This is a genomic window from Streptomyces virginiae, assembly GCF_000720455.1.
Taxonomy (GTDB): domain Bacteria; phylum Actinomycetota; class Actinomycetes; order Streptomycetales; family Streptomycetaceae; genus Streptomyces; species Streptomyces virginiae.
This window is the reverse complement of record NZ_JOAK01000002.1, coordinates 343,051-397,778: the sequence shown is the minus strand read 5'-3', so window position 1 is coordinate 397,778 and position 54,728 is coordinate 343,051. Positions and strand designations below refer to the sequence as shown.

Below are 54,728 nucleotides of genomic sequence, written 5' to 3'. Positions count from 1 at the left end.
AAGTGGGGCTTTCGGCTGGGCTGGTCGCGGATGGGCCGGTGGCTGGGGCGCGGTTTCTCCCTGCACGGGCGGACGGGTCGGCCGCCGCTGAACTGGCGGCGTACGGGCGGTCCCTGGTTCGGGAACCAGCTGATGACGCTGGCGTTGTCCGGGCGGACGGCGCGGTTGCGACTGGATCAGGCGCGCAAGAAGCGGGAGGGGGCCCGTCTGGTGACGGTGCTGGACCGGGAGCTCACGGCGGCGGAGTAGGTGAACCGCTCCGGCCGGGTGGCGGGGTCTGACGGCGGGGCCGGGTGGGTGGCGGTGGCGTGGGCACGGCTGTGGTGCACGGTCCGCCCCGGGCTCCCGGGGCGGGAGTGCCGGGCGTACGCTGTATGGCTGTCAGCCGCCCCTGCCGCTCCCCCGCGACGTCGCGGCGCTTCATGCCGCAGCACGTCAACCGGACTGGGGAGTCCCGCTTTGTTTGAGACTTTGGGGTCGCTGACCGCGAGCCCATGGATCTACGCCCTGGTGGCGGTGTCCATCGTGCTCGACGTCTTCCTTCCGGTGCTGCCGAGCGGGGTACTGGTGATCACCGCCGCGGCGGCAGCGGCGGCCGCGGCCGGGACGGCCGGCCCGGTGCCGGTACCGGTTCCCGAGCAGGTGCCGGACATCCTGCTGCTGCTCGTGATCGCGACGACGGCGTCGGTGCTGGGTGACATGGCCGCGTTCCGGCTGGCCCGGCACGGCGGCGCCCGGCTGGACCGGGCCATCGCCCGCTCGCGTCGGCTGACGCGCGCCCAGGAGCGCCTGGGTACGGCCCTCGCGCGGGGCGGCGGCGCCCTGGTGGTCATCGCCCGCTTCGCCCCGGCGGGACGCTCGGTGGTGTCCCTGGGCGCGGGCAAGACCCAGCGCAAGGTGGCGGAGTTCCTGCCCTGGTCGGTCCTGGCGGGCATGGCGTGGGCCGGGTACAGCGTGGCGCTGGGCTACTTCGGCACCCGGTGGCTGGGTACCCAGTGGCTCGGCACGGCCGTGTCGATCGTCGCGCTGTTCGCCGCGGGCGCGCTCGCGGCGTTCCTGGTGCGCCGGCCGCCCTCGGCTGCGGCCGCGACCCCGGCGGCGTAGGCCGTCCGCGGCCCAGGGTGGGCTCCCCCGGGCGGAGCAGTGGCTCACCCGTTCACCCGGCCCCGATCGCCGCCTCCGGGATGGGCTCCTAGCGTCCAGAGGACGGTGCGCAACCGAATCCGCGTCACATCCGTGGCCTGGCCGCGCCGTTTCGAGGAGCCGAGGAGTTCTCTCCATGCCCGCCACGCCGCTCGCCCAGCCGCCGGCCACCGCGCCCCGCTCGCGGTCCGCCGCTCCGCGCCGTCTGATGACCGCCGCGGCCGCCGCCCTCATCGTCACCGCCGCCACGCCCGTCACGCTCGCCCACGCCGCCCCTTCCGCCACCGTCTCCCCCACCACGGTCGCCCCGGGCGGCCGGGTCGCCCTGAACGTCCAGGGGTGCGGGACCAAGGTCGCCAGGGTCACGTCGACCGCGTTCAGCGAGGTACGGCTGTCCCCCGGAAACCTCGAGGCCACCAACCTCTACGGCAACGCCACCGTCTTCAACAACGCGAGCCCCGGCACGCACCGGGTCCTCTTCGAGTGCGGCGGGCCGGGCGGCGAGCGCGTCACCGTCTCCCTCCAGGTCACCCCCGGCGCGGCGCGCGGCGGGACGGGCGGCAGCGTCGGCTCCATGAGCACGGCCCAGATCGCCGTCGGCGGCACCCTCGCCGCGGGCGCCCTGATCGCCGGCGTGTGGGTGCTGCGCCGGCGCGCCGCCGCGTAGCGCGGCCCGGGATCACGCGGGGGCGGCCTGCCCCCGTACGTGCACGCCGTCGAGCAGGGCCGCGGTGGCCTCGGCGATGGCGTCCACGGCCTCGTCGAACACCTCGCGGTTGTGCGCGGCGGGCACCCGGAATCCGGACACCTTCCGTACGTACTGCAGGGCTGCGGCCCGGATCTCCTCCTCGGTCGCCTTTTCGGGGATGGCGGGCGGACGCAGGGTCTTAATCGATCGGCACATGTCTCCACTATCCCGCTCACCGGGGCAGCTCGGCCCCGGAAAGCTTCATGATCAGTCCGGCCTGGAGGCGGGCCCGCAGCTCCGGGTCGTCGACCGTTTCCAGCAGAGCGATGGCCTGCTGGGTCGTCTCGGCGGCCCGGCGGTCGTCGCGCAGCGACGCGGTCTGGTCGGCCATGTGCTGCAGCGCGATGTCGGCCCGCCGGTGGAAGAGCTGCCCGATCAGGGTCGTGACCAGGCCCGTCGCGCTGGTGACGATGGCGAGGTACAGCTCCCCACCGGTTTCGGCCTTCCGGACGGCCAGCCCGATGCCGACGAGCAGGATCGCCGCTCCGGCGCCGGCGAACCGCTGGCTGGTCCCGAAGCTGCTGCGGGCCTGCGTGAGCCCGTAGGCGTAGTACTCGACGAGGATCGGCGTGAAGTCGTCCCGCCGGTCTCCGAGCTGCGCGGGCGGACTCCGGCGGCCCCCGACGTCCTCGAACTTCCGGGACCCCGGCACGGCGGTCGGCGGCCCTCCCTCAGGACCGGGCGCTTCGGCGAGGTGGGCGAGCAGTCGCGCCCGCTCCTCGTCGCGCTTGCGCTCGAAGCCCGCCCCCAGGGAGCGCTCCGTCATCGCCAGTACCAGCGCGGCCACGACCACCGCCGCGCCCACCGCGCCCCATGCGAGCCACTCGCCCATCTCCCGACGATCCCACGCCCTGTCGCACCGGCCAAGAGGCCCTGATGCGGACGTCCCGGCCCGCGCCTAGACTGGCGGCGTCATGAAGGTCACCGAGAGTAGGGAGACTGTCACCATGGCCAAGCGAGGCAACAAGAAGCGGGCCCGCAAGAAGAAGAAGGCCAACCACGGCAAGCGCCCCAACGCCTGAGCCGTCCGAAAGACCCCCGACCCCCACCGGGCCGGGGGTCTTCGCGTGTCACCCGAATGCGTACCGGTCAAGTCACGGATTTCCCTGCCACGCGATCCAGTGGCATGACGCGCATCTCCTCCGCGGGGCGTAATGGCGGACAAGCAATTACCGTCCCCGCGCAAGAAATGATGTGACCGTCATGCTTTCCACTCCCTCCTACCCCCTGCGCGTCGAAGCGACGCCGGATCCCCTGCTCACCCGCTGGATGTGGCTGTTCAAGTGGATCTTTGCCATCCCCCACTACATCGTGCTGCTCTTCCTGCAGGTCGGCTTCCTGCTGGTGAGCGTGGTCGCGTTCTTCTGCATCCTCGTCACCGGCCGCTATCCGCGACCCCTCTTCGATTTCAGCGTCGGCGTCATACGCTGGAGCACACGCGTCCAGTACTACTGCTCCATGGTGCTCGCCACCGACAAATATCCGCCGTTCACCCTCAAGGACGTTCCGGAATACCCGGTCCGCGTGGACGTCGCCTATCCGGAGCGGCTTTCCCGCTGGCTGGTCCTGGTCAAGTGGCTCCTGGTCATCCCGCAATTTCTGGTGGTCGGCATGCTGGTCACCAGCGGCCGGAGCGCGTACCACTACATGGAGGACTACAGCCCCTTCTCCGGTCTCATCGGCCTGCTGTCCCTCGTCGCGGTGCTGATCCTGGCCTTCACCGGGCACTACCCGCGGGGCCTGTTCGACCTCCTCATGGGCCTGGTCCGCTGGACGCTGCGCGTCCTCGCCTACGCATTCCTCATGACCGACAAGTACCCCCCGTTCCGCCTGGACTTGGGCGGCCCCGAACCCACCACGGCGACCAGCAGATAGACCGCCTGGCGGCAGGCGTCTGAGAGCCCGGCCCTACAAGCCGGGCGGAGCGTGCAGCTCGATCTTGGCGGCGCGCACGAAGCGCTCTTCTTTCTCACGGAACCGCTGAACGGCATCAAGGTACGAACTGCTGAAGGCCGGAGGACGAGACGTCCATCCCTCCAACAGGGCTCTGAACTCGTCGTCGTCCAGAGTGCCGGGCGGAAGTGCGCTCCGGGCGTCGCTACAGGACCGCGTGCTCCGCCCGGTCGGCTCGTCCTGCTCTGAGGGGCCGTTGGAGCGGAGGCCGGCGAGCGCCTCCATGAGCCTCCCGGCAGCGGCGCTCACGTCTGCCGACTCGTCCAGCATGCGGCCGAGCTTGCCCCACGCTCGCTCGTAGGTTGCCTGCTTCCCAAGCTGGTACCCGATCATTTGGGCGGCGTCCGTCATTCCTGCTGCAGGGGCGGCCACATCGTCAGGCCCTTCCAGCTCAATGACTGTTTGGGCCGCCTTGAGGCTCACGAGGGCGTCGTCCAGGGCGTTCTTCCCGGCTCTGATGGTCTCCGGCGACAGGTCCGACTCGTTGTCCCTGACGAATCCCTCGCCCAGCTCCTGCACTCGATTCGCCGCAAGGAGGAAAGAGGCGTAGGCGTCCCGTTGGATACCGCGACGCCACTGCAAGTGAGCAGCGTTCGCCTGAGCGCGAACCGCATCCAGTGCCGCACGATACGCAGACTCGGCCTGTGCCAGCCCCGCCTCGCTGGTGGCTTCGGCCGTACGCAATGCGGCCTTCATCTGCCATCGGCCCACCAGCACGCTCGCCGGAATCGCCACGGCCGCCACGACGGCCGCAGACAGCGCCCCTATCCCCTCGAAATCCATGCTGGTCATGGTGCCGCAACCCGAAGTGCGAGGTCGCACGCCCCTGGCAGCTGCGCCGACCCCGCACGCCTGCTGCCCGCCTCGGCGTCGGATGCGGTCTGCCTGCAGCAGGGGCACCGGTGGAGTGGACGTCCTCTTCAGTGCTCGTCGGCCTCGGTTCTGCGAAGGCGCCGGCCGACAGGACGCCGAGGTCCAGGGTGCGTTCGCGGCGCCGTCACCCGAAGCCGTCAAAGGCCCCCAACCAAGATCGGTTGGGGGCCTTTTGACTGGTGGGCGCGGACGGTTTCGAACCGCCGACATCTGCTTTGTAAGAGCAGCGCTCTACCCCTGAGCTACGCACCCGTGGATGAGTGGACAGCCTACATGCCGGGCACACCCCCCACGCAAACCGGTTCCCGTGGGAGAGAATGGACCGGGGCATGGCGGACACGTACGGGAGAGGGACTGTGACGACGGCATCCCGGCGGTGGTTCGGTGGGCGGGACGAGAGTCGGCGGGCGGATGCGCAGGCGGCCAAGGATGCCGCTGCGGCCGCGTTCTACGAGCTGGACACGGCGCAGCGGGATCTGCGGATCTCGATCGAGACGATCGCCGCGGCGGACGGGTCGCCCGCCGCGCGGCAGGCGACCGAGGGGTTCGCCGCGCTCGGGCAGCGCATCGACCAGGTCAGCCACGTCTACATCGAGGCGGTCGACGCGCACGATCTGGACCGGGCGGAGTTGGAGGCCTCGGTGGCCACGCGCGCGCGGGACCAGCTGACCCGGGCTCGCGATGAACTCCTGCGGGTCAAGGGGGAGCTGGAGCGGTTCGCGCAGGGTCTGCAGCCGTTGCTGGACAAGGCCGAGACGCAGCTCGCGCGGGTCGCGCCGGCCCGGGAGCGGGCCAGGGCCGCGCTGATCGGAGCCAGTGACGCGCTGGACGCCGTACGGGCCAAGGGGATGCGGGCCGACGACCTGGCGGCGCGGCTGGCGGCGCTGGGGCCGGAGCTGACCAAGCTGAACCAGGGCGCGGCCCTGCACGGGGTGCAGGAGACGGTGCAGCGCGCCGACCGGATCCTGCGCGACGCGGAGGCCATACGGGCCGAGGCGGCGCGGCTGCCCGAGCGAGCGGCGGAGATCGACCGGCGGCTGGTGAGCCTGCGGACGCGGGCGCAGGCGTTGCGCAACCGGGCGGACCGGGTGGATCCGGTACTGAGCGAGCTGCGCAGGCGGTTCAGTGCGGCGTGCTGGCAGGACCTCCAGCACGTGCCGGACGAGGCGGCGCGGGACGTGTCGCGGGCCGAGGAGCAGCTGCGGGAGGCGGGCGTGGCCCGTGACGAGCAGCGCTGGGCCGACGTGGGGGCCCTGATCGAGGCGGTCCGTGGTGCGCTGGACTCGACGGACGGGGCGGTGTCGGCGGCGCAGGACCGGCTGACGCGGCTGGAGGCGGTGGCGCGGGACCCGCAGGCGGAGGTCGACCGTACCCGCTTCGCCATCCGGGACGCGCAGCGGCTGGCGATGGCGGGCCGCAGTGTGCCCGATCCGCGGCACGCGCGGCCGCTGGACGATGCGGTGGCGCGGGTGGGCCGGGCGCTGGAAGGGCTGGAGGGGCGGCATCCGGACTACTGGGCGTTCCTCCAGGAGATGGAGGCCGTCCGGGCTTCGGTGAACCGGGTGGTGAGCGGGATCCGGGAGGAGCGCGGCCAGGGCTAGGGCGAAGGACACGGCCTGGCGCTGGGTGCTCGCCCTGCTTGTCGCGGGGCGGGTGGCGACGGATGCTGGGGGTACGGGACGGAGCAGAGGAGGCCTCCATGGCTGCCCACACCTTCCACAAGCCGCGTGCGTCCCAGGCACCACCGCCGGTGTCCCACGCGCCGTACGCGCCTCATGCGGCGTACGGGTGCACCGAGCCCCATGAGCATTACGCGCCCTACGTCGCCCACGAGCCGTACGGGACGAGCGTGCCGCCGGACCCGCACCCGATCGGGCGGCGGGTGCAGCGCGCTCTGCATCCGGTCAATGCCCGGCTCGACGAGCACCTGCCCGCCGATCACAAGCTCAGCCAGGTGTACCGGGTCGGGGCGGGGCTGACCGGTCTGCTGCTGGTGGTGTTCGGGATCCTGGGCATCGTCGACCGGATCGGGTTCTTCGACACGGGCGGCGACACGGTGCTGGCGCTGAACACCAACGGCGCGCTGAGCGTCCTGTCGATCTGCATCGGCGGTCTCCTGGTCGCCGGGATGGTGGTGGGCGGGACCTTCGCGTCGACGCTGAACATCGTGCTGGGCGTGCTGTTCATCGCGAGCGGGTTCGTGAACCTCGCCCTGCTCGACACGGGGCTGAACTTCCTGGCCTTCGAGATCCAGAACGTGCTGTTCAGCTTCGTCGTCGGCGTGATGCTGATGTGGTTCGGGATGTACGGGCGGGTGGGCAGCGCGCTGCCGCACGACAATCCGTACTGGCGTGCCCGGCACCCCGAGCAGGCGGCCCGGGAGGACCGGGCCCGCGCCGCGCGCGGACCGATCGCGCGGCCCGACACCCCCTAGAGCCGGAGCCGGGGCCGTAGCGAACGGGCGGCGGGCGCGCTTAGCCTGTGCGCATGCCTCGTTACGAATTCCGCTGCCGGACCTGCGACGACACCTTTGAGGTCAGCCGTCCCATGGCCGAGTCCTCCGCCCCCGCCGACTGCCCGGCCGGGCACGCCGACACCGTCAAGCTGCTGTCCGCCGTCGCCGTGGGCGGGTCGGGCAGCGCCCCGGCGCCCGCCCGCCCCATGGGCGGAGGCGGCGGGGGCTGCTGCGGTGGCGGCGGCTGCGGCTGACGCGGCGGCCGGCCCCGGCCCTCCCGCCCCGGACCTGCCGCCCTACCGCTTGCGCGAGAGCGTCAGCCCGTCCGAGATCGCCAGCAGGACGGAGTCCATGCGCGGGTCCGCCGCGACGTGGTCGTTGAAGGCGCGCACGCCGGCCGCCGAGCCGGTGGCCGACTCGTCGAGGACCGTGCCGTGGTACAGCGTGTTGTCGGTGACGATCAGGCCGCCGGGGCGGAGCCTCGGCACGAGCTCCTCCCAGTAGGAGATCTGGCTCTCCTTGTCGGCGTCCACGTAGGCCATGTCGATGTGGGGCTCGGCGGGCATCGCGCGCAGGGTCTCCAGGGCCGGTGCGATGCGCAGCTCGATGCGGTCCGCGACGCCGGCCTCCTCCCAGGCCTCCCTGCCGTACGCCGTCCACTCCTCGGAGACGTCGCAGGCGATGAGGCGGCCGTCGGCGGGCAGTGCCTGGGCCATCGACAGGGCCGAGAAGCCGGTGAAGGTGCCGACCTCGACGATGAGACGGGCTCCGGTCAGGCGGACGAGGAAGGCCAGCAGCGGCCCCTGCTCCTCCGCGGACTGCATTCCGGCGACATCGGGGAACTTGGCGTACGTCCTCGCCACCAGTCCCCGCTGGACGGCGTCCAGCGGGGGGTTGTGGTCGAGCATGTACCGGTACAGCTCGTCCGTGATCTTCGTGCTGTTGCCTTTGCTCATGCGTCCAGTCTGCCGAGCCGCCCGGCCTCACGGGCGAATGCGCGCACTATTTCCTCGCCCGCCAGGACGCCCGCCTCGGCCAGGGCCGTCGCCGAGGGCGCCGTCCAGGCCGCGTCGGCCAGTTCTCCGTGGCCCGGGCGCCAGGCGGCGTCCGCGGCCAGCAGCAGGTCGGCGTCGAGGAGCGAGTCGCCGGCGGCCAGGGTCGTGGTCGCTCCGGTCCGGCGGGCGACCTCGTGCATCGCCGCGCTCTTGGTGAGCGGACGGGGCACGGCGTAGATCTTCCGGCCCTGGAGGGAGACCGTCCAGCCGCGGGCCCCGGCCCACTCGGTCAGGGACTTGAGCCATTCGTCGGGGACCAGGGCCCGTTCGACGACGAGGTACGCGAAGAGGTCCTCGGCGAGCCGCGCCTTGCGCAGCCACGCCGGGTCGGCGGTGGCCAGCAGGTGCCCGTGGACCTCCTCCAGCGGGGCGCACTCCTCGGCCAGGCGCGCCGCGACCTGCCGCCGCCAGTCGCGGTCGGGCGCGCCGTCGACGAGGAGCTGCCCGCCGTTGGCGCAGATCGCGTAGCGGGCGGGGCGGCCGGGGAAGCGGATGCGCTGGTACTGCTTGCGCGTGCGGGTGGTGGTGGGGACGAAGACGACGGACGGGTCCTCGGTGAGCTCCGCCAGCAGCGCCGCGGCCGTCTCCGTCATGTAGGACAGCGGCTTGCTCTCGTGGACCTCGACGCACAGCAGCCGCGGGGCCACCGGGTCGGGCATGGTCAGCCCGAGGGCGGCCGCGGAGTAGATGAGCGTGCGGTCGAGGTCACTGGCTACGAGGACGGTCACTTGGAGGCCACAGCCTTTCCGTCGGCGCCGGTGGCGCCGCGCGTGAATCGGGGGTGGATGAGGCCGACGCACGTGTAGGGCAGGCCGTCGACCTCCTCCACCGGAACGCCGCGCTGCTCGGCGAGCAGCCGTACGTGGTCCAGGTCGGCCCCGGCGCCGCGCTGCGCCAGGATCTTCCACGGCACCCGGCGCAGCAGTACGCGGGTGGTCTCGCCGACGCCGGGCTTGACGAGGTTCACGTCGTGGATGCCGTACTCCTCGCTGATCCGCTCGACCGCCGCCCAGCCCTCCCAGGTCGGCGTGCGGTCGGCCGCGAGGAGTTCCTTGACCTCCTCGTCGACGGCGTCCGCCACGTCGTCGAAGTGGGCGGCGACGGCGTCGACGAATTCGACGGAGACGTCGGCTCCGGCGAGCTCGCGGTAGAACTTCGCGCCGTGGAAGTCGGCGGGTCCGACCAGGTCGGACCTGAGAACCGTACGCGAGATGAGACCGGACACGGTGGAATTGAGACAGGCGGAGGGGATCAGGAAGTCCTCCCGGGTGCCGTACGTGGGCACGCACGAGCCGGGGTCGGCGAGGACGACGATCTCCGGGTCGAAGCCCGGGAACTCCCTCAGGGCTTCCTTCAGCTCGCGGGTGATGGCGCCCTTGCCGGTCCAGCCGTCGACGAAGACGACGTCGGCGGGGTCGTGGTGGGCGGCCAGCCAGCGCAGGGCGTTGGCGTCGATGCCGCGGCCGCGGACGATGGAGACGGCGTAGTGCGGCAGGTCCAGGCCGTGGCGGACGCGGGCCCAGCGGCGCATCAGGACGCCCACGGGGGTGCCGGCGCGGGCCAGGGAGACCAGGACCGGGGAGGGGGAGCGCTCGGCGAGGACGGTCTCGGTGACCGTGCCGACGGCGCGGGCCACGCGGGCGGCCGAGGCGGCCAGCGCGCTGCGGTAGAGCTCCTGGTACTGGGGCGAGGGCTGGTACTCGACGGGCAGGGACTCGGCGTAGTGGGCGCCGCCGGCCTGGATGGCCTCCTCGCGCTCCTCGGTCGGGGCTTCGAGCTGGACGCCGGAGAGGTCCTGCAGCAGCCAGCCGACGTCCTCGGGGGCGTAGGAGGAGAAGGCGGGCCCACGCAGGGGCTCGGTCATGATCGGCTCCTGCCGGTGGTCGGACGTGCGGGACGGTATGGACGCCAGCGAGGCGAGGGACGCCATGGGCGGTATGTAGGACGGGACGACGGCCAGGACGAGGCGGCCGGTGTGCGGGGCGAGGGCCGCGAGGAGTCCCGTGTGCAGCTCGGGGGTGTCGCCGGCCGAGTCCACGACGGCGACGACTGTGTCGAAGCCGACGCCGTCGGACGGGCGGGCGACGTTGTAGGCGTAGCGGTCGCCGGGGCCGTCGGCGGGGGTGTCGTGGGCGGGGAAGACGAGCCGGGTGCGGATGGCGTAGCCGGGATCGTCCACGGCGAGCACCGGGGAGCGGGTGGTGGTGGAGAAGCGGACCTCGCGGGCCGAGCCCTCCTCCTCCAGCGCCTTCGCGAGGCGCAGCGGCGCGTACATCAGCTCCTCGTTGCCGAGTACGAGGACCCGTCCGGGCTCGGTGCCGAGGGCGGCCGTGAGCTGGGCGGCGAGGTCCGGCAGGGCGGCGTCCAGGCGCTGCCGGTGCGCGGGGGTGAAGCCGTGGCGGCCGCCGTCGGGGAGGCGGGCCGGCCAGTTCAGGTCGACCCGGACGACGGAAGACGGCCCCGGCCCCGGCTCCGGCCCCGGCCCCGGCTCAGGCGCCTGCGCCGCGGCACCGGCTGCGCTCTCCGCCGTGCCGGCGGCGGCCGACTCGTACTGCTCCACCAGGGCCTGCCCCTTGGCCAGGACTCCGTCCGGGAGGGACACCGTGCCCGAGGCGAGGGCGATCAGGTCCACCCGCGCGCCCAGCTCGGCGGCGAAGGCCGTGAGCCGGTCGCGGTCGGCCGGGGAGCGCATGTCGACGAGGGCGACGACCACGTAGTGCGAACGGGGGTGGCGGGCGTGCAGGTCGCGGATGGTGTTCAGGACCGTGTTGCCGGTGGAGAACTCGTCGTCGACGAGGACCAGCGGTCCGTCGCCCGCGAGCAGCCCGGGGTCCTCCGGCAGCAGCAGGTGGGAGGTGGCGTGCGAGTGCGCCTCCTCGAAACCGCCGGCCGTCGCCACGCCCGGCACGGGCCGGCGGGTGGAGTGCAGGTAGGGGGCGGTGCCCAAGCCGTCGGCGACGCAGTGGCCGAGCCCGGTGGCGGTCTCGGCGTAGCCGAGGACCACGGCCGCGGCCGCGCCGTCCTCGCCGAGCAGCGCCCGTACGCGTGTCCCGAGGCCGTACCCGGCGGCGTACACCGTGCGCGGGGACTGCGGGACGTGCTTGCCCAGCACCTGCGAGACGAGCAGGTGCGCGCGCTTGGGGTTGCGCCGCAGGGCCAGTCCGAGCAGCTCCGTCAGCCGCGGGCTCAGCCTCGGGCCCGGCCGCGGACCCGCTTCGCAGTCGTGCAGGCCGACGCCCAGCCGGTCCGCGACCCACGTACCCGACCACACCTCGTCGATCGTCTTGCCCTTCCTCGTCGTCTGCTCCGTCACCGGCCCGCTCACACCTGGAGTCCGGCCGTGAGCAGGTCGACGAAGCCGACCTGCTCCTTCGCCACACCGAAGACCTCGGCGCGCAGCATGGTGCGCTCGGCCCAGGCCCGGTGGGGCTTCACCTCATTCATTTTGTTCGTATAAGCCGATCGCATCACTCCGCCGCCGCCGCGCTCGGGCCGCAGGATGTCCTGGGCGTCGCAGAACTCCTCGTGGGAGACCACCGACAGGGCGTGCACGGGCGTGACGTGGGCGGGGTGGATGCAGGTCTTGCCGAGCAGCCCGTTGGCCCGGTCGAGCTCGATCTCGCGCAGCAGTCCGTCCAGGTCGTGCTCGATCAGCGCGGTGCGCAGTTCCTCGACGCCCTCCTCCAGGAAGGGGCTGCGGCGCAGCTGGGGCTTGAAGAGGCGCTGCTGGCTGCGGAAGTACTCCCAGACGGGGCCGGTCACGGTGAAGCCGGTGCCGTCGGCCCTGCTGAGGACGTTGACGACGTCGGCGATGACGCCGGCCACGATCTGTACGTCGTAGGCGGTCATGTCAGGAGTGCGGCGCAGCCCGTAGGCGGAGCAGAAGTCGGTCACGCCGAGGCGCAGCGCCAGGACCCGCTCGCGGTGGCTGTTGACCGTGCGGGAGATGCCGGCGAGGGCTTCGACGCGGGTTTCGAGATGGAGGAGCTCCGGGGTCTCCAGGACGGGCATGGCATACAGCCGGGCAGCTCCGCTCGCGGCTTCCGCGTCGGTGACGGCTTCGAGGAACGGGATGCCGCGCCGCTCGTCGAACTTCGGTAGAACGAATCCGGCCAGGTGCCGCACCGAGCGGCCGAGGCGGCGCGCGAGGTCCGGGATCTGCTCGGGGGTGCGGACGCGGATGAAGAGCAGGGGGAGCTCCGCACCGTCCGCCGCACCGCCGGCGCTGTCGTCGTCGAGGTCGGCGAACTGGCGGACGAGGTTCTCCTCGGCTCCGACGACGTCGGAGTCGCTGATGGAATCCTCCAGGCAGAGGACCATGGAGACGACTCCGCGGCCGGCCTGCTTGCGGATGTCCGCGGCCAGCGCGGGGCGGGTGGCCGGGCTGTAGAGGGTGGCCCCGAGGGCCGCGGCGAGGACGCGGGCGGGCGCGGCCCCGGTGAATTCCGCCGGTTCCTGGTGGAAGAGGTCCTTACGGACCGTGGGCGATACGTGCCCAAAGTGACGCATGTGCTTCCCCCGTACTGCCTCGGCGGCCCAACTGGCATGGCCGGTAATAGTACGTACGAACGTGAGTCAAGAGTTCCTCAAGCACATGAAGTTCAGGTAACCCTCTTGCACCATGCCCAGCTCTCGCGATCGGTACAAGGCCCTACGGGGGGCCGCATTGTCCCGCTCCACCCCGGGAGGGCAGGATGACGTGCATGACGCACGCGATGCAGAAGGGCTCGAACATCCCGGTGGCCCCCGTGGCGGTCCGGGCGGTGCTGCGCTGGACCGGCGGCCCCGAGGTGCCGGACGTGGACGCCTCGGCGCTGCTGGTGGGCCCGGACGGCCGGGTGCGTTCGGACGAGGACTTCGTCTTCTACAACCAGCCCCGGCACCCCTCGGGGGCCGTGTGGCGCCTCGGCAAGAAGCAGGTCGGTGACGCGATCACCGACGCCGTCCAGGCGGACCTGCGGACGGTGACCCCGTCCGTGGACCGAATCCTGGTGGTCGCCTCCGCCGAGGACGTCCCCTTCCAGCGGGTCCGCGACCTGCGGATCCTGCTGTACGACGCCACCGCGACCGGTGGCGCCGAGCCGCTGGCCTACTTCGACGTACGGCCCGAGACCGGTGCCGAGACGGCGCTGATCTGCGGCGAGCTGTACCGCCGGGGCGACGGGTGGAAGTTCCGGGCGCTCGGCGAGGGCTACTCCGACGGCCTGGTGGGCCTGGCGACCGACCACGGAATCTCGGTCGACGAGAACGCCGCCGAGCCCGACGCGGGCGCGGGCCCGGCCGCCGGGGCCGCGGCCACCCCGGCGGGGCCGAACTCGGATCGGACGGCCGCGATGGCCCCGCCGACGCAGGCTCCACCGGCCGCCCAGCCCGCCTACGGGTACCCGCAGCCGGTGTCCCCGGCTCCGGTGCCCGGTCCGGGCGGGGACCCGTCCTTCCGGCTGCCGGCGCAGGGCCCGCAGTTCATCCGCCGCTGAGGACCGGGGGCTCCGGCTCCGGGAGCTCCGGCTCCGGGGGCTCCGGCTCCGGGAGCTCCGGTCACCTCTTGGTGCTCTTGTAGCCCCGCCCCCACTGGAGCCCCCAGCCGTACAGCCGGTCCAGCTCGGACTGGAACCCGTACACGAACTTCACCTCGCGCTTCACGACGAGTTCGCCCTTGACCTTCTCCAGGGAGACGACGGCGCAGGAGCGGGCCTGCGGGTGCCGCTCGTCCAGCGGGATCTCGATCCGCGGGCCCGTCACCGGATAGAGGGTCACCATGGCGTGCGTCCGGTCGAAGGCCGGGGTCTGGTCGTAGATGTAGACGAAGACCAGCAGCCGCTTGATGTCGTCGGCGTGGTCGAGGTTGATGTAGAGGGTCTCCCCCGACCCCGACCCGAACCGGTCGTCCCCGCTGAGCTTGACGAACGGCGGGTCGTTGAGGTCGCCCAGCAGGTTGCCCAGCGGCTGGACGGCGCCGCGGGTGCCGTCGGTCAGCTCGTACAGACAGCCCATGTCGAGGTCGACGTTGACCATGCCCTGGGTGTGCGCCTGCACCATGTCCGGCTTGAACAGCTTGAACGGGTGGCGGAAGAGCTGGCCGCTCTGGCCGGAGCGGCCGCCGATGTCCGAGGTGCGCATGCGCCAGGACAGGTTGACGCGCAGGTTGCCGTGGACGGCGCCCTGCCTGGTGAGCGACACCGTCGAATGTCGTTTGGTCAGCTCGATCGCGTTCGACGAGGCACTGCCCGACTGGAACTGCACGGCACGGCTGCCCATGATGCCGTCGAAGAAGCCCATCCCCTACCCCCCTGATCCCCTGGTCCCCTGGTCCCCGCGAAGCCTACGGAAACGGGGCGGCCCGCCGGGGTCCGTGAACCCGGTGGACCGCCCCGCATTGGAGCGTTCCGCATTAACGCCGCGGTCATGCCTCGACGGTGGAACCCTCCAGTTCCAGGCGCTTGTTGCGGCGCACCGAGGACCAGAAGGACAGGGCGATCAGCACCACGCCGATGCCGCCGGTGATGAGCTCGCTGATCTCGTACTGGATGGTGACCAGCAGGATGACGGCGAGCGCGCCGATCGCGTAGTGCGCGCCGTGCTCCAGGTAGACGTAGTCGTCCAGGGTGCCCTGGCGGACCAGGTAGACCGTGAGCGAACGGACGTACATCGCTCCGATACCGAGGCCGAGCGCCATCCAGAAGATGTGGTTGGTGATGGCGAAGGCGCCGATGACACCGTCGAAGGAGAACGAGGCGTCGAGGACTTCCAGGTAGAGGAAGAGGAAGAACGCGGCCTTGCCGGCGAGGCCGACGGCGGAGACGGGCTTGCCCGCGGCCTTGGCCTTCTCCTCCTCCTCGTGCTCGCGCTCCTCTTCCTCCTCCAGCTTGTCCTCGAAGTACGAGGACAGACCGCCGACGATGAGGTAGGTGATCAGGCCGGCGACGCCGGCGAGCAGCACGGTGGCGGACTTGTCCTGGTGGCCGGTGCTGGTGTGGGCGTTGAGGGCGAAGGTCATCGCCGAGACCAGCAGCGCGATCAGGGCGATGCAGACCGACAGCATGTCGACCTTGCCGAGCTTGGCGAGCGGACGCTCCAGCCACGCGAGCCACTTGTGTTCGCGCTCCTCGAAGATGAAGTCGAGGAAGATCATCAGCAGGAACATTCCGCCGAAGGCGGCGATGGCCGGGTGGGCGTCCGTGACCAGGGCCTCGTACTGCTCGGGCTGGTCCAGGGCCAGTTCGATGGCCTCGATGGGGCCGACCTTCGCACTGATGGCGACGATCGCCACCGGGAAGACCAGCCGCATTCCGAAGACGGCGATCAGGATGCCGACAGTGAGGAAGATCTTCTGCCAGAAGGCATTCATCTTCTTCAGGATTCCGGCATTGACGACCGCGTTGTCGAACGACAGTGAGATTTCGAGGACCGACAGGATCAGCACGACCCCGAACGCCTCCCACCCCCACTGCCACGCGGCAAAGGCAAGGCCGAGCGCCGTGATGGCGAACGACCAGCCGAAGGTTTTCAGAACCACTGGCACCTGGCACCCCATGCGTCTGTGTACGGCTTTACGAAACGTTGACCCCGAAGTCTAGAGCGATGCCCCGGAGCCCCGACGCGTACCCCTGCCCCACCGCCCGGAACTTCCATTCGCCCCCGTACCGGTAGACCTCGCCGAAGATCATCGCGGTCTCGCTGGAGGCGTCCTCGGAGAGGTCGTAGCGGGCCAGTTCCTGGCCGTCGGCCTGATTGACGACGCGGATGAAGGCGTTGCTGACCTGGCCGAAGCTCTGCCGGCGGGTGTCCGCCTCGTGGATGGAGACCGGAAAGACGATCTTGTCCACGTTCGCCGGCACCCGGGTGAGGTCGATGATGATGGACTCGTCGTCGCCGTCGCCCTCGCCGGTGAGGTTGTCCCCCGTGTGTTCGACGGAGCCGTCGGGGCTCGTCAGGTTGTTGTAGAAGACGAAGTAGTCGTCCCCCAGCACCCGGCCGCCGTTGCAGAGCAGCGCGCTGGCGTCGAGGTCGAAGTCGGCTCCCGTGGTCGAGCGCGCGTCCCATCCGAGACCGATCAGAACCCTGGTGAGGTTCGGTGCGGCCTTGGACAGGGAGACATTGCCCCCCTTGGCGAGTGTGACGCCCATGTTGTGGTCCTCCCCGGACGACGGTGTGGCGATGTGACGGTGGAACAGTCGAGCGGTCGAGCGGTGGAACGGTCGAGCGGTGCGGTGCTGCTGCGGGCGAAGCAGGTCCGGCGCCGTACACACAGTGCACGGCGCCGGACGGATGCTGCTCTCAGGCTCAGACGTTGACGCCGAAGTCCTGCGCGATGCCGCGCAGGCCCGAGGCATAGCCCTGGCCGATGGCGCGGAACTTCCACTCCGCACCGTTGCGGTAGAGCTCGCCGAAGACCATGGCGGTCTCGGTCGAGGCGTCCTCGGAGAGGTCGTATCGGGCGAGCTCGGTGTTGTCTGCCTGGTTCACCACGCGGATGTAGGCGTTGCGGACCTGGCCGAAGCTCTGCTGGCGGGTCTCGGCCTCGTAGATCGAGACCGGGAAGACGATCTTGGCGACGTCGCCCGGGACGCCGGCGAGGTTGACCTTGATCGCCTCATCGTCGCCCTCGCCCTCACCGGTGGTGTTGTCACCGGTGTGCTCGACCGAGCCGTCGGGGCTCTTGAGGTTGTTGAAGAAGACGAAGTTCGCGTCGCTGGCGACCTTGCCCTGGTCGTTGGTCAGGATCGCGCTGGCGTCGAGGTCGAAGTCGACACCGGTGGTGGTGCGAGCGTCCCAGCCCAGACCGACGATGACCGCCGTCAGGTTAGGCGCGGCCTTGGTCAGCGAGACGTTGCCGCCCTTGCTGAGGCTGACTCCCACGGGTCCTCCATTGGGTTCTGTGTGGGGCGGTGCCCCGTCGTGCGGTTGCTACCGGATCAACGTTTCGATCCTAGTGACGGGTTCCCGCCTGTAAGCGGTTTTCGCAGGGAACTGCGCGTAACGGCCCGCGCAGACGAACTCAGAGGCTGTCGAGCGCCTTGATGTACTCGTTCAGGTCACGCGCGTCGGGCAGTCCGTTGACGACAGTCCAGCGCACCACGCCGTCCTTGTCGATGATGAAGGTGCCGCGGACCGCGCAGCCCTTGTCCTCGTCGAAGACGCCGTACGCGCGGGAGGTCTCGCCGTGCGGCCAGAAGTCCGACAGCAGCGGGTACTCCAGGCCCTCCTGCTCCCCGAAGACCCGCAGGGTCGGCACGGAGTCGTTGGAGACGGCGAGGAGCTGGACGTCGTCGTTCTGGAAGCGCGGGAGCTGGTCGCGCAGCTCGCACAGCTCGCCGGTGCACACACCGGTGAAGGCGAACGGGTAGAAGAGCAGCACGACGGCCTTCTCCCCCCGGAAGTCGGAGAGCCGCACGGTGGCGCCGTGGTTGTCCTTGAGCTCGAAGTCCGGGGCCTTGTCGCCGACCTCGATCGCCATCTCTCGCATCCCTTCGTTCCCGCATCCCTGCGTTGGGCTGTTCGGGTGAGTCAAAGCCTATGGGGTGTCCTGCCCCCGGAGCCGTCCCGGTGTGCCCGGGCCGTGAAACGCGCACACCCCGCCGACCGGGGTCTACCTGGTCAGCGGGGTGTGGAAGCGTGTCCGCTCGGCAGCGGGCGCGGCTCAGCGCTTGGACTTGGCGGCGGTCTTGGGCGTCACCAGCTTGGTGGCGGCCCATTCCTTGCCGACGCTGACGCTCCTGGTCTGCGAGAGACCGGCCGTCTCGGCCGCCTCGCTGATGTCGCTGGCCTCGACGTAGCCGTCACGGCCCGTCTTGGGGGTCAGCAGCAGGATCAGTGCGCCGTCCTCGACCAGCTCGGTGGCATCGACCAGCGCGTCCGTCAGATCGCCGTCGTCCTCGCGGAACCACAGCAGCACCGCGTCGGCGACGTCGTCGTAGTCCTCGTCGACGAGTTCGCCGACGTGCTCCTCGACGAGGTCACGGAATTCCTGATCGACGTCGTCGTCGTAGCCGATCTCCTGGACCACCTGTTCGGACTGGAAACCCAGCCGGGCGGCCAGGCTCTCCGCGTGGTCCGCGGTCGCGCTCACGGGGTGCCTCCTGCTCATGTTCGGTGAATGTTCTTCGGCGGCGCGCGTACGCGCAGCATTGGGCGTAGTCCACACGGGCGCGGCGGATCGCGCAAGTACCCGGCCGCCGAGACCGTCGAAACGGTGACGATTGCGGCCGTCTCGCCGCAACTTTCAGGGTGCCCGTGTGCACCTCTGGTGATTCATCCCACACCATTCCAGCTCATTCGCATCGCATGAGGACTTTCCTACCTGTTTGAGGGACGAACGGCCTCCCGGGGCCGCTGGCCGGCGTGGGCGTAAGGTTGCAATTTGGTCGCACCCGCCACCTCGCACCGCGGAACCGGACCCGGTCGCACTGCCGGGCGTCCCCGCCGATCGCAGGGATTACCCAGTGGTACGGATGACGATTACGGCCGAGCGTAAGACCATGGGAGGCGGCGCCCCCCAGTTACAGCTTCAGCACGACTTCCCCGACAGCGAAGGAACAGCGTGGCTTCCGCATCCGATCGCAATCCGATCATCATTGGCGGCCTGCCGAGTCAGGTCCCGGACTTCGATCCGGAGGAGACGCAGGAGTGGCTCGACTCCCTGGACGCAGCGGTCGACGAGCGGGGCCGTGAACGGGCCCGCTACCTCATGCTGCGCCTGATCGAGCGGGCGCGCGAGAAGCGCGTGGCCGTGCCCGAGATGCGCAGCACGGACTACGTCAACACGATCGCCACCAAGGACGAGCCGTTCTTCCCCGGCAACGAGGAGATCGAGCGCAAGGTCCTCAACGCCACCCGGTGGAACGCGGCCGTCATGGTCTCGCGCGCCCAGCGTCCCGGGATCGGCGTCGGCGGCCACATCGCCACGTTCGCCTCGTCCGCCTCCCTCTACGACGTGGGCTTCAACCACTTCTTCCGGGGCAAGGACGAGGGCGACGGCGGCGACCAGATCTTCTTCCAGGGCCACGCCTCCCCCGGCATCTACGCCCGCGCCTACCTCCTGGACCGGCTCACCGAGCAGCAGCTCGACGCGTTCCGCCAGGAGAAGTCGAAGGCCCCGTACGGCCTCTCCAGCTACCCGCACCCGCGGCTGATGCCGGACTTCTGGGAGTTCCCGACCGTCTCCATGGGCCTCGGCCCGCTGGGTGCGATCTACCAGGCGCGGATGAACCGGTACATGGAGGCGCGCGGGATCGCGGACACCTCCAAGTCCCACGTTTGGGCGTATCTCGGCGACGGCGAGATGGACGAGCCGGAGTCGCTGGGCCAGCTGTCGATCGCCGCCCGCGAGGGTCTGGACAACCTGACCTTCGTCGTGAACTGCAACCTGCAGCGCCTCGACGGCCCGGTCCGCGGCAACGGGAAGATCATCCAGGAGCTGGAGTCGCAGTTCAGGGGCGCCGGCTGGAACGTGATCAAGCTGATCTGGGACCGCTCCTGGGACCCGCTGCTGGCCCAGGACCGCGACGGCATCCTGGTCAACAAGATGAACTCCACGCCCGACGGGCAGTTCCAGACGTACGCCACCGAGTCCGGCGCGTACATCCGTGAGCACTTCTTCGGCGGTGACCAGCGGCTGCGCGCGATGGTCGAGAACATGACCGACTACCAGATCCAGCACCTGGGCCGCGGCGGTCACGACCACAAGAAGGTCTACGCGGCGTACGCGGCGGCCAAGGCGCACAAGGGCCAGCCGACGGTGATCCTGGCGCAGACGGTGAAGGGCTGGACGCTCGGCCCGAACTTCGAGGGCCGCAACGCCACGCACCAGATGAAGAAGCTGACGGTCGACGACCTCAAGCGCTTCCGTGACCGCCTGCACATCCCGATCACGGACGCCCAGCTGGAGAGCGGCGCGCCGCCGTACTACCACCCGGGCCGCAATTCGCCCGAGATCCAGTACATGCACGACCAGCGCAGTGCGCACGGCGGCTACGTGCCGACCCGTGTGGTGCGCGCCAAGCCGCTGCAGCTGCCGGACGAGAAGACCTACGCGGCCGCGAAGAAGGGCTCGGGCCACCAGTCGATCGCCACCACGATGGCCTTCGTCCGCATCCTGAAGGACCTGATGCGAGACAAGGAGATCGGCAAGCGCTTCGTGCTGATCGCGCCCGACGAGTACCGCACCTTCGGCATGGACGCCTTCTTCCCGAGCGCCAAGATCTACAACCCGCTGGGCCAGCAGTACGAGGCGGTCGACCGCGACCTGCTGCTCGCGTACAAGGAGTCCCCGACCGGCCAGATGCTGCACGACGGCATCTCGGAGGCGGGCTGCACGGCCTCGCTGATCGCCGCGGGCTCGGCGTACGCGACGCACGGCGAGCCGCTGATCCCGGTCTACGTCTTCTACTCGATGTTCGGTTTCCAGCGCACCGGTGACCAGTTCTGGCAGATGGCCGACCAGCTGGCGCGCGGTTTCGTCCTGGGTGCGACCGCGGGACGGACCACCCTCACGGGTGAGGGTCTGCAGCACGCGGACGGTCACTCCCAGCTGCTGGCCTCGACGAACCCGGGCTGTGTGGCCTACGACCCGGCCTACGGGTACGAGATCGCGCACATCGTCCAGGACGGTCTGCGGCGGATGTACGGCCCGGAGGCGGAGGACGTCTTCTACTACCTGACCGTCTACAACGAGCCGATCCAGCACCCGGCGGAGCCGGCGGACGTCGACGTGGACGGCATCCTCAAGGGCATCCACCGGGTCTCCCAGGGCACCTCGGGCACCGTCCCGGCCCAGCTCATGGCGTCCGGCGTGGCCGTGCCGTGGGCGCTGGAGGCGCAGCGGATCCTGGCCGAGGAGTGGAACGTCAGGGCCGACGTCTGGTCGGCGACCTCCTGGAACGAGCTGCGGCGCGAGGCCGTCGAGGTGGAGGAGCACAACCTGCTCCACCCGGAGGAGGAGCAGCAGGTCCCGTACGTGACGCGGAAGCTGTCGGGTGCGGAGGGGCCGTTCGTGGCGGTCTCGGACTGGATGCGCTCCGTTCCGGACCAGATCTCGCGGTGGGTGCCCGGTGCCTACACCTCGCTGGGCGCGGACGGCTTCGGCTTCGCGGACACGCGCGGTGCGGCCCGGCGCTTCTTCCACATCGACGCCCAGTCGGTGGTGCTGGCGACGCTGACCGAGCTGGCCAAGGCGGGGAAGGTCGACCGCTCGGCGCTGAAGCAGGCCGTCGACAAGTACCGGCTGCTCGACGTGTCGGCGGCGGACCCCGGCGCGGCCGGCGGCGACGCGTAGGTCTGGTGTGAGGGAGCGGGTCCCGGCTCCGGCCGTGGCCCGCGCCCCTTTATGCGTTGCTTACGATGCTCCGCATGAAGGAACCATCCCGCCAGCAGCTGTGGGAGCGGCGGAGCCAGACCCCGCTGCTCGTCCTCGCCGTGGCCTTCGCCGTGGCGTACGCCGTGCCCATCGTCGCTCCGGACGCGAGCGCGCGGGTCCACGGCGCCTGCACCTACGTGGAGTGGGTGGTGTGGGGGGCCTTCGCCGTCGACTACCTGGTGCGGCTGGCCCTGTCGGCGGACCGGCGGCGGTTCGTGCGGACCCACTGGCTGGACCTGGCGGCCGTGGTGCTGCCGCTGGTGCAGCCGCTGCGGCTGCTGCGGCTGGTGGCCACCTTGATGCTGGTGGGCCGGCGGGCCCGGATGGCCCCGCAGATCCAGCTGACGACGTACGTGGCCGGGGCGGTCGTCGGACTGCTGATGTTCGGCTCGCTGGCCGTGCTGAGCGTGGAGCGGGACGCTCCCGAGGGGAACATCAAGAACCTGGGCGACGCCGTGTGGTGGTCCTTCACCACGATGACGACGGTCGGCTACGGCGACCACTCGCCCACCACCGGCCTCGGCCGCGTCCTGGCGGTCGGGCTGATGCTGTCGGGGATCGCGCTGCTCGGTGTGGTGACCGCCAACATCGCCGCGTGGTTCATCTCCCGCTTCGAACGCGACGACCAGGCCGAGCGGCTCCAGCTCGCCGCGATCCTGGAGCTCCGGGCGGAGGTACGGGCGCTGCGCGGCGAGGTCGCCCGGCTGGGCGGCGCCGCGCAGACGGCCACCGCCCCGGCAGCCACCGCCGCCCCGCCGGTCGCCGCCCCGGGCGACCTCGCCGCGCAGCATGGGGCTACCTCTCCCACACCTTGAAGGCCCGTACCTGGTAGGGGGACTGGGGCAGCCAGACCCCGTCGCCCGGATAGGTCTGGAACTCGCCGGTCTCCGCGCACTCCGCCGACTGGTACGTGGTGACCGGGCGCCCGGTGCGGTTGACCAGCGACTGGGCGCTGGTGCCGGCGGGCAGGGCGGTGCAGCTGTTGATGTCCAGGGTGCTCAGCTCGTGGGTCTGCCGGGTGCCCTTGAAGTCCGGTTTCGCCCACAGGCACAGCTGTCCGCTGGCGCAGGCCCCGAGGCCCGGCGGGCCCGCGGCGTGCGCCGTGCCGGCGGTACTCGGGATGAGGGCGGTGAGGGCCAGGGCGGTCGCGGCGAGGGCGGTGGTGACGCGCGTGGTTCCACACGTACGCATGACGGGTCAACTCCTTGTGGACGGCGGGCCGCCGGACCGTTTCCGGTGCTCCGCCGACACCACGCTGACCTGCGGTGATGGTCGGGCGGAAGGGGGCCGGGGCGGGTCCACCCTGATAGGCGACAGCCCCCGTGGAACCGTCCGGCGGCCTTTCGCCCGTACGGAGTTGACCCTTACGGAGGTCTGCTCGGCGGGCCCGCGCCCGCCCCCGCACGGCCGCGGGCGCTTCCCCGGGCCGACCCGAACGTGTCATCGGCGACCCGCCGTTCGCGTGGCCGGCCGGGGCCGGCCGGCCCTTCGCAAACGGCTCAACGGATCGGCCGCGACGCCGTCGGTCACGGGTAACCTGACCGCCCACCCGGCGTCAGGAAGGAGCCCGGCGGTGACGATCGACGAGCGGACTGCGCCGGCCGCGCCGGTGGCCGGACTGCGTGAACGCAAGAAGCGGCGCACGCGGAGCGCGCTGCTGCGCGCCTCGCTGGTGCTCTTCGTCTCCCAGGGCTACGAGCGCACCACCGTCGACGAGATCACCGCGGCCGTGGCCGTGTCGCAGCGCACCTTCTTCCGCTACTTCGCCAACAAGGAAGAGGTCGTCTTCGCCGTCCAGGACCTGGTGGAGTCGCACTTCGTCGCCGAGCTGCGCGCCCGGCCGCCGGCCGAGGGACCCCTGGAAGCGATGCGGGGCGCCGTGCTCGCCGCGTGGGACACGCTCGACGACGTCCTGCGCGAGGTGGTCCCCGTCGACCTCTACATGCACAGCTACCGGCTGATCGAGTCCACGCCGGCCCTGCTCGCCGTGCACCTGCGGCGTTCCACGTGCCTGGAGGAGCGGATCTCCCGGCTGATCGCCGCCCGCGAGGGCCTGGACGTGGACGCCGACCCGCGGCCCCGGGTGGCGGTCGCCGCGTTCTTCGGCGTGATGAGGGTCACGGGGCGGCTCTGGGGGCGAGGCGACGACACCAGCGTGGCGGCGATCCGCCGGCTGACGGACACTTACCTCGACGGCATCGGCCCAGCTCTGGCGGGGCGCTGGCGCTGAGCCGCCCCCCAAACGCCGCATTCCGGATCTTTCACCCAAGTCTTGGCAGCCGCCCCTTCGTCCGGTTCGGGGTCCCACGGTCGGGCGTGAACCCCGTCACCCGGCGCGCCACGCCCGGAATCGGTCTCCTACGCTGGTCCCAGTGAATCTGCCCGGCCTCGCCCACACCACCGTTCCAGGCGCCGACCCGCGCCCGGCCGCCCTGCGCGCGCTGCTCGCACTGGCGGTCGTCTTCATCATGCTGGCGACCACCGGCTGGACGGCCGTGCACCGGCCCGAGGGCGGCACGCCGCTGCGGGCCACGGCCCTCGACGCCTGGTCCAAGGCCCGGTTGGACGGCCGTCCGGTGCCGCCGGCGGACGCCCCCGTGCGGACGGTGGCGCGCTTCTTCGCCGGCCTCGACGGCGCCCAGCGGGCCCGGCTCGCCGACGGCTACCCGCTCGTCGTGGGCAACCTCGACGGGGCGCCGATCGCCACCCGCTACCGGGCCAACCAACACGGCCTGGAGAAGGCCCGCCTGGTCGAGGAGGCCCGCAGCCGCGACGTCGCGCTGACCCCGGCCGACCGGGCCGAGGCCACCCGGCGTTCCCACCGCTTCGCCTCGCTGGCCGAACCGGGGCGGCAGATCCTCGCGTTCGACCCCACCGGCGGCGGCCAGGTGGCCGAGGTCTTCGGCGACCTCGTCGGCGCCGAGCGGGTCTCCGTGATCGTTCCCGGCGTGGACACCGACCTCCTCACCTTCGAGCGCACCCAGCGCCGGCTGACCTCCCCGGTCGGCATGGCCGAGGCGCTGTACGGGGCCGAGCGGACGGCCGCGCCGAACAGCCGGACGGCGGTCATCGCCTGGGCCGGCTACACCGCCCCCACCGGGGTCGGCATGGACGCCGCCACGGGCCGGATGGCCTTCGACGGCGCCGTCCGGCTGAAGGCGCTGACGGTGTCCCTGCCCGGGAATTCGAGCGTGGCGCTGTTCTGCCACAGCTACGGGTCGGTGGTGTGCGGGGTGGCCGCGCACGAGCTGCCGAACCGGGTGACGGACGTGGTGGTGGCGGGCAGCCCCGGCATGCGGGCGCAGAACGTCGCGGGGCTGCGCACCTCGGCGCGGGTCTGGGCCACGCGCGACGAGGGCGACTGGATCGCGGACGTGCCGCACCTGGAGGTCGGCGGGCTGGGCCATGGCGCCGATCCGGTGTCTCCGGACTTCGGGGCGCGGCTGCTGTCCTCGGCCAGGGCCAAGAGTCACACCGGCTATTTCGCGCCAGGAACGGACTCGGTGGCCAACTTCGCCAAGATCGGAACCGGCGCGTTCGCTTCCGTTGTGTGCGCTACCGGCGACGACGCGTGCCGGCGCGGAATTTCAGGGACAGAGCGGGACTGACGCGCGTAGAGGCGCGAAAAACGGCTCCCGCACCGAGGGGGACGCGCGGGGGCGGCGCCCTTTACCATGTGGCGCATGGGTGACGTACTGGCCGGAAACCATGCCGTCTGGGAGTTCGACTCGGACTCGGTGCTCATCCGCTTCGCTCGGGGGATGCGAACGCCAAGACTGTGGCAAGCGCTGGGTTCGCGCCGGATCCCCCTGGAAGCGGTGTCCGCTGTGACCGTGACCGCCGGAAGGCGGGACACGGTGATCCTGCGTGCCGTCCCGCGCCCGGGCGCCGATCCGCTGATGGAGGCCGCCGCCGGGCAGCTGAAAGACGCCTGCGACCCGTACCGGATGGTGCTGCCGGGCGAGCGGGCGACGTCGGCCGCCGCGTTCGCCGCCGCCCTGCGCTCCCGGCTCGGGCCCGACGCCGCCGAGCCGGCCCCGCGCTTCCTGGTCGACGTGCCGCAGCCGCCGCTCCAGCTGAAGGCGTACGACGCGCGGGTGGGCTTCGACGGCTCGTCGGTCGGCTTCCACTGGTCCCGCACCGGTGCCACCGGCACGAAGTGGAAGGCGGGCGACCAGCAGTACCCGCTGACCGAGGTCACCGGCGTCGAGTGGCGCTCCCCCGGCGGAACCGGCGGTCACCTGCGGCTGCTGCTGCGGGAACCCCAGCAGACCCCGGCCGACCCCCGCCCGGACCACGACCTCGCCACGGCCGTCTTCAGCGTCGGCTACGGGGCGGTCCACGAGTCGCTGCCGTTCGCCGCGGCCGTCCTGGCCGCCACGCGCAGCCGTACCCCGGTCGCCGCCGCACGGGGCCGCTCCGGCGACGAGCGGCTGCGGCACCTGAGCGAGCTCTACTCGGCCGGGCTGCTGACCGACGGCGAGTACGCCACCCTGCGGGACCGTTTCACCGCCGAGTCCCGCTAGCCGGCCCGGGCCCCCAACACGCCTGACAAAGGTGCCCGTTGACATGTGACGCCACGTGCAGCACCCTTTCACTACTTGACTAGTGAAAGGGTGCTGCACGTGCTGGAGTACCGCATCGACCGGCGCAGCGGCATGGCCACCTACCTGCAGATCGTCCACCAGACGAAACAGGCCCTGCGCCTGGGACTGCTGGAACCGGGCGACAAGCTGCCCACCGCGCGCGAGGTCGTCGAGGCGACGGCCATCAACCCGAACACCGTCCTCAAGGCCTACCGGGAGCTGGAGCGCGAGGGCCTCGTGGAGGCGCGCCGGGGCCTGGGCACCTTCGTGCGCAGGTCCCTGGGGGGCGCCCCGGCCGACTCGCCCCTGCGCGAGGAACTGGCCGACTGGGCACGGCGCGCGAGCGCCGCGGGGATGGAGCGGGACGACGTGGCCGCGCTCTTCACTGCCGTACTGGACCAACACTTCAAGGGGGACGACACGTGACGGACGATCCGGTGATCGAGGCGACGGGGCTGGGCGTGCGCTACTCGCGGCGCGGCGGCTGGGCCCTGCGCGACTGCTCCTTCGGGCTGCCGGCCCACCGCGTCTGCGCGCTGGTCGGCCCCAACGGCGCGGGCAAGTCGACCCTGCTCGCGCTCGCCGCGGGACTGCTGCGGCCGACCGAGGGCGCCATCAGCGCGCCGCCGCGCGAGGAGACGGCGTACGTGGGCCAGGACAAGCCCCTCTACCCGCAGCTGACCGTCGACGAGACCCTCCGCATGGGACGCGAGCTCAACCCGGGCCGCTGGGACGCGAAGAGCGCGGCGCGGATCGTCCAGGAGGGCGGGCTCGACGGCGGCGCCAGGATCCGGTCCCTCTCCGGCGGCCAGCGCACCCGGGTCGCCCTGGCCCTCGCCCTCGGCAAGCGCCCCCGCCTGCTCCTGCTGGACGAGCCGATGGCCGACCTCGATCCGCTGGCCCGGCACCGGCTCATGGGGGCGCTGATGGCCGACGCCGCCGAGAACGGCACGTCCGTGGTGATGTCCTCGCACATCGTCGCCGAGCTGGAGGGCGCCTGCGACCACCTGCTGCTCGTCGACGGCGGCCGCGTCCGCCTGTCCGGCCCCGTCGACGACGTCGTCGCGGCACACCGGCTGATCAGCGGACCGGCGACGGCCCTCGCCGACCTGGCCCCCCACACCGTCGTCGAGTCACGGACGACCGGCCGCCTGCTCACGGCGCTCGCGAGGCCGAACGGCCCGCTCGACACCGACACCTGGCAGACCGCCCACCCGTCACTGGAGGAACTCCTGCTCGCCCATCTGCGCTCCCCCGACGCCCCGGCCCTGGCCGTCGGCCCCCGCTCCGCCGAGGCGGTACGGGCATGAGCATGCTGACTCTGAAGGGCCCGCGCTGGGTCACCGTCCGCCAGCACCGGCGCGCGCTGTGGACGCTGCCCGCCGCCGTCGCCGTGAGCCTGGCCGTCTTCGTCGTCCTGCGCCGGCAGGCCGCCGGGGCGACCCCCCGGACCGGGACCGATCCGTTTCGCGAACTGCGGGAGGCGCTGGGGTACGGCGGACTCGCGGCACTGCTCCTGCCACTGCTGGTGGGGGCGTTCGTGGCCGGCCCGATGGTCGCCCGCGAGCTGGAGAGCGGCACCTACCGCCTCGCCCTGACCCAGTCGTCCACGCCCAGGGCCTGGCTCGCCTCGAAGATCACGGTGGCCGCGGTGACCGCCGTGGCCTGTGCGGCCGCCTTCGGACTGGTCCACCGGTTCGCCCGGCTCCCCCTCACCACCAGCTACGAGTACTCGTGGGCGGACCGGGGGCCGTACGAGACGCTCGGCACGGTGCTCCCCGCGTACTGCCTGCTCGGCGTGGCCCTCGGCGCCGTCGTCGGCCAGCTCGTACGGCGCACGACCGCCGCGATGGCGGTCACCGGGCTCGCCACCGGCCTGGTGATGGCGGTGCTCGGCGCGGTGCGCTGGTCCTTCCTGCCCGCCCGGACCGTCACCTCCCCGCTGGGAGCCCAGTTCCCGTATCCGCCGCGCGACGCCTTCACGACGGACTTCGGCCTCATCACGTCCTCCGGCGGGCGCCTGCCCGAATGGGCCTGCACACGCTCCGGCAGCCTGGACGGGTGCCCCGCCGAACTGAACGTGACCGGGCAGTACGTCGACTACCACCCGTTCACGCACTACTGGCCGACCCAGTCCATCGAGACGGCCGTCGTCCTGGTCCTGGCCGCGCTCGCCCTCTGGGGAGCCTTCGCCGTCCTGCGGTCCCGGCACCCCTGAGGCGGGCGCGCCGCTACGCCTCCCGGGCCGCCGAGGTGAAGGTCATGTCCGGGTAGCGGTCGCCGGCGACCTGCGCGGCGATCGGTTCCAGCAGGGCCAGCTGCGCGGGCGTCAGGGTGATCCCGGTCGCCGCGATGTTCTCGCGCAGCCGCTCCGCCCGGCGGGTGCCCGGGATCGGGACCACGGTCAGCCCGTGCACCGCCGCGCGCTGCTGGACCCAGGCGAGGGCGATCTGCGCGGGGCTCGCACCGAGCTCCCGCGCGATCTCCCGGACCGGGGCCAGCAGCGCCGCGTTGGTCTTCGCGTTGTCGCCGGTGAACCGCGGCTGGTGGCGCCGGAAGTCGCTCTCGGACAGCTCCGCGGACGCGTCCGCGAAGGACCCGGTCAGGAAGCCCCGGCCGAGCGGGGAGTACGGCACGAAGGCCACGCCCAGCTCCGCCGCGGCGCCGACCGCGCTGCGCTCCACGTCCCGGCTGAACAGCGACCACTCCGACTGGAGCGCCGCGATCGGGTGCACGGCGTGCGCCTCGCGCAGCTCCGCGCCGGTGACCTCGCTCAGCCCGAGGTGGCGCACCTTGCCCTCCCGCACCAGCTCCGCCATGGCGCCCACCGACTCGGCGAGCGGCACGGCCGGGTCGCGCCGGTGCATGTAGTACAGGTCGATGACGTCCACGCCGAGCCGGCGCAGACTGCCCTCGACGGCGGCGCGGACGTACGCGCGGTCGTTGCGGACGCCCCGGAAGGCGGGGTCGTCGGTGCGCTCTATGGCGAACTTCGTCGCCAGGGTGATCTCGTCGCGGTGCGCGGCCACGAACGGGGCCAGGAACTCCTCGTTGCGGCCGCGGCCGTAGACGTCGGCCGTGTCGAAGAGGGTGACCCCGGCGGCCAGCGCCGCCTCCAGGGTCTCCCGGGCGGCCGCCTCGTCGGTGTCACCGTAGAACTCGCTCATGCCCATGCAGCCCAGGCCCTGGACGCCGACCCTCGGGCCGCCCTTGCCGAGCTCGACCTGGTCCAGGGTGTTGCCGTACTCCGTCATCGCTGTCCCCTCCGCGAAACCGTCTTCATCGTGTGCCCGCGTACATGTCGATCTTGTAGTCCAGTACGGCCAGTGCGTCCGTCAGCTCCGTGATCCGTGCCCGCACCTCGCGCCGCGTCCGTTCCAGCAGCTCACGGCGTTCCCCGCGGGTGTGCTCGCCCTCGCGGACCAGCTCGGCGTAGCGGACCATGTCCGCCACCGACATCCCCGTGGCACGCAGCTTCCCCACGAAGCCCAGCCAGTCGAGGTCCCGGTCGGTGAAGCGGCGCTGGCCCGAGTGGGAGCGGTCCACGTGCGGCATCAGCCCGATCCGCTCGTACCAGCGCAGGGTGTGCTGGCTCAGACCGGTCCGGGCCGCCACCTCGCTGATCGTGTACCGCGTCTGCGTCAGGCTCAGGCTCTGGCTCATGACCCCACGCTAAAACCCTTGAGTGCACTCCAAGCAAGTAGGCTCGGCCGCATGGACAGCAAGGAGGCCGTCAACGGCATGGAAAGCCTGCGGATCATCGAGACCTGGCCGGTGGACACCGCCGCGGCGGCCGTCGTACGCGCCGACGGGAGCCTCGCCGGCTCGCACGGGCCCGTCGACCACCGCTTCGCGCTGGCGTCGGTCACCAAGCCGCTCGCCGCGTACGCCGCCCTCGTCGCCTACGAGGAAGGCGCGATCGAGCTGGACGAGCCGGCCGGACCCGAGGGTTCGACGGTCCGTCACCTGCTGGCGCACACCAGCGGACTGGCCTTCGACGAGCACCGCGCGATGGCCGCGCCCGGTACGCGCCGGCTGTACTCGAACGCCGGTTTCGAGGTGCTCGGCGACCACATCGCCAAGGCCACCGGCATCCCGTTCGCGGAGTACGTGCACCAGGCCGTCTTCGAGCCGCTGGGCATGACGCTGACCACCCTGGACGGCTCGCCCGCCAAGGACGGCGTCTCCACCGTCCGCGACCTGCTGCGCTTCGCCGCGGAACTGCAGGCGCCCCGGCTGCTCGACGTCCGCACGGTCGCCGAGGCCACCTCCGTCGTCCACCCCGGGCTCAAGGGCGTCCTGCCGGGGTACGGCAGCCAGTCCCCCAACGACTGGGGCCTCGGCATGGAGATCCGCGACGGCAAGTCCCCGCACTGGACCGGCAGCACGTCCTCGCCCCGTACGTTCGGCCACTTCGGGCAGGCCGGCACCTTCCTGTGGGTGGATCCGGACGCGCGCGCCGCGTGCGTGGCGCTGGCCGACCGGCCCTTCGGCCCGTGGGCGGTCGAGGCCTGGACGCCGTTCACCGACGCGGTCCTGGCCGAACTGCGCTCCGCGTAGTCCCGCTCTAGGCGGGCAGTTCCCAGATCAGCAGCTCCCCCGGGGACCCGGCGACGATCTCCAGCCCCTTCTCGGCGGTGATCCGCGCCGAGTCCCCGGGGCCGAGTTCCGCCCCGTCCAGGCGCAGGTCGCCGCGCACGACGTGCAGGTACACCCGCTCGGCGGCCGGTACGGCGACCCGCTCGCCCGCGCCGGGGCGCCGCACGCGCAGGGCGGCGCCGGCCGCCGGGACCTCGTAGGGCGTGCCGTCGGGGACGCCGCGCAGCACCTCGTACGAGGGGTCGCCGCCCGCGGTGAGCGGCGAGAGCCACATCTGCACGAAGCGCAGCGGCCGGTCGCCGTCGTTGCGCTCGACGTGGCGCGCCCCGGACCCGGCACTGAGCCGCTGGACGTCACCGGGCAGAACGGTGCTCTTCTCGCCGGTGCTGTCCTGGTGGGTGAGTTCGCCGTCGATCACCCAGGTCACGATCTCGGTGTGGCTGTGCGGGTGCTCGTCGAAGCCGGCGCCGGCCGCGAGGGTCTCCTCGTTGCAGGCCAGGACGGGGCCGAAGCGCAGGTTGTCCGGGTCGTAGAAGGACCCGAAGGAGAAGGCGTGCCGGGTGGTGATCCCGGCCGCCGGGTCCCCTCCCTCGTACCGGTCGGCGCCGCGGCGTACATCAATCATGAGGGTCACGGTAGCGGCCGGGCGGGGGCCCGGCGCGGGACCGGACTCGGCGCAGCCTTCCCGATAAGGCAGTCTTGTCCCGTGCCCCAACCCGAACGTGAGCATTCGCCCGCCACACACGCCGCGCATCCCGCTCCCGCCCATCCGCACGCCGCGACGCTGCGCCGCCTGGAGAAGTCCTCCGGCCGGCTCGCCGCCAACGCGATCGCGCGCATGGACGAGACCCTGCCGTGGTACCGGGCGATGCCACCCGAGAACCGCTCGTGGATCGGCCTGGTCGCGCAGGCCGGTATCGCCGCGTTCACCGAGTGGTTCCGGCATCCGGAGACTCCGCAGGCGATCTCCACCGACGTCTTCGGGACGGCTCCGCGCGAGCTGACCCGGGCGATCACGCTGCGGCAGACCGTCGAGATGGTCCGCACCACGATCGAGGTCATGGAGACCGCGATCGAGGAGGTGGCGGCCCCCGGTGACGAGTCGATCCTGCGCGAGGCGCTGCTGGTGTACGCGCGGGAGATCGCCTTCGCGACCGCGCAGGTGTACGCGCAGGCCGCCGAGGCGCGCGGGGCGTGGGACGCCCGGCTGGAGTCCCTGGTCGTCAACGCGGTGCTGTCCGGCGAGGCCGACGAGGGCGCGCTGTCGCGGGCGGCGGCGCTGGGCTGGAACTCCCCGGAGCACGTGTGCGTGGTGCTCGGCACCGCCCCGGAGGGCGACAGCGAGCTGACGGTCGAGGCGATCCGGCGCGCGGCCCGGCACCACAAGCTCCAGGTCCTCACCGGTGTGCTCGGGGACCGTCTGGTCGTCATCGCGGGCGGCAGCGACAACCCGATGCAGGTGGCGAAGTCGCTGATCGGGCCGTTCGCGGCGGGTCCGGTGGTGGCCGGCCCGGTGGTGGCCGACCTGCTGAACGCGACGAAGTCGGCGCAGGCCGCGGCGGCCGGACTGAAGGCCTGTACGGCGTGGCAGGACGCGCCGCGGCCGGTCCTGGCGGATGATCTCCTGCCGGAACGCGCGATCGCCTCCGATCCGGCTGCGAGGGAACAGCTGGTGGAGGAGATCTACAGACCGCTTGAGGAGGCGGGGTCGGCGCTGCTGGAGACGTTGAGCGTCTATCTGGAGCAGGCGAGCAGCCTCGAAGGGGCTGCTCGGATGCTGTTCGTGCACCCCAATACGGTGCGCTACCGGCTACGACGTGTGACCGACGTCACCGGCTGGTCGCCGTCGGATGTCCGATCGGCGTTCACGCTGCGGATCGCCCTGATTCTGGGGCGTCTGGCTGACGGTGATACCCAGTCCTAAGCTTTTGTGGGACATCAACAATTACCCCGACGGTTCTTGGTCCCTGTCCCCACGGGCGGCAGGGACCATCCACAAGAGAGAGTGTGAGGGTGCTCGTACTCGTCGCTCCCGGCCAAGGCGCTCAGACGCCCGGCTTCTTGACTCCCTGGCTCGACCTCCCCGGTGCCGCTGACCGCGTCGCCGCCTGGTCGGACGCCATCAAGCTGGACCTCGCGCGCTACGGCACGACGGCCGACGCCGAGGAGATCCGCGACACCGCGGTCGCCCAGCCCCTGCTGGTCGCCGCCGGTCTGCTGTCCGCCTCCGCGCTGGGTTCCACCTCCGCCTTCGGCGCCGTCGCGGGCCACAGCGTCGGTGAGATCACCGCCGCGGCCATCGCCGGTGTGCTGCCCGAGAAGGACGCGCTGTCGTTCGTCCGGACCCGCGGGCTGGGCATGGCGGAGGCCGCCGCCGTCACCGAGACGGGCATGGCCGCGGTACTCGGCGGGGACCCCGCCGTCGTCGTCGCGCACCTGGAGAAGCTCGGCCTGACCCCGGCCAACATCAACGGCGCGGGCCAGATCGTGGCCGCCGGCACGATGGAGCAGATCGAAGCCCTGCAGGCCGACAAGCCCGAGGGCTCCATGAAGGTCGTTCCGCTCAAGGTCGCGGGCGCGTTCCACACGCACCACATGGCCCCCGCGGTCGCCGAGCTGGAGAAGGCCGCCGAGGCCCTCTCCCCGGCCGACCCGGCCTTGAAGTACGTCTCGAACAAGGACGGCCTCGTCGTCGCCACGGGCGCCGACGTCGTCGCCCGCCTGGTCGGCCAGGTCGCGAACCCGGTCCGCTGGGACCTGTGCATGGAGACGTTCGCCGAGCTGGGCGTCACGGGGATCATCGAGCTGTCCCCCGGTGGCACCCTGACGGGTCTGGCCAAGCGCGCGCTGAAGGGCGTACCGAGCGTGGCGCTGAAGACCCCGGACGATCTCGAGAAGGCCGCGGCGCTGGTCGCCGAACTGACGGTCTGAGAGAAGGAGCCCACACAGCATGTCCAAGATCAAGCCGGCCAAGGGCTCCCCCTACGCCCGCATCCTCGGTGTCGGCGGCTACCGCCCGACCCGTGTGGTGCCCAACGAGGTCATCCTCGAGACCATCGACTCGTCCGACGAGTGGATCCGCTCCCGCTCCGGCATCGCGACCCGGCACTGGGCCTCGCCCCAGGAGACCGTCGCCGCCATGTCGGTGGAGGCCTCGGGCAAGGCGCTGGCCGACGCCGGTGTCGCCCCCGAGCAGATCGGTGCGGTGATCGTCTCCACGGTCTCGCACTTCAAGCAGACCCCGGCCGTCGCGACCGAGATCGCGCACCGGATCGGCGCGGTCAAGCCCGCCGCCTTCGACATCTCCGCGGGCTGTGCCGGTTTCGGCTACGGCCTGACCCTCGCCAAGGGCATGGTGGTGGAGGGTTCCGCGGAGTACGTCCTCGTCATCGGCGTGGAGCGGCTCTCGGACCTCACGGACCTGGAGGACCGCGCGACGGCCTTCCTGTTCGGCGACGGCGCCGGCGCCGTGGTCGTCGGCCCTTCGGACGAGCCGGCCATCGGCCCCACGGTGTGGGGTTCGGAGGGCGACAAGTCCGACACGATCAAGCAGACCGTGCCGTGGGACGAGTACCTCGGCAAGGACGCCGGAGAGAAGTTCCCGGCCATCACGCAGGAGGGTCAGGCGGTCTTCCGCTGGGCCGTCTTCGAGATGGCCAAGGTGGCCCAGCAGGCGCTCGACGCCGCCGGGATCACCGCGGAAGACCTGGACGTCTTCATCCCGCACCAGGCGAACATGCGGATCATCGACTCGATGGTGAAGACTCTGAAGCTGCCGGAACACGTCACGGTCGCCCGTGACGTGGAAACCACCGGCAACACGTCGGCCGCCTCGATCCCGCTCGCCATGGAGCGGCTCCTGGCGACCGGAGCGGCGAAGAGCGGCGACACCGCGCTCGTCATCGGCTTCGGGGCGGGGCTCGTCTACGCCGCGACGGTCGTTACCCTCCCCTAGGGCCGGGATCCACATCCCGGTCTTTCTACCCAGTTACCCAGAGAAGGAGCGCCACATGGCCGCCACGCAGCAGGAGATCGTCGAGGGCCTCGCCGAGATCGTCAACGAGATCGCGGGCATCCCGGTCGAGGACGTCGAGATCGACAAGTCCTTCACCGACGACCTGGACGTCGACTCCCTGTCCATGGTCGAGGTCGTCGTCGCCGCCGAAGAGCGCTTCGACGTCAAGATCCCGGACGAGGACGTCAAGAACCTCAAGACGGTCGGCGACGCCGCGGACTACATCCTGAAGCACCAGGCCTGAGCCTGACGAGCGTTTGTCGCCACCCGGCGGTGGCGCCGTGACAATTCAGCACCCCCTGAGACGTGGAGAAAGAATTCCTGTGAGCCCGACCAATCGCACCGTGGTCGTCACCGGTATCGGCGCAACCACTCCGCTGGGTGGCGACAGCGCTTCGACCTGGGAAGGTCTGCTCGCCGGCCGTTCCGGCGTCAAGCCCCTGGAGGGCGAGCGCTTCGCCGAACTCCCGGTACGCATCGCCGCCCCTGTCGCCGTGGACCCGAGTGAGGTCCTGCCCCGGCCGCTGGCCCGCAAGCTGGACCGCTCGGCGCAGTTCGCCGTCATCGCGGCCCGCGAGGCGTGGGCCGACGCCGGCTACACCGCCCCGGCCGGCGAGGACGAGTCCGTCGCTCCCGACCGGCTCGGCACCGTGATCGCCTCCGGCATCGGTGGTGTCACCACACTGCTCGACCAGTACGACGTACTGAAGGAAAAGGGTGTGCGCCGGGTCTCCCCGCACACCGTCCCCATGCTCATGCCGAACGGCCCGTCGGCCAACGTCGGCCTGGAGGTCAACGCCCAGGCGGGCGTGCACACTCCGGTCAGCGCCTGCGCGTCCGGCGCCGAGGCCATCGGCTACGCCGTCGAGATGATCCGCACCGGCCGCGCCGACGTGGTCGTCGCGGGCGGCACCGAGGCCGCGATCCACCCGCTGCCGATCGCCGCCTTCGCCAACATGATGGCGATGTCCAAGAACAACGAGAGCCCGCAGACGGCCTCCCGTCCCTACGACAAGGCCCGTGACGGCTTCGTCCTGGGCGAGGGCGCGGGCGTCGTCATCCTGGAGTCCGCCGAGCACGCCGCCAAGCGCGGAGCCCGGGTCTACTGCGAGGTGCTGGGCCAGGGCCTGTCCGCGGACAGCCACCACATCGCGCAGCCCGAGCCGACCGGCCGCGGTGTCGCGGCCGCGGTGCAGAACCTGCTCGACAACACGGGTCTCGACCCGGCCGAGCTGGTCCACGTCAACGCGCACGCCACGTCCACCCCGCAGGGTGACACGGCCGAGATCAAGGCCCTGCGCAAGGTCCTGGGCGACGACCTCGACCACATCGCGATCTCCGCGACCAAGTCGATGACCGGTCACCTGCTGGGTGGCGCGGGCGGTATCGAGACGGTCGCCACCGTGCTGGCGCTGTACCACCGGCTGGCCCCGCCGACGATCAACGTCGACGCGCTCGACGACGACATCGACGCGGACATCGTCGTGGGCGAGCCGCGCAAGCTGCCGGCCGACGGCCCGATCTCCGCGATCAACAACTCCTTCGGCTTCGGCGGCCACAACGTCACCCTGGCGTTCCGGACCGTCTGACGCGCGACGCACGAAGGCCCACCCGGGTGATTCCGGGTGGGCCTTCTGCGTTGTCGGGCGGGGGTCAGACCACCTGGTGGAGCCAGCGGACGGGCGCGCCCTCGCCCGCGTGGCGGAAGGGCTCCAGTTCGTCGTCCCAGGGTTTGCCGAGCAGTTTGGAGATCTCCGCCTCCAGCTCGGTCTCGCCGCGCGCCGACCGGGCCAGGGCGGCGCGCAGCCGGTCCTCCGGGATCAGGATGTCGCCGTGCATGCCGGTGACGGCGTGGAAGATGCCGAGCTCCGGCGTGGAGCTGTAGCGCTCGCCCTCGGCGGTCGGACAGGGCTCCGCGGTCACCTCGAAGCGCAGCAGGTGCCAGCCGCGCAGCGCGGAGGCGAGTTTCGAGGCGGTGCCCGCTTCGGCCTGCCAGGAGAACTCGGCTCTCCAGGTGCCCGGGGAGGCGGGCTGCCGGATCCAGTCGAGGTTCACCCGCACCCCGAGCACGCCCGCTACGGCCCATTCCACGTGCGGGCAGAGCGCGCGCGGTGCGGAATGCACGTACAGAACTCCACGTGTCGTCACCGGGACCTCCAGTGGTGGACGAGGTCGGGAATAAACTCCAGAAAACGGACAGTTTGTGACGTGATGTAATGTAACGGAAATTATTTGACATTGCGCTACGGGACCTGCGGCCGAAACGCCACGGGAAAAAGCTACCGTGCGCCAGGGGTCATGGTGTGACGTACGGTCGCTCCGAAGCCGGTAAACACAGAGCTTTCACTCAGCAGGACCCCCCGATCGACGTGGGGGTCGCAAGGAGGGGTCCTTCCCATGCGCACCACCGCCGCCGGACGCCGCGCGCGCCGTACTCTCGCGGGCGCGGGAGCGGCGGTCGCACTGCTGGCAGGGGCCCTGAGCGGGTGTCAGTCGGGCGGGTCGCCCGACCGCGGCGAGCGCGGTGCGCAGTCGGGGCCCCGGTGGAACACGGCGCCCACCTCGGTCGCGGCCGCCGGTGACTCCATCACGCGTGGTTTCGACGCCTGTTCGGTCCTCGCCGACTGCCCCGAGGTCTCCTGGGCCACCGGCAACGACCCCGCCGTCCGCTCCCTCGCCAGCCGGCTGCTGGGGGAGGCCGCGGTGCCCGAGCGCAGCTGGAACTACGCGGTGACGGGCTCGCGGATGGCGGACCTGCCGGCCCAGCTGACGGCCGCCGCCGCGCACAAGCCCGACCTGGTCACGGTGATGGTGGGCTCGAACGACGCCTGCCGCCCCACCGCTTCGTCGATGACCCCGGTGGCGGACTTCCGGTCCGGCTTCGAGCAGGCCCTCGCGCAGTTGCGGGCCGCGTCCCCGGCCTCCCAGGTGTACGTCTCCAGCGTGCCGGACCTGCAACGGCTGTGGGAGCAGGGCAAGGACCTCCCGATGGTGCGCCAGGTGTGGAAGCTGGGCATCTGCCAGTCGATGCTCGCCGATCCGCTGTCGCTGGCCACGGGGGCCACGGCCCGGCGCGAGCAGGTGCGGGCGCGGGTGGTCGAGTACAACGAGGTGCTGCGCGAGGTCTGCGGGAAGGACGCGCTGTGCCGCTACGACGGCGGCGCGGTGTTCCAGTACCCCTTCGCGGCGGAGCAGTTGAGCCGCTGGGACTGGTTCCACCCGGGCAAGGACGGCCAGGCGAGGCTGGCGGAACTGGCGCACCGCCAGGTGACGGCGGCCGAGCCGCCGCGTTGACGTCCGCGTGAGCGGAGGGTCCGGGGGCAGGTGTCAGGGCCCGCCCCCGGACCGGTTCTCAGGGGTGATTTCCGGCCATACGGCGTGTCACGCGATGTCGAGCGTCGCGGTCAGCCGGGTGTCGCCGTGCGCGTGGCTCGCGCGCACCTCGTAGGCGCCGCCGATCCGGCGCCAGCCGCCGGTCTCCTCGTCCCAGATCTCGAAGGCCCGGGCGGCCAGCGGGATCTCGGTCTCGACGCTCTCGCCGGGGCCCGCTGCGACGCCGGCGAAGCCCGCCAGCCAGCTCGCCGGGCGCTCCACGGTCGTGCTCCGCGCGCCGTCGGACGTAGTGGCGACGGGTGCCAGGTAGACCTGGACGACCTCGCGGCCCGGCCGGGTGCCGGTGTTGGTGACGCGGACCCGTACGGCGTCGGCGGTGGCCTCCAGGGACTCGTACGCCCAGTCGGTGTAGCCGAGGCCGTGCCCGAAGGGGTAGGCGGGGGTGACGCCCCGCCGCTCGTAGGCCCGGTAGCCGATGAAGAGGCCCTCGCCGTACTCCAGGCGGCCGTCCGTGGGGACGACCTCGGTGACGGGCGCGTCCTCCAACCGCGCGGGCCAGGTGGTGGGCAGTCGGCCCCCCGGCTCCGCCTCCCCGAGGAGTACGTCGGCCAGCGCGGCCCCGCCCTCCTGCCCGGGGAACCAGGTCAGCAGGACGGCGGCGACGTCCTCGCGCCACGGGAGCTCCACCGGGGAGCCGGCGTTGACGACGACCACGGTGTTCGGGTTGACGGCGGCGACGGCCCGCACCAGGTCGTCCTGGCGGCCCGGGAGGGCGAGGTCGCTCCGGTCGAAGCCCTCGGACTCCACGCGCTCGGTGGTGGCGACGACCACGACGGCGGTGTCGGCGGCGCGGGCGGCCGCGACCGCCTCGGCGATCAGCTCGTCGGGGTCGCGCCGCGGGCCGAGGTGGAGCAGCGAGAACATGACCGCCCTGAGCGGCAGCGCGCTCATGTCGGGGACCTGGAAGGTCAGCGACACCTCGACGGGCTCGCCCTCGGCGAGGGTGACGCGGGCGCGCTCGCTGGGCGCCCCGAAGAAGGCCTCGAAGGGGTCGGCCTCGTCGCCCATCTCCTGGACGCCGCTCCACAGCAGCCGCCCGCCGACGGCGAGGGCGAAGGCACCGAGTCCGCGGGTGCCGAAGGCGTGCTCGCCGCTCTCGCGCGGCACGAACGTACCGCGGACCTCGATGCTCGCCATCGTCTCGTAGGTGGTGCCCGAGGGCAGGTCGTCGCCGATCCACTGGACCTGGCCGGTGGGCAGGCCGCCCTCGCCGAGGACGGCCCCCGAGGCGTCGCGGCACACGGCGACGAGTTCGAAGCCCTTGTCGGCGGGGGTGAGTTCCTCGGAGGGGTCGGCGCCGACCGCGTAGGTCAGAGCCCCCTCCGGGAGGGCCGCGGTGAGGCCGTCGAGCGGGGAGACGACCCGTTCGGGGAAGACGGTGGCGCTGCCGCCGCCGAGCACCCGGGCGTCGCGCGCGGCTGCCCCGAGGAGGGCGACGGTGCGGCCGGCGGAGGCGTCCAGCGGCAGGGCGCCGTCCTCGTTGCGGACCAGGACGAAACCGCGGGCGGCGAGCTCACGGGCCAGCGCCCGGCCCTCGACGGGGGCCGGGGCGGTCTCGACGACGGCGGGCGCGCCCTCCAGGGCCCCGACGCGGGCGGCGAGGCGCAGGACGTTGCGCACGGCGTCGTCGACGGCGGACTCGGGGACCTCCCCGGCGCGCACGGCCTCGGCGAGGGCGGGTCCGTAGACGGTGGTCGGGCCGGGCATGGCCACGTCCATGCCGCCCAGGATGTCGCCGGTGGTGGAGCGGGCGGCCATCCAGTCGGAGACGTTGGCGCCGTCGAAGCCCCACTCCCCGCGCAGGACCTCGTTCACGAGGTACCGGTGCTCGGTCATCGTGATGCCGTTGACCCGGTTGTAGGCGGTCATGACGCCCCACGGGCGGGCGCCCTCGACGATGGCCTCGAAGGGCGCCAGGTATAGCTCGCGCAGCGGGCGGGGGGCGATGACGCTGTCGACGGTGAACCGGTCGGTCTCGGCGTCGTTGCCGACGAAGTGCTTGACCGTGGTGCCGACGCCGCCGTCCTGGACGCCGTTGACGTAGCCGCTGCCGATGGCCCCGGTGAGGTGCGGGTCCTCGGAGTAGCACTCGAAGTGCCGGCCGCCGAGCGGGGAACGGTGCAGGTTGACGGTGGGCGCGAGCAGGACGTGGACGCCCTTGCGGCGGGCCTCCTGGGCGAGCAGCCGGCCGGCGCGGCGGGCGAGCCCGGGGTCCCAGGTGGCGGCGAGCGAGGTCGGGGAGGGCAGGGCGACGGACGGGTCGTCGGCGGTCCAGCGCACGCCGCGGACCCCGATGGGGCCGTCGGACATGACCAGGGACTGCAGCCCGATGGCGGGTATCGCGGGCAGCGACCACATGTCCCGGCCCGCCAGGAGAAGGGTCTTGGTGTCGAGATCGAGCTTGCCGAGCGCCGCCTCCACGGCGTCGTCCCGAATCTGGTCGCGGACCTGATCGGCATCGGTCACGGCCGAGCCTCCTCGTTGAGAGCGGTGCGGTTGCGCGGTGCGGCGCGGTGCGGTGCCCCCATCGTGAACCCGTTGCCTGTTGAACGGTAGGGTTTGTTATTTGTTCGTGATATTCGAATGCCGTACGGTCCTCCTACGGTCCTGCGGACGGGAGTGGACGGAAGGGGTGCCATGGCGATGGCCAGGGCGAGGAGCGAGGAACGCCGCGGGGAGATCGTCCGCGCGGCCGTCGAGGTGATCGCGGAGCGCGGCTACCGGGGCGCCTCCCTGGGCACGGTCGCCGAGCGCGTGGGCCTGACCCAGCAGGGGCTGCTGCACTACTTCCCGACCAAGGAGGCGCTGCTCGTCGCGGTGCTGGAGGAACGCGACCGGTGGGACACGGGCGGCGGTTCGCGCGCCGCGGCGGACACCTGGCGCCTGGACCTGCTGGCCTCGCTGGTGGAGTACAACGCCATGCGCCCGGGCATCGTGCAGACCTTCTCGGCGCTGCTGGGCGAAAGCGTCACCGACGGGCATCCGGCCCGGGAGTTCTTCACCGAGCGCTACGCGCAGGTCCGCGCGGAGATGGCGGCGGTGCTGCGCGCCGAGTTCGGCGACCGCCTGCCCTCGGGACTCACCCCGGAGCAGGCGGCCCCGCTGCTGACGGCGGTCATGGACGGGCTCCAGTACCAGTGGCTGCTGGCCCCCGAGTCCGTGGACATGCCCGCCGCCTTCCGGGCCTTCCTGACCCTGCTGCGAGGGCCGGACAGCCCCTAGGAGTGTCCGGCGGACAGCCCTAGTCGATCTGGAGCTCGCCCATCCGGCTCCAGCCGTTCGCGCCCTCGATGGTGGTGCTGACGATCTCGGGCGTACGGGTCACCATCGGCCGCATGGTCTCCAGCGCGGCGCGGAAGTGCTCCGAGGTGACGTGCGCCTCGGCGGCGTCGTCCTGGAAGGCCTCGACCAGGACGTAGGTGTCCGGCTCCTCCAGGCTGCGCGACCACTCGAACCAGAGGTTCCCGGGTTCGGCGCGGGTGGCGCGGGTGAAGGGCGCGACCTTGTCGGGCCACGCGTCGACGTATTCGGGCTTGACGGGGAATTTCACCACAATGAAGATCACACAGGCATTTTATGCAGGTTGATCCTCACCACGGGCGAAGTCCCGGACCGCCGGGCCGGCCGGGTCAGCCGCGGAGGGCCGAGAGGTCCCGGTCGGCCAGGTCCGGACGGGACGTCAGCGCGGCGTGGACCGACTCCAGGACCGGCAGCGGCGCGCGGGCGGTGGCCAGGGCCACGTCCTTCGCGGCCAGGGAGAGCGGGAAGTGCGAGGCGTCGGCGTACGCACGTGCCACCGCGCCCGCCAGCGGCCCGCGGGCCAGCTGTGCGCGGACCAGCTCCTCCGGCAGGCCCAGGACCCCGCCCAGCCTCAGCGCCTCGGTCGTCAGGGCCACCCCGCCGACCGCCGCGGCGATCAGCACCAGTTTCAGCGCCGCACCGGATCCCGCCGGGCCGCACACCGTGACCTCGCCGAGGGCGTCCAGGACCCGCCGGACCGGGCCGGGCAGCGGGTCGCCGCCGGCCAGCACCCACAACTCCCCCGTGGCCGCCCGGTCGACGCTCCCCATCACCGGCGCGTCGGTCAGCGTCACCCCCGCCGGCAGCCGCCCGGCGAGCTCCCGTACCGCGTCCGGCCCGACCGTCGAGGTGTCGATCCAGTGGACGCCGGGCCGCAGCGCGGGCAGCACGCCCTCCGCGACGGCCCGCAGGGCCGCCGGATCGGCCAGCATGGTGATGACGAGGTCCGCGTCGCGGACGGCTCCGTCGGGCGAGGCGGCGACCGTCGCGCCGGCCCGCGCCAGTGGCCGGGCCTTCTCCGGCGTCCGGTTCCACACCGTCAGCCCGTGGCCGCGGGAGAGCAGGTGACGGGCCATCGGAGCCCCCATGCCGCCGAGCCCGAGGAATGCGATCTTCTGCGCTGTGTCCATGCCCACGACGCTAGACACGGCCCTTCCATGCGACAAGCGACTGTCTAGCATGGCTGCCATGCCGACTCCGCAGAGCTTGTACGAGGTCTTCCTGCACGTGGCGCGCCTGGGCTCCCTCACCGCCGCCGCCCGCTCCCTCGGCTACACCCAGTCCGCCGTCTCCCGGCAGATCCAGGCCCTCGAGGACGAGTGGGGCGCCCCGCTCTTCGACCGCCTGCCGCGCGGTGTCCGCCTCACCGAGGCCGGTCACGTCCTGCTCCCGCACGCCGAGGCCGTCGGCGAGCGCCTGCGCACCGCCCGCGCCGAGTTCGACGCGCTGCGCACCCTCGGCGCCGGGCGGCTGCGGATCGGCTCCTTCTCCACCGCGGACGCCGCACTGCTGCCGCGCGCGCTGGCTACCTTCCGCGACCGCCATCCCGCCGTCGCCGTCACCCGTACCGAGGGTCCCTCCGCCAAGCACCTCGCCCTCCTGTCGGCCGGGGAGCTCGACCTCGCCGTCGTCGCCGACACCTCCGGGCGGCCGCCCCGGGACTGCACCCCGCACCACCTGCTCGACGAGCGGATGTACGTGGCCCTGCCCGGCGGCCACCGGCTGGCCGGGCGGGCCGGGCTACGGCTGGCCGAACTGGCCGACGAGGAGTGGATCGCCGCCGGCACCCGCCCCGAGGAGACCCTCATGCACTCGGCGCTGGCGGGCGGTTTCCGCCCCCGTACGGGCTTCGTCGCCGCCGACTGGATCGCCAAGCAGGGCTTCGTCGCGGCAGGGCTCGGCGTCACGCTGGTCCCGGAACTCGCCGCCTCCGCGGTACGGCCCGACCTGGCGCTGGTCCCCCTGCACCCGGACGACGCCCCGCGCCGCGGGGTCTACGCGGCCACCCCGCGCGGGATCGCCCCCTCCCCCGCCGCCGCGGCCCTGCTGATCCTGCTGAAGGAGGCCGCTGCCGGACTGGCATCCTGAGCCGGTGAAGATCGCCGCCGCGCAGATGACATGCGTCCCCGCCGATGTCCGGTCCAACGCGGCGCGGGCCGCCGCCCTCGCCGTGACGGCCCGTGAGCGGGGGGCCGAGCTGGTCGTGTTCCCCGAGTTCACGCTCACCGGCTACGAACTGGAGGCGCTCGCCGCCGACCCCGGCCTGTGGACCGCCGCCGACGACCCCCGGCTGGACCCGCTGCGCGCCGCCGGGATCGCCACCGCGGTCAACGTGGCCCTGCCCGGCGAGGGCCCGCGGCCCGCCATCGCGACGCTGGTCCACGACGCGGACGGCGCGCACGTGACGACGTACCGCAAGCAGCACCTGTTCCGCCACGAGCAGGACGCCTTCGAGGCCGGCACGGACGACGGGCGCTTCGAACTCCTCGGGGTCCGCTTCTCGCTGGGCGTCTGCTACGACAACCACTTCCCCGCCGTGCCGGGCCGGGGCGCGGCCGACGGCTGCCTGGTCCACCTGGCGAGTTCCCTCTACGGGACCGGCGACGGGATCCGCGAGCGCGCCACCGTGTACCCGGGGATCGCCGAGCGGGACGGCCTGTACGTCGTCCTCGCCAACCACGTCGGCCCGGCGGGCCCGTGGACCGGCTGTGGCGGCGCGGCCGTGTGGGCCCCGGGCGGGGCGCTGCTCGCCGAGGCGGACGACCGCACCCCGTCGGTGGTGACCGCCGAGATCGGCCCCGTCGGCTGACGGGGCCGATCTCTCGGCGGGGTGCGTCAGGCGGGGTGCGTCAGGCGGGGTGCGTCAGGCGGGGTGCGTCAGGCGGGCTCGGGCACCCGCGGGTGGCGGTCCGCACGCGGGGTGACGCGGTCCGGGTGCCGCGCGGCGGTGTCCGCGCGGTCGGGGAGCAGGGCGGGCAGGACGACGGCGACGGCCGCCACCGCGTACACGCAGGTCCACAGGACCCAGCCGCCGGGCGGGGCCCAGTGCGCCGAGGTCGCCACCCACGAACCCTTGGTGCCGACGGCGAACCGGCGCAGCGTCCAGTAGAAGGCCGCCACGTCGGCCAGGACGAGGCCGGCGACGGAGAGGCCGACCAGCCGCCGCCAGGGGAAGCCGTGCCCGGGGGCGCGCGTGGCGCAGACGGCCACGGCCATCAGCGGCAGCCCGACGGCGAAGGGCAGCAGGTAGCGGCCCTGCCACACCATGCCGATCCGCTCCGCCTGGGAGGCCTGCGCGAGCACCGGCACCATCACGACGGCCGCGAGCATGCCGAGCACCGCCACCACGTCGCGCGTGCGGCCGTGGACGAGCGCCAGCACGACGACGGTCGCGAGGACCGCCATCCACACCAGGTACATGAGGGCGGGGGCGGGGGTGTCCAGCCAGCCGAAGAAGCCGAGCATCTGCTTGATGTAGACCTCGGTGTTGCCGAGGGTCTTCTTCGCGGCCACACCGGTGGTCAGCGATTCGGGGATGTCGATCTTCGAGTTGTCGGGGTGCCGCGCGGCCCACAGCAGCGCACCGGCCGTCGCCAGGCCCAGCAGGCCCGTCCAGAGCCACAGCGCCTTGCGGCGCAGCACCTGGCCCAGCACTCCGCGGCGCTGCGTCAGCAGCAGGCAGAAGACGACCGCCCCGCCGAACCAGATCAGGCCGAGCGGCCTGATGTTGATCAGCACCAGGCCGCCGACGCCGAGCCTGGCCAGCCGGCGGTTGAGCCGCACCGGGTCGGGCGACAGGACGATCGACAGCAGGGCCGTCCACACCAGGATGCCGGCGGCGATCTCGCCGCCGCTGGGGTTGACCATGCCGGCCATGTAGAGCGTCATCGGCGTGGCCGCGGCGAACACGCCGAGCATCGCCAGCGAGCGCCGCCGCCATTCGGCGGCCGTGACCACCGCGCTCGCCAGCAGGGCCGAGCAGAGCAGCGCCGACATGAAGCGCATGAGGTACAGCCCCTTCGGGCCGTCGACCAGCAGGCTCGGCCAGCCGGTCACCAGGTAGTAGCCCGGGTGGTAGCGGCCGGCCGCCGTGGTGGCCTGCACGATCTTCTCGGAGTTCCCGAGCGAGGGCGCGCAGGACGCCGGCTGTGCCTCCCGCCACGAGTAGCACTCGTGCACGGTGGGCAGGTTCCGGTACCACTGCGGGAGCTGCACCCCGGTCTCGGCGAAGTGGCCCTCGATGCCCGCGACCGTGTGCGGGACCATGACCTCGGTCCCGCCGATCTGCCCCCGGGCGACGGCGGCGGCGCGGATGAAGTGCGCGTGCTCGTCGGGAGAGCTGCCCAGCGGGCTGGCGGCCGCCCACGCGCCCGTGAGCGTGAAGAACAGCGCGAACGAGATCAGCCAGAGCCGCTTGGGTGTCCTGGCCGACCAGTCGGCCAGCCGCGTCAGTGCGGAAGTCATCGGTCCCCCGGGGTCATCGGATGAAGCTGAGCCAGCTCTGGTCGCCGTCCTTGGAGCACGTGCCGCCGGGCGCGTACTTCGGGCAGCTCCCGTCCTGCTCCGTGATGGTGTGCGACACCCACGGCAGGATCCGGTACGTGTTCTCCTTGGCCGGCATGTAGCGGTCGGCCATCGAGGAGGAGACGGTGCCGAGGAGCAGCAGCAGGGCGCACATGGCCCCGATCACCGCGCCTTCGCGGCCGGGGAAACCGGTGCCCCCCGCACCCGCCGTGGCCGCCGCGGGCTCGGCGTCCGCCGTGGACTGCGCGCTGCGCGCGGCCATCCGCTGCGAGACCAGGTGGACGACCAGCGCGCACAGCAGCAGCCCGCAGTAGAGCAGCTGGTTGTTGGTGCGGGTGTAGAGCTGGACGGTCTGCGTCTCGTACATGTTCGAGGCGATGTACATGCGCATCACCCACGCGCTGATGAACATGGCGGCGATGGTGACCACCATCGGCTTGCGCATGCCCAGCCAGATCGCGGCGCCGAGGCCGACGAAGGTGACCAGGGCGAACAGCCCGACCCCGCCGTACTCGCCGGGCAGCGGCCATTCGCCGACCTTGCCGGGCATGTCCGTGCGCCACATCAGGTAGTACGCCGGGTCGGTGAAGTTGTCGAACCGGAAGTTGTAGTCCTTGGTGGTCTGCCCCTCGGTCAGCATGACCATGAGGTAGCGCCCGGCGACCACCAGGAACGCCGCGAGGGAGGCACCGAGGAAGGCCGCGCCCTTGATCCGGCCGGTCCGGCCGTCCCGCCACGGGAAGTACAGCAGTGCGGCGAACAGCACACCCGCCGCGCTCCACAGGAACCAGCCCGAGTAGGTGAGGAAGAGCACGCCGAGCAGCGCGCCGAATCCCGCGCCCTTGAGCAGCAGCGGGCGCCAGCCCTGCGTGCCGCTGCGGCTCAGCGACACCACCATCGCCACCAGGACGGGGACCAGCACCACGAGGACGGTCTGGCTGTACGGCTTGTAGGCGTCGATCAGCGCGAAGGCGGGGGCGACGCCGAAGGCGAGGGCGCGGACGGGGCCGAGGAGCATGCGCCAGGAGAGGTAGACCAGCGGTCCGAACGCGGCGGCACCGAGGATCTGGAGGTCCTTGAAGGCGTACGCGGTGTTGCCGCCGCGGAACCACTCGGCGTAGTAGCCGAGGGTGTGGAGGGGGGCCGGCGGGTAGACCGGCGAGCCGGAGGGGCGGCCGTTGGCCACGGCGTGGGCCCACTCGACGATGCGGCCGCTGTCGCCGTTGAGGCCGAACATCGGCCAGGGCGTCCCGTGGAGGGCGACGACCGCGCCAGCGGCGACGAAGCCGCTGGCCAGGCCGGCGAGGGCGGCGGAGGCGAACCGGGTGGCCAGGTCGAAGTGCCGGCCCCCGCGCAGTCGTACGGCCAGCGCCACCGCGCCGATGAAGACCAGGCCTATGAGCGCGAACCGCAGCTGGATCGCGGCGAGGCCGCTGACCTGCGCGATCCGGTCGAGGGGGTTGAAGTTGAAGCCGCGCGCCAGCAGCGGCAGCACGAGCGCCGCGGCGAAGGCGACGGCGGCTTCGAGGAACAGGAGCGTGCCGCGTGAGCCGAGCCCGCGCCGGGCGGCCGGTATCGGGCGGGCGGGCGCGGCCGGTCCGCCCGGGGGCAGCACGGTCGCCGTGCCCTCGGTACTGACTGTCACTGCTGTGTCCCTACTGCTGGTCGGTCCTCGGCCCGGTGGCCGGTCGTGGCTCGGCAAGCCGCCGCGCGACTGCGGCCCCCCGCCGAAGCTCCGGGCCGGGGCGAACTCAAGGGCAGTGAGAAACAGCCTTGGCACTTGCTGCCATGCATCCTACGGGCCCGGGATACTACGCCGAATCCGGGAGGAGGTGCTTGGTGCCCCACGCCCCCAACGGTCCCAGGGCCGCGTTCAGGTCCTGGCCCAGCGCGGTCAGGGAGTACTCGACGCGCGGCGGGACCTCGTCGTACACCTCGCGGTGCACGATGCCGTCGGTCTCCAGCTCGCGCAGCTGGGCGGCGAGCACCTTCTCGGAGACGCCGGGGACGAGCCTGCGCAGCTCGCCGAAGCGGCGCGGACGCTGCTCCAGCTCCCACAGGAGCGACACCTTCCATTTGCCGTCGATCACGGACATCGCCGCGGCGATCCCGCAGTGATCCGCACCGGGCCTTCGTGTCATCGCCATCGCACACCCTCCCCACCTACTCGCTCACCTCGGGGTAACCACCCACTCCGAAGTGCGTACTTGAGCGCCCCACTGCCTGCAACCAGGCTAAACGTCATGACCGACACCACACCGCGGAAATCGCTCACCCTGCTCGGACTCGGCGACATGGGCACCGCCCTCGCCCGCACCTGGCTCGCCGCCGGGCATTCCCTGACCGTCTGGAACCGCACCCCCGCCAAGGCCGGACCGCTCGCCGCCGAGGGCGCCGTCGTCGCCCCGACCGCGGCCGCGGCGGTCGCCGCGAACGGGCTCGTCGTGACCTGCCTGCTGGACGACGCCAGCGTCCGCTCCACCCTGGACGGCATCGACCTGACCGGCAAGGACCTCGTCGACCTCACCACCGGCACCCCGGCGGAGGCCCGCGCCCGGGCCGCCTGGGCCGAGGCCCGCGGCGCGCGGTACGCGGACGGCGGGATCATGGCCACGCCCACGATGATCGGCGTGCCGGAGGCCGGCGGGTACGTCTTCTACAGCGGCTCGCGCGCCCTCTTCGACACCCACCGCGCGACGCTGGAGGTCCCGGCCGGGGCCCGCTTCGTCGGGGAGGACCCGGGGCACGCCGCCCTGCACGACGTGGCGCTGCTCAGCGCGATGTACGGGCTGTTCGCCGGCATCTCGCACGCCTACGCGCTGACCGAGGGCGAGGACATCGCCCCGAAGGCCCTGGCTCCGCTGCTGTCCGAGTGGCTGGGGGCGATGGGCTTCTTCGTCGGCAACGCCGCCGAGCGGCTCGCTTCGCGGGACTTCACCACCGGGGTGGTGTCCAGCCTGGCCATGCAGGTCGCGGCGACCGGCACCCTGCTGCGGACCGCCGAGGAGCAGGGGGTCAGCGCCGAGCTGATCTCCCCGTACCTGGACCTGATCCGCCGCCGGCTGACGGCGGACCCGGTCGCCCACGGCGGGGAGGACACGGCGGGAGCGATCCTGCTGCTGAAGCGGTAGGGGCCCCTACGAGGAGGCCGGCGGCGGCGGTCCGAAGCCCGCGGGGGTGGTTTCGGCGGCCGGGGTCTCGTCGGTGCGCATCAGGTCGCGCGCCATCAGGGTGGCTCCCGCCACCGCGCCCGGCATCAGGAACACCGCGACGAGCGGTACCAGGAACGCCAGCACCAGCGGCACTCCGAAGCCCAGCACCAGCAGCCGCCGGGACCGCAGCAGCACCAGCCGCTCGGGCAGTTCCACCTTGCGGCGCTGGAGGGCGACGGAGGTGAGTTCCTGGGTCAGGAAGTAGCCGGAGACGCAGAACCCGAGCACCGGGACGACGGTCTGGCCGATCACGGGAACGAAGCCGAGGACGAAGAGCCCGATGCCGTACAGCGCCACCCGCCCGAGCACCTTCACGCTGTCCCGGGCCGAGATCCACAGCTCCCGCCAGAGCGGCAGGCCGGACTGCGGGACCTCGCCGCCCTCGCTGCGGTCGACCTGCTCCGAGAGGGACTCGTAGAAGGGCTGGCCGATCAGCAGGGTCACGGCGGTGAAGGTGATCACCGCGAGGAAGAGCCCGAGGCCGAAGAAGAGGGCGGTGAGGAAGCCCCGGAAGAGGCCGAGCCAGGGGGTGGACCAGTCGTCGGCGAAGGGGGTGGCCCAGGCGGTCAGGTCGTCGGCGCCGTAGCCGAGCCCGATGAGGGCACCGGCGTAGAGGGCGAGCGAGACCAGCCCGGGCAGCAGTCCGAAGCCCAGCCATCGCCCGTGTCGCAACACCCATCGCTGTCCGGCCAGCAGGTACCGGAAGCCCCCCGCAAGATCGTGCATGGCGCCAGTCTACGGCGAAGGCCGCACCCCGATCGGGGTGCGGCCTTCGCCGTGCGGCTGCCGGATCAGACGGCGAGCTCGACGGTGATGTTGCCGCGGGTGGCCTTGGAGTACGGGCAGACCTCGTGGGCCTTCTCGATGAGCTCCTTGGCGGTGGCGGCGTCCACGTTGGGGATCACGGCGGAGATCTTGACGATCAGACCGAAGCCCTCGTCGTTCTTGCCGATGCCGACCTCGGCGGTGACCGTGGAGCCGGAGATGTCGGCGTTCACGTTCTTGGCGACGACGCCCAGGGCGCCCTGGAAGCAGGCGCTGTAGCCGGCGGCGAAGAGCTGCTCCGGGTTGGTGCCGGCGCCGCTGCCACCGAGCTCCTTGGGCGGGTTCACGACGACGTCGAGCTGGCCGTCGTTGGTGGCGACGCGGCCGTCGCGGCCGTTCTCGGCGGTGGCCACGGCGGTGTACGCGACGTCGGACTGCTGGATGGACATGAAGAATGTTCCTCCTGGTAATCGCCGCGACTCGCGCCCACGGTCACGACGGTTGTGGGGTGAGCCTAACCGGTGAAGGAAACGATCATCTTTCCGGTGTTCTCTCCGCGCAGCAGCCCGAGGAAGGCGGAGGCGGCGTTCTCGACGCCCTCGACGACCGTCTCGTCGTAGCGCAGCTCACCGGAGCGCAGCCATCCGGCGACGTCCTGGACGAACTGCTGCTGCAGGCCGGCGTGGTCGCTGACGAGGATGCCCTGCAGGCGCAGGCGCTTGCCGATGACCTGCATGAGGTTGCGCGGGCCGGGGGCGACCTCGGTGTCGTTGTAGTGGGCGATGGCGCCGCAGAGCGTGGCGCGGCCGCCCACGTTCATGGAGGAGATGGCGGCCTCCAGGTGGTCGCCGCCGACGTTGTCGAAGTAGACGTCGACGCCCTCGGGGGCGGCCGCGCGCAGCTGCTCGGCGACGGGGCCGTTCTTGTAGTTGAAGGCGGCGTCGAAGCCGTACTTCTCCGTGAGGAGCGTCACCTTCTCGTCCGAGCCGGCGGAGCCGATCACCCGGGACGCACCCTTGATCTTCGCGAACTGGCCGACGAGGCCGCCGACCGCACCCGCGGCGCCGGAGACGAAGACGGAGTCGCCCTCCTTGAAGGAGGCGACCTCGAAGAGGCCGGCGTAGGCGGTCAGACCCGGCATGCCGAGGACGCCGAGGTAGGCGGAGAGCGGGGCGAGGGCGGCATCGACCTTGGTCGCGTGCTTCGCGTCGAGCTCCGCGTACTCGCGCCAGCCCAGGCCGTGCAGGACGTGGTCGCCGACGGCGAAGCCCTCGGCGTTGGAGGCGACGACCTCGCCGACCGCGCCGCCGTCCATGGGCCGGTCCAGCTGGAAGGGCGGGATGTAGGACTTCACGTCGTTCATCCGGCCGCGCATGTACGGGTCGACGGACATGTGGAGGTTGCGCACGAGGATCCGGCCGGCGGCGGGCTCGGCGGACACGGGCACCTCACGCAGGGCGAAGTCCTCGGCGACGGGCCAGCCCTGCGGGCGACGGACGAGGTGCCACTCGCGGCTCACGGCGGGAATCTCAGACATTGCGGCGCTCCTGGTAAGAACGAAATTGCTTCACTAGGTGAAACAACCATGCGCCTGGATATTTCATGTTGTCAAGTAAACGGGTACGCTGGATCCATGCCCAGTCGTCGTGTAGACCCAGTGACCGTCGAGGTCGTCGAACTCATCGGTGACGTCGTGACCCGGTACCACATGGAGTACGAGAACGCGGCGGCCACCCATCAGCTGACCGGCGCCCAGGCGAAGGTGCTGAACCTGCTCTCGATGGAGCCGACGCCCATGCGGCGCATCGCGCAGAAGCTGCGGTGCGAGCCCTCCAACGTGACGGGCATCATCGACCGGCTGGAGGGCCGGGGCCTGGTGGAGCGCCGCCCGGACCCCGCGGACCGGCGGGTCAAGCTGGCCGCCCCCACCGAGGAGGGCCTGCGGACGGCGGAGCGGCTGCGCGAGTCGCTGGACTTCGCGCGCGAGCCCCTGGCCGGGCTGTCGCCGGCGGAGCGGGCCGTGCTGCGGGACCTGCTCAAGCGGATGCTGGCCTGACCCCGCCCTCTACGAACAGAAGATCCAGAGCACGCAGCTCTTGGTCGGCTTGGGCGTGGGTGACTGCGTCGGCGGCACCGGGGACGGTGCCTGGGTGGTGCCAGTGGCGCCCTGCGAGGGCGTGCCCGTCCCGGGCGCCTGTACGGACGGCCCCCGCCCGGAGGTGCCGGACGCCGACCCCGACACGGTCGGGGCCGGGGTCGACTCGGTCGGTCCCGGCTGCCCGGCGCTGCCGGAGGGCGCCCCGGACCCGGACTTCTTCGTGGTCGAGCCGCCGGCCTTCGTGGTGGCCTTGCCTGAGCCCGTGGGCGCGGCGGCCGTCGGCGCGTCCGGCAGCGGGGCGGGCTGCTGGGGCCCGTCGTCGGTCAGCACCACCGTGGAGGCGCGGTCGGTGGTCTCCCCGTCGGCCGCCATGCCCGCCACCATCAGGGAGCCGGCGGCCGCGAGCAGCACGCCCAGCGAGAGGGTCACCACGGTCCGGCGACGGCGCCGGTTCGTGGCCCGCCGCCGGGCGCCGGCCCTGCGCTCGTTCGGGGTGGAGAGCACCACGAGCGAGTCGGCGAACACATCGGCCAGCGCCGCAGGCGGATCCGCGGCGGGCCCCTCCACGACGGGCGGCCGGGGCGGCCCGGCGGCGGCGGGCGCGGCAGGTATCAGGTACTCGGCAGGCGTTCCGCATCCGGCGCACGCCAGCGCGCCGTTGAGGTGCCTCCGGCAGGCGTGGCAATAGTTCATGGCGCCCGCAGGCTACGCCGTGTGCGGCAACATCCGGATCCCGAGAACGTAAGGATCCTGTGTGGAATCGTTCCCTCCATGACATCTTTCGGGCCGGCCGCGTTCCAGTTGGTGCTGTTGCGGCGGATGGCCGACTTCCAGCCCGACCTCGCCGACGAGGCCCGTCGCCGGCTGGGCGCCTCGCTCGCGGACCAGCGGGCGGCGAACAAGCACTGGCAGGCGATGGTGCGCTCGCCGCGCACCCGCGGGGCGCTGGCCCGGTACCGCTCGGTGCTCGGGGCGCCGGAGTCCACCGAGCACCGCACGATCGGCGACCTGGAGTGCGAGGCCCTGCTGTGGCCGCTGCCGCTCTGGCCGGACCTGCGCTTCGAGGTGCTGGCGGCCGCGGACGGGGCGGTGTGGAACGAATGGCTCGTACGGGCCCCGGGTGCGCGCGGACCCGTACTGGAGTCACCGGACGACCTGCTGCCCTGGTCGGCGACGGTGGACGAGGTGGCGCGGGCCTTCGCGCCGGTCCGGCCGATGGAGGGCACCGCGCCGACGCGCTGGCGCCTCGCCTTCACCGCGCAGGACCGGCCCTGCGTGGCGGAGTTCACCTACGGGCTGCTCCAGCGCGTGGCCATGCCCCAGGCGGTGTCCTAGGGGTGTCCGCAGAGTCCCGCCTGCCCGGCGGGCGGCCGACGCTACTTCGCGGACACTTCCCAGCGGCAGGCGGCGCGCGCGCCGCGGGTGATCCGCCGGAGCGGCGACAGGGCGTACCCGGCCGTCACGTATCCCGCGCCGGCCGACAGGGGGGCGAGCGCGGCGAGGACCGGCAGCACGGAGGACCCCAGCGGATCGTGGGGCCACTCCCGCCCGGCGGCACGGCAGGAAGGCGGCCCGCCGTCCGCCGGTCCCGCGCAGCCCGCGGGCGCCAGGACGACCTGCTCCTGGGGTCCCACTTCGAAGAGGGGGCCGTTCCCCTCCCTCACGGCGTGTTCCGCGAGCAGGAACACGACGGCGAGCAGCGCCGTCCCGGCCATCATGAACACTCCGCCGTAGAGACAGGTGAGGCGCAGTCGGGTGACGGACCGCCGCGGCGGCGCAGGCCGCCCGTCGGCGTCGCGGGCACGGACCCGGTCCGGCATCGGCACTTCCCCCTCAGGCACGACGACCTCCTCACTGTCGCCCGTGCTCCCTAAGCAGCGCGTCAGCACCGGTGGCCGCGCGGATCCACGCCTAGGAGGCGAGGAAGGCGCGCACTCCGGCCGAGGTCCCGTCGTCTCCGAGCAGGTCGTTGTGCGCCAGGCAGCCGACCGGCGTGTTGGTGGCGCCCGCGAGGGGGACGCTGTCGTCGGGGTTGACCACCTCGTCGCAGTTCGACCAGAAGGTCGCGTACTTCACCGTGCCCGGGGTCGGGTCCCCACTGCCCAGGTTCTTCACGACGTACGACCCGGGGGTCATGTCCCGGCACGCCTGGTCCCACAGGGCGCAGGCCCAGGCGGTGGAGGTGCCCCGGTTGGGGCCGGCCAGCGAGACCCAGTGGCCGACGGTGGCCGCGCCCCCGCCGTATTTGACGTACCAGCGGCTGACCAGCGAGCCGAAGGAATGCGCCACGATGTCGACCTTGGCGGCGCCGGTCTCCCGGCGCACCTGCTCGACATGGGCGGCGAGCCGGCCGGCGAGGACCTCGTTGACGGACTGGTGGGTGTCGTAGCCGAAGGAGAAGAGCTCCGCTTCGGCGTACCCGTCGGCGCGCAGGTCGGCTCGCAGGGATCCCCAGACGCCCGGGTCGGCGTTGTACCCGTGCACGAAGACCACCGGGCTGCGCGGTGATACCCGGTCAGGGGCGGGGGCCGGGCCGCGGCCGGCGGCGTGGGCCGCGGCGGGCGCCATGAGCGCCAGGCAGAGCGTCAGGAGCGCGATCAGCGCCTGTCGGGCCGTCAGCATCGGTTCCCCCTTACCTTGTTACGCGCGAGTAGC

General features: G+C 72.1%; 60 protein-coding genes and 1 tRNA gene (1 of these 61 running past the window's edge). 30 read left to right on the top strand and 31 right to left on the bottom strand.

All coding sequences use genetic code 11. The annotated features are described in order from the left end of the window. The 3 genes from IG86_RS0104855 to IG86_RS42855 all read left to right on the top strand — a co-directional run. Window positions 1–249: the 3' end of an alkaline phosphatase D family protein gene (locus IG86_RS0104855; protein WP_030894834.1), read on the top strand. 1,410 nt of this gene lie to the left of the window's left edge; the window shows 249 of its 1,659 coding nt (coding positions 1,411–1,659); the start codon falls outside the window, past its left edge; the stop codon is at window positions 247–249. Between the two features lie 210 nt (window positions 250–459). Further along, entirely contained in the window at window positions 460–1,104 is a 645-nt protein-coding gene (locus tag IG86_RS0104850; protein WP_030819529.1) for a DedA family protein, read from the top strand. Between the two features lie 175 nt (window positions 1,105–1,279). Next, entirely contained in the window at window positions 1,280–1,810 is a 531-nt protein-coding gene (locus IG86_RS42855; RefSeq protein ID WP_157854766.1) for a hypothetical protein, read from the top strand. Between the two features lie 12 nt (window positions 1,811–1,822). Here the strand turns inward: IG86_RS42855 and IG86_RS0104840 are convergent, their stop codons facing one another. Beyond that, entirely contained in the window at window positions 1,823–2,047 is a 225-nt protein-coding gene (locus IG86_RS0104840; protein ID WP_030656990.1) for a DUF2277 domain-containing protein, read from the bottom strand. Window positions 2,048–2,063: 16 nt separating this feature from the next. After that, entirely contained in the window at window positions 2,064–2,723 is a 660-nt protein-coding gene (locus tag IG86_RS0104835; RefSeq protein ID WP_167751132.1) for a TRADD-N-associated membrane domain-containing protein, read from the bottom strand. A gap of 115 nt (window positions 2,724–2,838) precedes the next feature. On the opposite strand from IG86_RS0104835, the gene IG86_RS45465 reads away from it, so the two are divergent. Continuing rightward, window positions 2,839–2,913: a 50S ribosomal protein bL37 gene (locus tag IG86_RS45465; protein ID WP_099895366.1), complete on the top strand. Its 75-nt coding sequence runs from the start codon at window positions 2,839–2,841 to the stop codon at window positions 2,911–2,913. A gap of 181 nt (window positions 2,914–3,094) precedes the next feature. Continuing rightward, window positions 3,095–3,766, top strand: a complete 672-nt coding sequence (locus IG86_RS0104825; RefSeq protein ID WP_030819523.1) for a DUF4389 domain-containing protein — start codon at window positions 3,095–3,097, stop codon at window positions 3,764–3,766. A gap of 33 nt (window positions 3,767–3,799) precedes the next feature. On the opposite strand, the gene IG86_RS0104820 is transcribed toward IG86_RS0104825, so the two are convergent. Both IG86_RS0104820 and IG86_RS0104815 read right to left on the bottom strand, forming a co-directional pair. After that, window positions 3,800–4,636 carry a hypothetical protein gene (locus tag IG86_RS0104820; protein ID WP_157854765.1) on the bottom strand — a complete coding sequence of 279 codons (837 nt, stop codon included), beginning with the start codon at window positions 4,634–4,636 and terminating at the stop codon, window positions 3,800–3,802. Window positions 4,637–4,894: 258 nt separating this feature from the next. Next, window positions 4,895–4,969: transfer RNA gene (locus tag IG86_RS0104815), tRNA-Val, on the bottom strand. A gap of 65 nt (window positions 4,970–5,034) precedes the next feature. Here IG86_RS0104815 and IG86_RS0104810 point away from each other — a divergent pair. From IG86_RS0104810 to IG86_RS0104800, 3 genes are all read left to right on the top strand, one after another. Continuing rightward, window positions 5,035–6,318, top strand: coding sequence for a hypothetical protein (locus IG86_RS0104810; RefSeq protein WP_030894826.1), 1,284 nt, complete (start codon window positions 5,035–5,037; stop codon window positions 6,316–6,318). Window positions 6,319–6,416: 98 nt separating this feature from the next. Beyond that, on the top strand, window positions 6,417–7,151 hold the full coding sequence (locus IG86_RS38340) for a DUF4383 domain-containing protein (protein ID WP_030819506.1): 735 nt from the start codon (window positions 6,417–6,419) through the stop codon (window positions 7,149–7,151). Between the two features lie 53 nt (window positions 7,152–7,204). Next, a complete protein-coding gene (locus IG86_RS0104800) occupies window positions 7,205–7,426 on the top strand; it encodes an FmdB family zinc ribbon protein (protein WP_030819504.1) in 222 nt (73 codons plus the stop codon). A 42-nt stretch (window positions 7,427–7,468) separates the two neighbouring features. Here IG86_RS0104800 and IG86_RS0104795 read toward each other — a convergent pair whose 3' ends face one another. From IG86_RS0104795 to IG86_RS0104780, 4 genes are read right to left on the bottom strand one after another with little or no spacing between them, the layout of a single operon-like run. Then, the gene (locus tag IG86_RS0104795; protein ID WP_030819502.1) at window positions 7,469–8,128 is read right to left on the bottom strand and encodes an O-methyltransferase; all 660 of its coding nucleotides are present in this window, start codon (window positions 8,126–8,128) and stop codon (window positions 7,469–7,471) included. Next, a complete protein-coding gene (locus IG86_RS0104790) occupies window positions 8,125–8,955 on the bottom strand; it encodes an HAD family hydrolase (protein WP_030894823.1) in 831 nt (276 codons plus the stop codon). Before IG86_RS0104790 ends, IG86_RS0104795 begins: the two co-directional genes overlap by 4 nt. Continuing rightward, window positions 8,952–11,540, bottom strand: coding sequence for a phosphoribosyltransferase (locus tag IG86_RS0104785; RefSeq protein ID WP_078905795.1), 2,589 nt, complete (start codon window positions 11,538–11,540; stop codon window positions 8,952–8,954). Before IG86_RS0104785 ends, IG86_RS0104790 begins: the two co-directional genes overlap by 4 nt. Window positions 11,541–11,548: 8 nt before the next feature. Further along, window positions 11,549–12,736: an HpcH/HpaI aldolase/citrate lyase family protein gene (locus IG86_RS0104780; protein WP_030819496.1), complete on the bottom strand. Its 1,188-nt coding sequence runs from the start codon at window positions 12,734–12,736 to the stop codon at window positions 11,549–11,551. Between the two features lie 194 nt (window positions 12,737–12,930). Here IG86_RS0104780 and IG86_RS0104775 point away from each other — a divergent pair, with 194 nt between their 5' ends. Then, window positions 12,931–13,704, top strand: a complete 774-nt coding sequence (locus IG86_RS0104775) for a TerD family protein (protein ID WP_030894819.1) — start codon at window positions 12,931–12,933, stop codon at window positions 13,702–13,704. Between the two features lie 61 nt (window positions 13,705–13,765). Here IG86_RS0104775 and IG86_RS0104770 read toward each other — a convergent pair whose 3' ends face one another. The 6 genes from IG86_RS0104770 to IG86_RS0104745 form a co-directional block, all read right to left on the bottom strand. Continuing rightward, window positions 13,766–14,506 (bottom strand): TerD family protein, encoded by a 741-nt coding sequence (locus IG86_RS0104770; protein WP_030819492.1) that lies wholly within the window; start codon window positions 14,504–14,506, stop codon window positions 13,766–13,768. Between the two features lie 124 nt (window positions 14,507–14,630). Beyond that, the gene (locus IG86_RS0104765) at window positions 14,631–15,743 is read right to left on the bottom strand and encodes a DUF475 domain-containing protein (protein ID WP_030819490.1); all 1,113 of its coding nucleotides are present in this window, start codon (window positions 15,741–15,743) and stop codon (window positions 14,631–14,633) included. 34 nt (window positions 15,744–15,777) lie between these two features. Further along, on the bottom strand, window positions 15,778–16,353 hold the full coding sequence (locus IG86_RS0104760) for a TerD family protein (protein ID WP_030657020.1): 576 nt from the start codon (window positions 16,351–16,353) through the stop codon (window positions 15,778–15,780). Window positions 16,354–16,510: 157 nt separating this feature from the next. Then, window positions 16,511–17,086: a TerD family protein gene (locus IG86_RS0104755; protein WP_030657021.1), complete on the bottom strand. Its 576-nt coding sequence runs from the start codon at window positions 17,084–17,086 to the stop codon at window positions 16,511–16,513. A 139-nt stretch (window positions 17,087–17,225) separates the two neighbouring features. After that, window positions 17,226–17,684, bottom strand: a complete 459-nt coding sequence (locus IG86_RS0104750) for a peroxiredoxin (protein ID WP_030819487.1) — start codon at window positions 17,682–17,684, stop codon at window positions 17,226–17,228. Between the two features lie 183 nt (window positions 17,685–17,867). Further along, entirely contained in the window at window positions 17,868–18,296 is a 429-nt protein-coding gene (locus IG86_RS0104745) for a DUF3052 domain-containing protein (protein ID WP_030819485.1), read from the bottom strand. 471 nt (window positions 18,297–18,767) lie between these two features. Between IG86_RS0104745 and aceE the strand changes: the two genes are divergently transcribed. Both aceE and IG86_RS0104735 read left to right on the top strand, forming a co-directional pair. Next, the gene (aceE, locus tag IG86_RS0104740; protein ID WP_030894815.1) at window positions 18,768–21,500 is read left to right on the top strand and encodes a pyruvate dehydrogenase (acetyl-transferring), homodimeric type; all 2,733 of its coding nucleotides are present in this window, start codon (window positions 18,768–18,770) and stop codon (window positions 21,498–21,500) included. A 74-nt stretch (window positions 21,501–21,574) separates the two neighbouring features. Next, window positions 21,575–22,396: a potassium channel family protein gene (locus IG86_RS0104735; protein WP_030894814.1), complete on the top strand. Its 822-nt coding sequence runs from the start codon at window positions 21,575–21,577 to the stop codon at window positions 22,394–22,396. Here IG86_RS0104735 and IG86_RS0104730 read toward each other — a convergent pair. Further along, the gene (locus tag IG86_RS0104730) at window positions 22,377–22,772 is read right to left on the bottom strand and encodes a peptidase inhibitor family I36 protein (RefSeq protein WP_030819477.1); all 396 of its coding nucleotides are present in this window, start codon (window positions 22,770–22,772) and stop codon (window positions 22,377–22,379) included. The two genes, IG86_RS0104735 and IG86_RS0104730, sit on opposite strands and share 20 nt — an antisense overlap. Window positions 22,773–23,154: 382 nt before the next feature. On the opposite strand from IG86_RS0104730, the gene IG86_RS0104725 reads away from it, so the two are divergent. The 6 genes from IG86_RS0104725 (at window position 23,155) to IG86_RS0104700 (ending at window position 28,385) form a co-directional block, all read left to right on the top strand. Further along, window positions 23,155–23,811, top strand: coding sequence for a TetR/AcrR family transcriptional regulator (locus tag IG86_RS0104725; protein ID WP_045936478.1), 657 nt, complete (start codon window positions 23,155–23,157; stop codon window positions 23,809–23,811). Window positions 23,812–24,049: 238 nt separating this feature from the next. Then, the gene (locus IG86_RS0104720) at window positions 24,050–25,189 is read left to right on the top strand and encodes an alpha/beta hydrolase (RefSeq protein WP_037941923.1); all 1,140 of its coding nucleotides are present in this window, start codon (window positions 24,050–24,052) and stop codon (window positions 25,187–25,189) included. 75 nt (window positions 25,190–25,264) lie between these two features. Beyond that, window positions 25,265–26,107, top strand: coding sequence for a DUF4429 domain-containing protein (locus IG86_RS0104715; protein ID WP_030894812.1), 843 nt, complete (start codon window positions 25,265–25,267; stop codon window positions 26,105–26,107). Window positions 26,108–26,206: 99 nt separating this feature from the next. Continuing rightward, window positions 26,207–26,593 carry a GntR family transcriptional regulator gene (locus IG86_RS0104710; RefSeq protein WP_030894811.1) on the top strand — a complete coding sequence of 129 codons (387 nt, stop codon included), beginning with the start codon at window positions 26,207–26,209 and terminating at the stop codon, window positions 26,591–26,593. After that, a complete protein-coding gene (locus tag IG86_RS0104705) occupies window positions 26,590–27,477 on the top strand; it encodes an ATP-binding cassette domain-containing protein (RefSeq protein ID WP_030894809.1) in 888 nt (295 codons plus the stop codon). Before IG86_RS0104710 ends, IG86_RS0104705 begins: the two co-directional genes overlap by 4 nt. After that, window positions 27,474–28,385, top strand: a complete 912-nt coding sequence (locus IG86_RS0104700) for an ABC transporter permease (protein ID WP_030894806.1) — start codon at window positions 27,474–27,476, stop codon at window positions 28,383–28,385. Before IG86_RS0104705 ends, IG86_RS0104700 begins: the two co-directional genes overlap by 4 nt. 13 nt (window positions 28,386–28,398) lie before the next feature. On the opposite strand, the gene IG86_RS0104695 is transcribed toward IG86_RS0104700, so the two are convergent. Together IG86_RS0104695 and IG86_RS0104690 are read right to left on the bottom strand one after the other, a co-directional pair. Then, the gene (locus tag IG86_RS0104695) at window positions 28,399–29,421 is read right to left on the bottom strand and encodes an aldo/keto reductase (protein ID WP_030894805.1); all 1,023 of its coding nucleotides are present in this window, start codon (window positions 29,419–29,421) and stop codon (window positions 28,399–28,401) included. 25 nt (window positions 29,422–29,446) lie between these two features. Further along, window positions 29,447–29,830 carry a MerR family transcriptional regulator gene (locus IG86_RS0104690; protein ID WP_030819463.1) on the bottom strand — a complete coding sequence of 128 codons (384 nt, stop codon included), beginning with the start codon at window positions 29,828–29,830 and terminating at the stop codon, window positions 29,447–29,449. 78 nt (window positions 29,831–29,908) lie between these two features. On the opposite strand from IG86_RS0104690, the gene IG86_RS0104685 reads away from it, so the two are divergent. Next, window positions 29,909–30,727: a serine hydrolase domain-containing protein gene (locus tag IG86_RS0104685; protein WP_030894803.1), complete on the top strand. Its 819-nt coding sequence runs from the start codon at window positions 29,909–29,911 to the stop codon at window positions 30,725–30,727. A 7-nt stretch (window positions 30,728–30,734) separates the two neighbouring features. On the opposite strand, the gene IG86_RS0104680 is transcribed toward IG86_RS0104685, so the two are convergent. Continuing rightward, window positions 30,735–31,391: a pirin family protein gene (locus IG86_RS0104680; RefSeq protein WP_030819461.1), complete on the bottom strand. Its 657-nt coding sequence runs from the start codon at window positions 31,389–31,391 to the stop codon at window positions 30,735–30,737. An 81-nt stretch (window positions 31,392–31,472) separates the two neighbouring features. On the opposite strand from IG86_RS0104680, the gene IG86_RS0104675 reads away from it, so the two are divergent. The 5 genes from IG86_RS0104675 (at window position 31,473) to fabF (ending at window position 36,370) form a co-directional block, all read left to right on the top strand. Continuing rightward, complete coding sequence (locus IG86_RS0104675) at window positions 31,473–32,690, top strand: PucR family transcriptional regulator (protein ID WP_030657048.1); 1,218 nt, start codon at window positions 31,473–31,475, stop codon at window positions 32,688–32,690. 89 nt (window positions 32,691–32,779) lie between these two features. Beyond that, entirely contained in the window at window positions 32,780–33,697 is a 918-nt protein-coding gene (locus tag IG86_RS0104670) for an ACP S-malonyltransferase (RefSeq protein ID WP_030819460.1), read from the top strand. Window positions 33,698–33,716: 19 nt separating this feature from the next. Next, window positions 33,717–34,721, top strand: a complete 1,005-nt coding sequence (locus tag IG86_RS0104665; RefSeq protein ID WP_030657052.1) for a ketoacyl-ACP synthase III — start codon at window positions 33,717–33,719, stop codon at window positions 34,719–34,721. A gap of 55 nt (window positions 34,722–34,776) precedes the next feature. Next, entirely contained in the window at window positions 34,777–35,025 is a 249-nt protein-coding gene (locus IG86_RS0104660) for an acyl carrier protein (RefSeq protein WP_030657054.1), read from the top strand. Between the two features lie 79 nt (window positions 35,026–35,104). Beyond that, window positions 35,105–36,370, top strand: coding sequence for a beta-ketoacyl-ACP synthase II (gene fabF, locus IG86_RS0104655; protein WP_030657056.1), 1,266 nt, complete (start codon window positions 35,105–35,107; stop codon window positions 36,368–36,370). 64 nt (window positions 36,371–36,434) lie between these two features. On the opposite strand, the gene IG86_RS0104650 is transcribed toward fabF, so the two are convergent. Beyond that, a complete protein-coding gene (locus IG86_RS0104650) occupies window positions 36,435–36,929 on the bottom strand; it encodes a DUF3145 domain-containing protein (RefSeq protein WP_030819458.1) in 495 nt (164 codons plus the stop codon). A 249-nt stretch (window positions 36,930–37,178) separates the two neighbouring features. Between IG86_RS0104650 and IG86_RS0104645 the strand changes: the two genes are divergently transcribed. Then, window positions 37,179–38,075, top strand: coding sequence for an SGNH/GDSL hydrolase family protein (locus IG86_RS0104645; RefSeq protein WP_030819457.1), 897 nt, complete (start codon window positions 37,179–37,181; stop codon window positions 38,073–38,075). An 87-nt stretch (window positions 38,076–38,162) separates the two neighbouring features. Here IG86_RS0104645 and IG86_RS0104640 read toward each other — a convergent pair whose 3' ends face one another. Beyond that, on the bottom strand, window positions 38,163–40,640 hold the full coding sequence (locus tag IG86_RS0104640; RefSeq protein ID WP_030819455.1) for a beta-glucosidase family protein: 2,478 nt from the start codon (window positions 40,638–40,640) through the stop codon (window positions 38,163–38,165). Between the two features lie 177 nt (window positions 40,641–40,817). Between IG86_RS0104640 and IG86_RS0104635 the strand changes: the two genes are divergently transcribed. Next, the gene (locus IG86_RS0104635; protein ID WP_030819453.1) at window positions 40,818–41,396 is read left to right on the top strand and encodes a TetR/AcrR family transcriptional regulator; all 579 of its coding nucleotides are present in this window, start codon (window positions 40,818–40,820) and stop codon (window positions 41,394–41,396) included. Window positions 41,397–41,415: 19 nt separating this feature from the next. Here the strand turns inward: IG86_RS0104635 and IG86_RS0104630 are convergent, their stop codons facing one another. Together IG86_RS0104630 and IG86_RS0104625 are read right to left on the bottom strand one after the other, a co-directional pair. Continuing rightward, entirely contained in the window at window positions 41,416–41,739 is a 324-nt protein-coding gene (locus tag IG86_RS0104630) for a putative quinol monooxygenase (protein WP_030657065.1), read from the bottom strand. Window positions 41,740–41,803: 64 nt separating this feature from the next. Continuing rightward, window positions 41,804–42,604, bottom strand: coding sequence for an NAD(P)-dependent oxidoreductase (locus tag IG86_RS0104625; protein WP_030819451.1), 801 nt, complete (start codon window positions 42,602–42,604; stop codon window positions 41,804–41,806). Between the two features lie 49 nt (window positions 42,605–42,653). Between IG86_RS0104625 and IG86_RS0104620 the strand changes: the two genes are divergently transcribed. Further along, window positions 42,654–43,562, top strand: coding sequence for a LysR family transcriptional regulator (locus IG86_RS0104620; protein ID WP_045936477.1), 909 nt, complete (start codon window positions 42,654–42,656; stop codon window positions 43,560–43,562). A gap of 4 nt (window positions 43,563–43,566) precedes the next feature. Further along, window positions 43,567–44,283 carry a carbon-nitrogen hydrolase family protein gene (locus IG86_RS0104615; RefSeq protein WP_030819447.1) on the top strand — a complete coding sequence of 239 codons (717 nt, stop codon included), beginning with the start codon at window positions 43,567–43,569 and terminating at the stop codon, window positions 44,281–44,283. Window positions 44,284–44,351: 68 nt separating this feature from the next. On the opposite strand, the gene IG86_RS0104610 is transcribed toward IG86_RS0104615, so the two are convergent. From IG86_RS0104610 to IG86_RS0104600, 3 genes are all read right to left on the bottom strand, one after another. Beyond that, on the bottom strand, window positions 44,352–45,938 hold the full coding sequence (locus IG86_RS0104610) for a DUF2142 domain-containing protein (protein WP_030819444.1): 1,587 nt from the start codon (window positions 45,936–45,938) through the stop codon (window positions 44,352–44,354). A 13-nt stretch (window positions 45,939–45,951) separates the two neighbouring features. Continuing rightward, window positions 45,952–47,643, bottom strand: a complete 1,692-nt coding sequence (locus IG86_RS0104605; protein WP_030819442.1) for a hypothetical protein — start codon at window positions 47,641–47,643, stop codon at window positions 45,952–45,954. A 166-nt stretch (window positions 47,644–47,809) separates the two neighbouring features. Further along, the gene (locus IG86_RS0104600; RefSeq protein WP_030819439.1) at window positions 47,810–48,145 is read right to left on the bottom strand and encodes a winged helix-turn-helix transcriptional regulator; all 336 of its coding nucleotides are present in this window, start codon (window positions 48,143–48,145) and stop codon (window positions 47,810–47,812) included. Between the two features lie 96 nt (window positions 48,146–48,241). On the opposite strand from IG86_RS0104600, the gene IG86_RS0104595 reads away from it, so the two are divergent. Further along, window positions 48,242–49,129, top strand: a complete 888-nt coding sequence (locus IG86_RS0104595; protein ID WP_030819437.1) for an NAD(P)-dependent oxidoreductase — start codon at window positions 48,242–48,244, stop codon at window positions 49,127–49,129. Window positions 49,130–49,135: 6 nt separating this feature from the next. Here IG86_RS0104595 and IG86_RS0104590 read toward each other — a convergent pair whose 3' ends face one another. From IG86_RS0104590 to IG86_RS0104580, 3 genes are all read right to left on the bottom strand, one after another. Beyond that, window positions 49,136–49,936: an EI24 domain-containing protein gene (locus IG86_RS0104590; protein ID WP_051784957.1), complete on the bottom strand. Its 801-nt coding sequence runs from the start codon at window positions 49,934–49,936 to the stop codon at window positions 49,136–49,138. A gap of 65 nt (window positions 49,937–50,001) precedes the next feature. Beyond that, entirely contained in the window at window positions 50,002–50,424 is a 423-nt protein-coding gene (locus tag IG86_RS0104585) for an organic hydroperoxide resistance protein (protein ID WP_030657091.1), read from the bottom strand. Between the two features lie 65 nt (window positions 50,425–50,489). Beyond that, window positions 50,490–51,512 (bottom strand): NADP-dependent oxidoreductase, encoded by a 1,023-nt coding sequence (locus IG86_RS0104580; RefSeq protein WP_030894795.1) that lies wholly within the window; start codon window positions 51,510–51,512, stop codon window positions 50,490–50,492. A gap of 96 nt (window positions 51,513–51,608) precedes the next feature. On the opposite strand from IG86_RS0104580, the gene IG86_RS0104575 reads away from it, so the two are divergent. Beyond that, window positions 51,609–52,031, top strand: a complete 423-nt coding sequence (locus IG86_RS0104575; RefSeq protein ID WP_030657101.1) for a MarR family winged helix-turn-helix transcriptional regulator — start codon at window positions 51,609–51,611, stop codon at window positions 52,029–52,031. 9 nt (window positions 52,032–52,040) lie between these two features. Here the strand turns inward: IG86_RS0104575 and IG86_RS39675 are convergent, their stop codons facing one another. Beyond that, entirely contained in the window at window positions 52,041–52,766 is a 726-nt protein-coding gene (locus IG86_RS39675) for an SCO2400 family protein (RefSeq protein ID WP_157854764.1), read from the bottom strand. A 78-nt stretch (window positions 52,767–52,844) separates the two neighbouring features. Between IG86_RS39675 and IG86_RS0104565 the strand changes: the two genes are divergently transcribed. Next, on the top strand, window positions 52,845–53,408 hold the full coding sequence (locus tag IG86_RS0104565) for a hypothetical protein (protein WP_030819429.1): 564 nt from the start codon (window positions 52,845–52,847) through the stop codon (window positions 53,406–53,408). A 41-nt stretch (window positions 53,409–53,449) separates the two neighbouring features. Here the strand turns inward: IG86_RS0104565 and IG86_RS0104560 are convergent, their stop codons facing one another. Beyond that, window positions 53,450–53,914: a hypothetical protein gene (locus IG86_RS0104560; RefSeq protein ID WP_157854763.1), complete on the bottom strand. Its 465-nt coding sequence runs from the start codon at window positions 53,912–53,914 to the stop codon at window positions 53,450–53,452. Window positions 53,915–53,984: 70 nt separating this feature from the next. Continuing rightward, window positions 53,985–54,695: an esterase/lipase family protein gene (locus IG86_RS0104555; protein ID WP_030819424.1), complete on the bottom strand. Its 711-nt coding sequence runs from the start codon at window positions 54,693–54,695 to the stop codon at window positions 53,985–53,987. Window positions 54,696–54,728 lie beyond the last annotated feature (33 nt).

Coding starts and splice junctions, on each gene's coding strand:
- IG86_RS0104625 (WP_030819451.1), bottom strand. CDS start 42,604: ATGGACACAGCGCAGAAGATCGCATTCCTCGGGCTCGGCGGCATGGGG.
- IG86_RS0104810 (WP_030894826.1), top strand. CDS start 5,035: ATGGACCGGGGCATGGCGGACACGTACGGGAGAGGGACTGTGACGACG.
- IG86_RS0104685 (WP_030894803.1), top strand. CDS start 29,909: ATGGAAAGCCTGCGGATCATCGAGACCTGGCCGGTGGACACCGCCGCG.
- IG86_RS0104660 (WP_030657054.1), top strand. CDS start 34,777: ATGGCCGCCACGCAGCAGGAGATCGTCGAGGGCCTCGCCGAGATCGTC.
- IG86_RS0104645 (WP_030819457.1), top strand. CDS start 37,179: ATGCGCACCACCGCCGCCGGACGCCGCGCGCGCCGTACTCTCGCGGGC.
- IG86_RS0104735 (WP_030894814.1), top strand. CDS start 21,575: ATGAAGGAACCATCCCGCCAGCAGCTGTGGGAGCGGCGGAGCCAGACC.
- IG86_RS0104775 (WP_030894819.1), top strand. CDS start 12,931: ATGACGCACGCGATGCAGAAGGGCTCGAACATCCCGGTGGCCCCCGTG.
- IG86_RS0104620 (WP_045936477.1), top strand. CDS start 42,654: ATGGCTGCCATGCCGACTCCGCAGAGCTTGTACGAGGTCTTCCTGCAC.
- IG86_RS0104590 (WP_051784957.1), bottom strand. CDS start 49,936: ATGCACGATCTTGCGGGGGGCTTCCGGTACCTGCTGGCCGGACAGCGA.
- IG86_RS0104635 (WP_030819453.1), top strand. CDS start 40,818: ATGGCCAGGGCGAGGAGCGAGGAACGCCGCGGGGAGATCGTCCGCGCG.
- IG86_RS0104795 (WP_030819502.1), bottom strand. CDS start 8,128: ATGAGCAAAGGCAACAGCACGAAGATCACGGACGAGCTGTACCGGTAC.
- IG86_RS39675 (WP_157854764.1), bottom strand. CDS start 52,766: ATGAACTATTGCCACGCCTGCCGGAGGCACCTCAACGGCGCGCTGGCG.
- IG86_RS0104610 (WP_030819444.1), bottom strand. CDS start 45,938: ATGACTTCCGCACTGACGCGGCTGGCCGACTGGTCGGCCAGGACACCC.
- IG86_RS0104730 (WP_030819477.1), bottom strand. CDS start 22,772: ATGCGTACGTGTGGAACCACGCGCGTCACCACCGCCCTCGCCGCGACC.
- IG86_RS0104750 (WP_030819487.1), bottom strand. CDS start 17,684: ATGGCGATCGAGGTCGGCGACAAGGCCCCGGACTTCGAGCTCAAGGAC.
- IG86_RS0104695 (WP_030894805.1), bottom strand. CDS start 29,421: ATGACGGAGTACGGCAACACCCTGGACCAGGTCGAGCTCGGCAAGGGC.
- IG86_RS0104580 (WP_030894795.1), bottom strand. CDS start 51,512: ATGTCTGAGATTCCCGCCGTGAGCCGCGAGTGGCACCTCGTCCGTCGC.
- IG86_RS42855 (WP_157854766.1), top strand. CDS start 1,280: ATGCCCGCCACGCCGCTCGCCCAGCCGCCGGCCACCGCGCCCCGCTCG.
- IG86_RS0104700 (WP_030894806.1), top strand. CDS start 27,474: ATGAGCATGCTGACTCTGAAGGGCCCGCGCTGGGTCACCGTCCGCCAG.
- IG86_RS0104665 (WP_030657052.1), top strand. CDS start 33,717: ATGTCCAAGATCAAGCCGGCCAAGGGCTCCCCCTACGCCCGCATCCTC.
- IG86_RS0104760 (WP_030657020.1), bottom strand. CDS start 16,353: ATGGGCGTCACACTCGCCAAGGGGGGCAATGTCTCCCTGTCCAAGGCC.
- IG86_RS0104780 (WP_030819496.1), bottom strand. CDS start 12,736: ATGCGTCACTTTGGGCACGTATCGCCCACGGTCCGTAAGGACCTCTTC.
- IG86_RS0104680 (WP_030819461.1), bottom strand. CDS start 31,391: ATGATTGATGTACGCCGCGGCGCCGACCGGTACGAGGGAGGGGACCCG.
- IG86_RS0104825 (WP_030819523.1), top strand. CDS start 3,095: ATGCTTTCCACTCCCTCCTACCCCCTGCGCGTCGAAGCGACGCCGGAT.
- IG86_RS0104575 (WP_030657101.1), top strand. CDS start 51,609: ATGCCCAGTCGTCGTGTAGACCCAGTGACCGTCGAGGTCGTCGAACTC.
- IG86_RS0104565 (WP_030819429.1), top strand. CDS start 52,845: ATGACATCTTTCGGGCCGGCCGCGTTCCAGTTGGTGCTGTTGCGGCGG.
- IG86_RS0104800 (WP_030819504.1), top strand. CDS start 7,205: ATGCCTCGTTACGAATTCCGCTGCCGGACCTGCGACGACACCTTTGAG.
- IG86_RS0104840 (WP_030656990.1), bottom strand. CDS start 2,047: ATGTGCCGATCGATTAAGACCCTGCGTCCGCCCGCCATCCCCGAAAAG.
- IG86_RS0104555 (WP_030819424.1), bottom strand. CDS start 54,695: ATGCTGACGGCCCGACAGGCGCTGATCGCGCTCCTGACGCTCTGCCTG.
- IG86_RS0104820 (WP_157854765.1), bottom strand. CDS start 4,636: ATGACCAGCATGGATTTCGAGGGGATAGGGGCGCTGTCTGCGGCCGTC.
- IG86_RS0104835 (WP_167751132.1), bottom strand. CDS start 2,723: ATGGGCGAGTGGCTCGCATGGGGCGCGGTGGGCGCGGCGGTGGTCGTG.
- IG86_RS0104715 (WP_030894812.1), top strand. CDS start 25,265: ATGGGTGACGTACTGGCCGGAAACCATGCCGTCTGGGAGTTCGACTCG.
- IG86_RS0104770 (WP_030819492.1), bottom strand. CDS start 14,506: ATGGGCTTCTTCGACGGCATCATGGGCAGCCGTGCCGTGCAGTTCCAG.
- IG86_RS0104585 (WP_030657091.1), bottom strand. CDS start 50,424: ATGTCCATCCAGCAGTCCGACGTCGCGTACACCGCCGTGGCCACCGCC.
- IG86_RS0104720 (WP_037941923.1), top strand. CDS start 24,050: ATGCTGGCGACCACCGGCTGGACGGCCGTGCACCGGCCCGAGGGCGGC.
- IG86_RS0104600 (WP_030819439.1), bottom strand. CDS start 48,145: ATGGCGATGACACGAAGGCCCGGTGCGGATCACTGCGGGATCGCCGCG.
- IG86_RS38340 (WP_030819506.1), top strand. CDS start 6,417: ATGGCTGCCCACACCTTCCACAAGCCGCGTGCGTCCCAGGCACCACCG.
- IG86_RS0104595 (WP_030819437.1), top strand. CDS start 48,242: ATGACCGACACCACACCGCGGAAATCGCTCACCCTGCTCGGACTCGGC.
- IG86_RS0104690 (WP_030819463.1), bottom strand. CDS start 29,830: ATGAGCCAGAGCCTGAGCCTGACGCAGACGCGGTACACGATCAGCGAG.